The 57,671-nt window shown below is 32.8% G+C and carries 45 protein-coding genes and 1 pseudogene (2 of these 46 running past the window's edge); 23 read left to right on the plus strand and 23 right to left on the minus strand.

Translation table 11 applies throughout. The features are described 5' to 3' along the window. Nucleotides 1–1,328, plus strand: the 3' portion of a protein-coding gene (locus ACN0WY_RS05660; RefSeq protein WP_417799779.1) for a helix-turn-helix domain-containing protein. 376 nt of this gene lie to the left of the window's left edge; only the last 1,328 of its 1,704 coding nucleotides appear in the window; the start codon falls outside the window, past its left edge; the stop codon is at nt 1,326–1,328. A gap of 17 nt (nt 1,329–1,345) precedes the next feature. On the opposite strand, the gene ACN0WY_RS05665 is transcribed toward ACN0WY_RS05660, so the two are convergent. Next, complete coding sequence (locus ACN0WY_RS05665) at nt 1,346–1,555, minus strand: hypothetical protein (protein ID WP_330486885.1); 210 nt, start codon at nt 1,553–1,555, stop codon at nt 1,346–1,348. Between the two features lie 284 nt (nt 1,556–1,839). On the opposite strand from ACN0WY_RS05665, the gene ACN0WY_RS05670 reads away from it, so the two are divergent. Then, complete coding sequence (locus tag ACN0WY_RS05670; RefSeq protein WP_417799780.1) at nt 1,840–2,010, plus strand: hypothetical protein; 171 nt, start codon at nt 1,840–1,842, stop codon at nt 2,008–2,010. Nucleotides 2,011–2,039: 29 nt separating this feature from the next. Then, on the plus strand, nt 2,040–2,207 hold the full coding sequence (locus ACN0WY_RS05675) for a hypothetical protein (protein ID WP_417799781.1): 168 nt from the start codon (nt 2,040–2,042) through the stop codon (nt 2,205–2,207). A gap of 90 nt (nt 2,208–2,297) precedes the next feature. Here ACN0WY_RS05675 and lon read toward each other — a convergent pair whose 3' ends face one another. Then, nucleotides 2,298–4,754 carry an endopeptidase La gene (lon, locus tag ACN0WY_RS05680; protein ID WP_330486887.1) on the minus strand — a complete coding sequence of 819 codons (2,457 nt, stop codon included), beginning with the start codon at nt 4,752–4,754 and terminating at the stop codon, nt 2,298–2,300. A 230-nt stretch (nt 4,755–4,984) separates the two neighbouring features. On the opposite strand from lon, the gene ACN0WY_RS05685 reads away from it, so the two are divergent. Further along, nucleotides 4,985–5,671, plus strand: a complete 687-nt coding sequence (locus tag ACN0WY_RS05685; RefSeq protein ID WP_417799782.1) for a tetratricopeptide repeat protein — start codon at nt 4,985–4,987, stop codon at nt 5,669–5,671. A 1-nt stretch (nt 5,672) separates the two neighbouring features. Further along, entirely contained in the window at nt 5,673–6,203 is a 531-nt protein-coding gene (locus ACN0WY_RS05690) for a YfiT family bacillithiol transferase (protein WP_417799783.1), read from the plus strand. Between the two features lie 12 nt (nt 6,204–6,215). Here the strand turns inward: ACN0WY_RS05690 and ACN0WY_RS05695 are convergent, their stop codons facing one another. From ACN0WY_RS05695 to pheT, 3 genes are all read right to left on the minus strand, one after another. Then, a complete protein-coding gene (locus tag ACN0WY_RS05695) occupies nt 6,216–6,830 on the minus strand; it encodes a LysE family translocator (RefSeq protein ID WP_417799784.1) in 615 nt (204 codons plus the stop codon). 3 nt (nt 6,831–6,833) lie between these two features. Continuing rightward, nucleotides 6,834–7,868, minus strand: a complete 1,035-nt coding sequence (locus tag ACN0WY_RS05700; RefSeq protein ID WP_417799785.1) for a quinone-dependent dihydroorotate dehydrogenase — start codon at nt 7,866–7,868, stop codon at nt 6,834–6,836. A gap of 64 nt (nt 7,869–7,932) precedes the next feature. After that, nucleotides 7,933–10,359: a phenylalanine--tRNA ligase subunit beta gene (pheT, locus tag ACN0WY_RS05705; RefSeq protein WP_417799786.1), complete on the minus strand. Its 2,427-nt coding sequence runs from the start codon at nt 10,357–10,359 to the stop codon at nt 7,933–7,935. Between the two features lie 172 nt (nt 10,360–10,531). On the opposite strand from pheT, the gene ACN0WY_RS05710 reads away from it, so the two are divergent. Then, the gene (locus ACN0WY_RS05710) at nt 10,532–13,102 is read left to right on the plus strand and encodes an endonuclease (protein WP_417799787.1); all 2,571 of its coding nucleotides are present in this window, start codon (nt 10,532–10,534) and stop codon (nt 13,100–13,102) included. Between the two features lie 68 nt (nt 13,103–13,170). On the opposite strand, the gene ACN0WY_RS05715 is transcribed toward ACN0WY_RS05710, so the two are convergent. Continuing rightward, complete coding sequence (locus ACN0WY_RS05715; RefSeq protein ID WP_330486894.1) at nt 13,171–13,464, minus strand: hypothetical protein; 294 nt, start codon at nt 13,462–13,464, stop codon at nt 13,171–13,173. A 103-nt stretch (nt 13,465–13,567) separates the two neighbouring features. Here ACN0WY_RS05715 and ACN0WY_RS05720 point away from each other — a divergent pair, with 103 nt between their 5' ends. The 6 genes from ACN0WY_RS05720 (at nt 13,568) to ACN0WY_RS05745 (ending at nt 19,201) form a co-directional block, all read left to right on the plus strand. Next, nucleotides 13,568–14,194 (plus strand): CoA pyrophosphatase, encoded by a 627-nt coding sequence (locus tag ACN0WY_RS05720; RefSeq protein WP_330486895.1) that lies wholly within the window; start codon nt 13,568–13,570, stop codon nt 14,192–14,194. 59 nt (nt 14,195–14,253) lie between these two features. Continuing rightward, nucleotides 14,254–15,090, plus strand: a complete 837-nt coding sequence (locus tag ACN0WY_RS05725; protein WP_330486896.1) for a lysophospholipid acyltransferase family protein — start codon at nt 14,254–14,256, stop codon at nt 15,088–15,090. A gap of 25 nt (nt 15,091–15,115) precedes the next feature. Beyond that, the gene (locus ACN0WY_RS05730; protein ID WP_417799788.1) at nt 15,116–16,204 is read left to right on the plus strand and encodes a M42 family metallopeptidase; all 1,089 of its coding nucleotides are present in this window, start codon (nt 15,116–15,118) and stop codon (nt 16,202–16,204) included. A 124-nt stretch (nt 16,205–16,328) separates the two neighbouring features. Beyond that, the gene (locus ACN0WY_RS05735; RefSeq protein WP_417799789.1) at nt 16,329–16,877 is read left to right on the plus strand and encodes an NUDIX hydrolase; all 549 of its coding nucleotides are present in this window, start codon (nt 16,329–16,331) and stop codon (nt 16,875–16,877) included. 18 nt (nt 16,878–16,895) lie between these two features. After that, nucleotides 16,896–17,516: a hypothetical protein gene (locus ACN0WY_RS05740; protein ID WP_417799790.1), complete on the plus strand. Its 621-nt coding sequence runs from the start codon at nt 16,896–16,898 to the stop codon at nt 17,514–17,516. A gap of 74 nt (nt 17,517–17,590) precedes the next feature. Further along, the gene (locus ACN0WY_RS05745; RefSeq protein ID WP_417799791.1) at nt 17,591–19,201 is read left to right on the plus strand and encodes a class I SAM-dependent methyltransferase; all 1,611 of its coding nucleotides are present in this window, start codon (nt 17,591–17,593) and stop codon (nt 19,199–19,201) included. Between the two features lie 53 nt (nt 19,202–19,254). Here ACN0WY_RS05745 and ACN0WY_RS05750 read toward each other — a convergent pair whose 3' ends face one another. Further along, nucleotides 19,255–21,756, minus strand: a complete 2,502-nt coding sequence (locus ACN0WY_RS05750) for a PIG-L family deacetylase (protein WP_330486901.1) — start codon at nt 21,754–21,756, stop codon at nt 19,255–19,257. 121 nt (nt 21,757–21,877) lie between these two features. Continuing rightward, nucleotides 21,878–23,305 carry an ATP-dependent DNA helicase gene (locus tag ACN0WY_RS05755; RefSeq protein ID WP_330486902.1) on the minus strand — a complete coding sequence of 476 codons (1,428 nt, stop codon included), beginning with the start codon at nt 23,303–23,305 and terminating at the stop codon, nt 21,878–21,880. Nucleotides 23,306–23,407: 102 nt separating this feature from the next. Between ACN0WY_RS05755 and ACN0WY_RS05760 the strand changes: the two genes are divergently transcribed. From ACN0WY_RS05760 to ACN0WY_RS05775, 4 genes are all read left to right on the plus strand, one after another. Further along, the gene (locus ACN0WY_RS05760) at nt 23,408–24,142 is read left to right on the plus strand and encodes a hypothetical protein (RefSeq protein ID WP_330486903.1); all 735 of its coding nucleotides are present in this window, start codon (nt 23,408–23,410) and stop codon (nt 24,140–24,142) included. Then, nucleotides 24,117–24,947, plus strand: coding sequence for a DUF3822 family protein (locus ACN0WY_RS05765; protein ID WP_330486904.1), 831 nt, complete (start codon nt 24,117–24,119; stop codon nt 24,945–24,947). Before ACN0WY_RS05760 ends, ACN0WY_RS05765 begins: the two co-directional genes overlap by 26 nt. Further along, nucleotides 24,947–25,501 (plus strand): RsmD family RNA methyltransferase, encoded by a 555-nt coding sequence (locus ACN0WY_RS05770; RefSeq protein ID WP_417799792.1) that lies wholly within the window; start codon nt 24,947–24,949, stop codon nt 25,499–25,501. Before ACN0WY_RS05765 ends, ACN0WY_RS05770 begins: the two co-directional genes overlap by 1 nt. 138 nt (nt 25,502–25,639) lie before the next feature. Beyond that, complete coding sequence (locus tag ACN0WY_RS05775; RefSeq protein ID WP_330486906.1) at nt 25,640–25,918, plus strand: STAS domain-containing protein; 279 nt, start codon at nt 25,640–25,642, stop codon at nt 25,916–25,918. A gap of 61 nt (nt 25,919–25,979) precedes the next feature. Here the strand turns inward: ACN0WY_RS05775 and ACN0WY_RS05780 are convergent. The 4 genes and pseudogenes from ACN0WY_RS05780 to ACN0WY_RS05795 form a co-directional block, all read right to left on the minus strand. After that, nucleotides 25,980–26,365: pseudogene (locus ACN0WY_RS05780) on the minus strand (ATP-binding cassette domain-containing protein); the annotation flags it as partial. A 42-nt stretch (nt 26,366–26,407) separates the two neighbouring features. Then, a complete protein-coding gene (locus ACN0WY_RS05785) occupies nt 26,408–27,343 on the minus strand; it encodes a type IX secretion system membrane protein PorP/SprF (RefSeq protein ID WP_417799793.1) in 936 nt (311 codons plus the stop codon). A 10-nt stretch (nt 27,344–27,353) separates the two neighbouring features. Beyond that, a complete protein-coding gene (locus ACN0WY_RS05790; protein WP_417799794.1) occupies nt 27,354–33,596 on the minus strand; it encodes a PKD domain-containing protein in 6,243 nt (2,080 codons plus the stop codon). Nucleotides 33,597–33,847: 251 nt separating this feature from the next. After that, nucleotides 33,848–34,216, minus strand: coding sequence for a hypothetical protein (locus ACN0WY_RS05795; protein ID WP_330486908.1), 369 nt, complete (start codon nt 34,214–34,216; stop codon nt 33,848–33,850). Between the two features lie 200 nt (nt 34,217–34,416). On the opposite strand from ACN0WY_RS05795, the gene ACN0WY_RS05800 reads away from it, so the two are divergent. After that, the gene (locus ACN0WY_RS05800; protein ID WP_417799795.1) at nt 34,417–36,534 is read left to right on the plus strand and encodes a response regulator; all 2,118 of its coding nucleotides are present in this window, start codon (nt 34,417–34,419) and stop codon (nt 36,532–36,534) included. Nucleotides 36,535–36,580: 46 nt separating this feature from the next. Here the strand turns inward: ACN0WY_RS05800 and ACN0WY_RS05805 are convergent, their stop codons facing one another. After that, nucleotides 36,581–38,203 (minus strand): ABC-F family ATP-binding cassette domain-containing protein, encoded by a 1,623-nt coding sequence (locus ACN0WY_RS05805; RefSeq protein WP_330486910.1) that lies wholly within the window; start codon nt 38,201–38,203, stop codon nt 36,581–36,583. A 178-nt stretch (nt 38,204–38,381) separates the two neighbouring features. Here ACN0WY_RS05805 and ACN0WY_RS05810 point away from each other — a divergent pair, with 178 nt between their 5' ends. Then, a complete protein-coding gene (locus tag ACN0WY_RS05810; protein WP_417799796.1) occupies nt 38,382–39,740 on the plus strand; it encodes a hypothetical protein in 1,359 nt (452 codons plus the stop codon). Nucleotides 39,741–39,866: 126 nt separating this feature from the next. Next, nucleotides 39,867–41,666, plus strand: coding sequence for a DEAD/DEAH box helicase (locus ACN0WY_RS05815; protein ID WP_417799797.1), 1,800 nt, complete (start codon nt 39,867–39,869; stop codon nt 41,664–41,666). Nucleotides 41,667–41,740: 74 nt separating this feature from the next. On the opposite strand, the gene ACN0WY_RS05820 is transcribed toward ACN0WY_RS05815, so the two are convergent. The 9 genes from ACN0WY_RS05820 to ACN0WY_RS05860 form a co-directional block, all read right to left on the minus strand. Continuing rightward, nucleotides 41,741–42,274, minus strand: coding sequence for a GNAT family N-acetyltransferase (locus ACN0WY_RS05820; protein WP_417799798.1), 534 nt, complete (start codon nt 42,272–42,274; stop codon nt 41,741–41,743). Nucleotides 42,275–42,301: 27 nt separating this feature from the next. Further along, entirely contained in the window at nt 42,302–43,132 is an 831-nt protein-coding gene (locus ACN0WY_RS05825) for a prohibitin family protein (protein WP_330486914.1), read from the minus strand. A 36-nt stretch (nt 43,133–43,168) separates the two neighbouring features. Beyond that, complete coding sequence (locus ACN0WY_RS05830) at nt 43,169–44,068, minus strand: cation diffusion facilitator family transporter (protein ID WP_330486915.1); 900 nt, start codon at nt 44,066–44,068, stop codon at nt 43,169–43,171. An 87-nt stretch (nt 44,069–44,155) separates the two neighbouring features. Continuing rightward, nucleotides 44,156–45,349: an efflux RND transporter periplasmic adaptor subunit gene (locus tag ACN0WY_RS05835; RefSeq protein WP_417799799.1), complete on the minus strand. Its 1,194-nt coding sequence runs from the start codon at nt 45,347–45,349 to the stop codon at nt 44,156–44,158. 10 nt (nt 45,350–45,359) lie between these two features. Next, nucleotides 45,360–49,670, minus strand: coding sequence for a CusA/CzcA family heavy metal efflux RND transporter (locus ACN0WY_RS05840; RefSeq protein WP_417799800.1), 4,311 nt, complete (start codon nt 49,668–49,670; stop codon nt 45,360–45,362). A 121-nt stretch (nt 49,671–49,791) separates the two neighbouring features. After that, entirely contained in the window at nt 49,792–50,130 is a 339-nt protein-coding gene (locus ACN0WY_RS05845; RefSeq protein WP_417799801.1) for a hypothetical protein, read from the minus strand. 33 nt (nt 50,131–50,163) lie between these two features. Then, complete coding sequence (locus tag ACN0WY_RS05850; RefSeq protein ID WP_099214563.1) at nt 50,164–50,562, minus strand: acyl-CoA thioesterase; 399 nt, start codon at nt 50,560–50,562, stop codon at nt 50,164–50,166. A 5-nt stretch (nt 50,563–50,567) separates the two neighbouring features. Then, nucleotides 50,568–50,747 (minus strand): CPXCG motif-containing cysteine-rich protein, encoded by a 180-nt coding sequence (locus tag ACN0WY_RS05855; RefSeq protein WP_167714310.1) that lies wholly within the window; start codon nt 50,745–50,747, stop codon nt 50,568–50,570. Further along, nucleotides 50,747–52,765, minus strand: coding sequence for a VWA domain-containing protein (locus tag ACN0WY_RS05860; RefSeq protein WP_417799802.1), 2,019 nt, complete (start codon nt 52,763–52,765; stop codon nt 50,747–50,749). The genes ACN0WY_RS05855 and ACN0WY_RS05860 overlap by 1 nt, the downstream gene beginning before the upstream one ends. 129 nt (nt 52,766–52,894) lie before the next feature. Here ACN0WY_RS05860 and ACN0WY_RS05865 point away from each other — a divergent pair, with 129 nt between their 5' ends. Further along, nucleotides 52,895–53,233 (plus strand): hypothetical protein, encoded by a 339-nt coding sequence (locus tag ACN0WY_RS05865; protein ID WP_417799803.1) that lies wholly within the window; start codon nt 52,895–52,897, stop codon nt 53,231–53,233. Here ACN0WY_RS05865 and ACN0WY_RS05870 read toward each other — a convergent pair. Beyond that, nucleotides 53,223–53,636, minus strand: coding sequence for a group III truncated hemoglobin (locus ACN0WY_RS05870; protein WP_417799804.1), 414 nt, complete (start codon nt 53,634–53,636; stop codon nt 53,223–53,225). The two genes, ACN0WY_RS05865 and ACN0WY_RS05870, sit on opposite strands and share 11 nt — an antisense overlap. A gap of 71 nt (nt 53,637–53,707) precedes the next feature. On the opposite strand from ACN0WY_RS05870, the gene ACN0WY_RS05875 reads away from it, so the two are divergent. The 3 genes from ACN0WY_RS05875 to purB all read left to right on the plus strand — a co-directional run. Next, nucleotides 53,708–54,304: a Crp/Fnr family transcriptional regulator gene (locus ACN0WY_RS05875; RefSeq protein WP_417799805.1), complete on the plus strand. Its 597-nt coding sequence runs from the start codon at nt 53,708–53,710 to the stop codon at nt 54,302–54,304. A gap of 282 nt (nt 54,305–54,586) precedes the next feature. Beyond that, on the plus strand, nt 54,587–56,035 hold the full coding sequence (locus tag ACN0WY_RS05880; RefSeq protein ID WP_417799806.1) for a caspase family protein: 1,449 nt from the start codon (nt 54,587–54,589) through the stop codon (nt 56,033–56,035). Between the two features lie 736 nt (nt 56,036–56,771). After that, a protein-coding gene (purB, locus tag ACN0WY_RS05885; protein WP_417799807.1) for an adenylosuccinate lyase crosses the window boundary here: on the plus strand, nt 56,772–57,671 show its 5' portion. Its footprint extends 444 nt past the window's final position; only the first 900 of its 1,344 coding nucleotides appear in the window; its start codon is at nt 56,772–56,774; the stop codon falls past the right edge of the window.

The raw sequence follows: 57,671 nt of genomic DNA on the forward strand, positions 1-57,671 counted from the left end.
AACCAGCTTTACAAAATTATATCACCGCAGAAAATTATGCTTTATTAGCTAAAGATATTAATCGAACCATTAAAATAAAAGGAAATATAGCACTTATTTATCAAGATATGGAAGAGCTTGACAAAGCGCTAAATAAAGCTAAAGAAACCCTTGAGCTTATAGAAACGAATAAAGAAATTCTTTCAAACAAATACTACAGTAGTAAGTATAAAAGAATGTTTAATGTTGCTGCTATTTATGCCTCCTTATATAAAAATGATAAGGATAAACATCAATACGCAGACTCTTCATTACATTACTATAATTCCCTATTAGAAACAAAAGAGTTCAATCTTAACAGCTATTATACAGGTAAGGTTTATTACGGTATGGGTACTGTTTATACCTTAAAAGAAGCATACTCTAAAGCCAGTTCTTACCTTGAAAAAAGCTTAGTGTTATTTACAAAAAGTAAATCACAATCTTATTTATATAAAAGTTATTACAATAACGGTTTAAATTATTATAATTTAAATAAATTAGAAAAGGCTAAACAAAACTTTTTAGCTGCTCTCAGTATAAAAAAAGATACCATTTTAGATGATAATTACATTAAAATGCATGGATATCTTTCGCAAATTTACACTTATCAAAATAAAGTAGATTCTGCCAATTATTACTTAAACACCTACATACGAAACCATTCTAAAGTTTCATCGAGAGATAGAGAGCAATTTAAAGAAGCAATTAAAATTGATTTTGATCAAAAAATAAAAGATTTAAAAGAAGATAGTACTAAAAAGAGTTTTTACTACGAAATTATAGTTATTAGTTTGATAACTATAGTATTGTTTATTTCTTTTTTAGTGTTTAAAAACGCTAAAGAAAAAAAGAGAACAAAGAAAAAATTAAATGATCTGTTAGAAAAAATTTCAAAAAAAGAAGACCTAACTGAAAAATCTTTTTCGCTATCGAATCCATTAAAAATAAAAGACGAACAACACCAACAAATTATAAATGGCTTATTAAAAATAGAAGAAAAAAAGTACTTTTTAAAAGAAGAATTTAATTTATATAATGCGGCAAAAAAAATAGGAACTAATACTACCTACTTATCAAAAATCATTAAAGATTATAAAAAAATGAGTTTTAATGATTATACAAATGAGTTGCGAATTAATTATATTATTGGTGTATTAAGCAATGACAAAAAAGTGAGGTCTTATACAACACAAGCTATTGGAGAAATAGCTGGCTATAAAAATGCTAAATCTTTTACTCGAATATTTAAAAAGCATATAGGAATAACTCCTTATCAATTTATAGAAAAAATCAATAAAGAGTTATAGTGTTTCTTGCAAGTATCTTAAACTCTTAATTTGTTTTTACCATCGTAGCATTTATCTTTTGTACTACCTGAAGGTAACGTAAAACAGTCTTCTTCTCCATCTGTATCGGGGCCTCCAAAATCTACTTTATTGGCAGGTATCTCAACTGGATCTCCTGCAAATATTTTAATCTTTTCTTCTGTTGTTAATTCGTACTTTGTTAATAACTCAATAGATAAACGTTTCATAAGTTTTAATTTTTCTGTTTAGGTAAAGTTAATTTTTTTTATCTATTCTTTTTCCTTTACCAACCTTTACACACACACAAACAATCCAACACGCTAAAAAACAAATACTTAACCACTAATCAATAGTGCTATTTTTTTTAAATAGTACCTGCTTTTTTCTTAAATAGTCACTTAGTACTTTTCTTTTGTTCTATCTATTTTTTAATATTTGGGATACATAATTCTTAAATGCGGCTCCTGAAAAGCATATAATATAGAGTAAGGAAAACTAAAATTAATTAACCATGTTAAAATCAATTTCAAATTTTGGAAACGTTTTGAATAAATCGGAACAAAGAGAAATTAATGGGGGACAAATTGTTTGCCCTAGAGGAACTTATTTAAAATGTAATTGGATAAGATGTTGGTGTGAACCAGAATATGTTGAAGAATTACCTGTAGACTTTGACCACTAAAAATTATCAATAACTAAAACTAAATAATCATGTTAAAATCAATTGTAAACTTAGGAAGCGTTTTGAATAAATCGGAACAAAGAAAAGTTAATGGGGGACAAATATCTTGCCCTAGAGGGCAAGTACTAAGATGTAACTGGTTAGGCTGCTGGTGTGAAGCTGAAATAGTTGATACACCTGAAGAATTTAAAAAATAAAAGCCTCTTATCAAAACCTCTTACATAGTACAACCAGTACCTTCAAAGGTACTGGTTGTTTTTTATAAAAGTTCTCATCAACAAAAATTGCTAGGCTAACTTTTTTGCTTTTTTAACTTTTTGCTTGGTAAGCGCTATATCAATTACCTCACTCATATCAGTTACATAATGGAATGTTAATCCTTTTAAGTAGCTTTCTTTTATTTCTTCTATATCTTTTTTATTATCAGCACACAAAATAATTTCTTTAATATTTGCTCGTTTTGCTGCTAATATTTTTTCTTTAATTCCTCCTACTGGAAGTACCTTTCCGCGTAGCGTAATCTCTCCAGTCATGGCCAATTTATTTTTCACTTTACGCTGTGTAAATACAGAGACTAAAGAAGTTAACATAGTAATACCTGCACTTGGTCCATCTTTAGGTGTAGCTCCTTCTGGCACATGAATGTGTACATCATACTTATCTAATACTTCAGGATTAATTCCAAATTCTTCAGCATTAGATTTTATATATTTCATTGCAATTGTTGAAGACTCTTTCATTACGGTTCCTAAATTACCGGTAATTGAAAGATTCCCTTTTCCTTTAGATATAATAGATTCTATAAATAGTATATCTCCTCCAACGCTTGTCCAAGCTAATCCTGTAACAACCCCTGCTACATCGTTATTTTCATACTTATCACGTTCTAAACGAGCAGGTCCTAAAATAGTTTCTATATCTTCATTTGTCAAAACAACATTGTACTCCTCTTCCATCGCAATAGATTTTGCGGCAAAACGAACTACTTTTGCTACTTGTTTTTCTAAACCACGAACTCCAGACTCTCTGGTATATCCTTCAACTATTTTTTCTATTTGTTTTTTACCTACCGTTAAATGCTCTTTTGATAATCCGTGCTCTTTTAACTGCTTTGGGAACAAGTATTTTTTTGCTATTTCTACCTTCTCTTCAATAGTATACCCCGTTACGTTTATAATTTCCATACGATCACGTAAGGCCCATGGAATTTGATTAATATTATTAGCAGTGGCTATGAATAATACTTTAGAAAGATCGTAGCCAACTTCTAAATAATTATCGTAAAAGGCAGTGTTTTGTTCAGGGTCTAATACTTCTAACATTGCTGAAGAAGGATCTCCTTGATGGCTTTGACTTAACTTGTCTATTTCGTCTAACACAAATACAGGATTTGAAGTTCCTGCTTTTTTAATATTTTGAATCAAACGCCCTGGCATCGCCCCAATATAAGTTTTACGATGCCCTCTAATTTCAGCTTCATCACGTAAACCACCTAAAGACATGCGTACGTACTTACGCCCTAATGCTTCAGCTACCGATTTACCTAATGATGTTTTACCTACTCCTGGAGGCCCATACAAACAAATAATTGGCGATTTCATATCTCCACGTAATTTTAAAACAGCCAAATGCTCTATAATACGTTCTTTTACTTTTTCTAAGCCAAAGTGATCTCTATCTAATATTTTTTGAGCTCTTTTTAAGTCAAACTTATCTTTAGAGTATTCACTCCAAGGTAACTCTAACATTAACTCTAAATAGTTACGTTGTACGCCATATTCCGCCATTTGTGGGTTCATACGTCTTAAACGACTCAACTCTTTCTCAAAAGTTTCTCCAACTTCTTTATTCCATTTCTTAGCCTTAGCCTTAGTACGCATTTCATCTAGCTCTTGCTCATGAGAAACACCACCTAATTCATCTTGAATGGTTTTTAACTGTTGGTTTAAGTAATATTCACGTTGTTGCTTGTCTAAATCGGAACGTGTTTTAGATTGAATATCGTTACGTAATTGTAACTTTTGAAGCTCTTTATCTAAATTCTTTAACGTTAATAACGCACGTTCTTTTAAATTGTCTTTCTCAAGTAACACCTGCTTTTGCGATACACTTAATTCCATGTTTGATGAAATAAAATTCACCAAAAATGAGCTAGATTGAATGTTTTTAATCGCAAAAGATGCTTCCGAAGGTAGCATAGGATTTTCTTTAATTACCTCTAACGCTAAGTCTTTAATCGACTCGATAATTGCATCAAACTCTTTTTGATCGTCAATTTCTCGCTCATCAACTGCTTCTTTTACTTTAGCCTTTAAGTAAGGTTCTTCTTGAATAACTTCTTCAATCTCGAAACGCTTTTTACCTTGAATGATTACAGTTGTATTACCATCGGGCATTTTTAATACACGCAATATTTGTGCAACAACACCTGTTTGATAAATATCATCTATTCCTGGGTCTTCTACTTCACTATCTTTTTGGGCAACTACCCCTACAACTTTATCTCCTTTATTAGCATCTTTAATCAACTGAATAGATTTATCTCTACCCGCTGTAATTGGAATTACAACTCCAGGAAATAAAACAGTGTTACGCAACGGAAGAATTGGTAACTCTTCAGGAATACTTTCTTGATTTATTAATTCTTCGTCCTCTGGTGTTAGTAATGGGATTAATTCAGAATCTTCATTAAAAACATCTTGAAGCGACAAATTGTCTAAGTGTAATATTTTTGATTTGCTCATATCTTATTTATGTCTGTCATAGTGGCACTTTCGTTTTTTCTCCTGAAATAAAACCACTTTTTTAATATCGTAATTCATTGATAAACAAAAGAATACACAACCCTTCCTATCTATCGTGTTATCTATATTTCAATTCTTATGCCAACAAAAGTCATAAATAACTTAATTTGTAACTTATTTTATTTTCAATCGTCTTATTAATATTATATTTCAACAAAAACTAACCCAAAATGAAATTTAAATTTTTAATCCTTTCACTTATCTTATTGCTTGCTAATTGTACTTCTAAAACAAATACTCCTGAGTTTATAGAAAAAGCTGCTGGACGCTATTACTTTAATGCTGATGAAATTATAGAAGTTACGTTTAATGAAGACAACAAATTACTTGTAAAGTGGCGTAAGCAAAATTTGGAACCTTTAAAGGTAAACGACTCTTCTTTTTACGTTAGAGAATTGAATGAAAAACTAATTTTTAACACTACTGAAAACAAGATAGAATTAGCTGAAAAGCGCGAGCATGAAGGTGAAAAATTTGTCTTTAAAAAATTAAAAAAAGGAGAAAAAACTCCTAGTGAACATTTAGCAGAAGGTAATTTTGAAGCTGCTTTAAAAGGTTACAAGTCTATAAAAGAAAAAGACAGCTTAAGCCCTGTTATTAAAGAACGAAATTTGAACAAGTTAGGGTACCAGTATCTTAGAAAAGATGAGTTTGAAAATGCTATAAATGTCTTTAAAATTAATATCGAATTATACCCTAATAGCTCTAACACCTATGATAGTACTGGAGATGCTTATGCCAAAATGAAAGATACTGTTAAAGCTATTGAGTACTATAAAAAGGCCCTTGCCATCAATCCTGAAAATAGTAGTTCTAAACGAAGTTTAGCAAAGTTAACTTCAGAAAGTGAAGAGTAATATGGAAAAGTTAAAATACCCAATTGGTAAACCTGAGATTCCAAATAATATTTCTTCTGAAGACCTTGCTACATGGATTGAAACTCTAGAATTTTTCCCAGAAAAACTGAATAAATTGGTTTCTAATTTATCTGAAAAACAATTAGATACAACCTATAGAGAGGAGGGTTGGACAATCAGACAAGTGATTCATCATTGTGCAGACAGTCATCATAACTCCTACACACGTTTTAAATGGGCTCTTACGGAAGATAAACCAGTTATAAAGGCTTATTTTGAAGACCGTTGGGCAGAACTATTCGACTCTAAAAAAGCTCCTATACAACTTTCTTTAGATACACTAAAGGCATTACATACTAAATGGGTTTACTTCTTAAAAGGTTTAACTGAAGAAGACTTAAACAAATCGTTTATCCATCCTGATGGAAATGAAGAAGTGAGTTTAAAAGAAAATATTGGAATTTATGCATGGCATTGCAACCACCATTATGCCCATATTGAACAATTATTAATCAGGAAAAATTGGAATTAAAGATTCATTCTTTTAAAGTAAAATTAGCATAGCTATACCTATAAAAACCACTATTTGTGCCCATTTTAGGTATGTTCCTACCTTTTTGTGTTGCTTTAAATACTCTGATATCTTTCCTGCCAATATAGCAATGGAAGAAAATATTAAGAAAGATGTTACAATAAACAAACCTCCTAATACATAAAATTGGAGTACGTTTGACAAGCTGTCAGAAAACAAAAACTGTGGAAAAAAAGCCAAAAAGAAAATGGTTACTTTCGGATTTAATACATTCATCCAAAAACCTGTTTTGAATAATTGTAAGGTTGATTTTTTCTGTACATGCTCTGTTGAAAAGGCAATTTTAGCATCACTTTTATACACCTGATAGGCTAAATACAGTAAATATCCTGCTCCAAATAGCTTGATGATAAAAAATAAATTCGGGTTTTGTTTGATGATTTCCGATACGCCAAAAGCCACCAAAGTTGTATGAATGATACATCCTGTCATTAAACCAGCAACCGTAGCTAATCCATATTTTTTACCATTGACAATACTTTGTGTTAAGACAAAAATATTATCAGGACCTGGCGAAAATGCTAAGGTAGCCGTAGCTAATACAAAAGATATAAGGGTTTCTAGCATAAGTTAACTTTCAGCTAAAATAGCCTTATTGATTCTTTTTACCAAGCTTGGTCCTTCGTAAATGAATCCTGTATAAATTTGTACCAAATCTGCACCTGCTTTTAGCTTTTCTAAAGCATCATTTTCAGAATGGATACCTCCTACTCCAATAATAGGAAATGCTTTGTTAGAATTATCCGTTAAGTATTGAATTACTTTGGTACTTCTATCTTTAACTGGTTGTCCGCTTACTCCTCCATTACCTATTTCTTGCAAACGCTCTTTAGAAGCCTTTAAATTATCTCTATTTACTGAGGTATTCGATGCTATCACACCATCAATTTTAGTTTCAGCAACCAATTCAATAATTTCATCTAATTGTTGGTTGTTCAAGTCTGGAGCTATTTTTAATAAGATTGGTTTTTGTTGTGCTTCTGCATTATTTAATTTCTGAACTTCTGTAATTAATTCCTTTAAATAATCAGCATCTTCAAGTTTAGCATGACTCGATACGTTTGGACAACTTACATTCAGCACAAAATAATCTACATACGGATGCAATCCTTTAAAACACGCTACATAGTCTTCAGTATAATTTTCAGGAGCTGTATTGGTATTTTTCCCAATGTTTCCCCCTATAATGATTTTTCCTTTGTTCTTTTTTAATTGTTCAATCGCTGCTTCTAATCCTTCGTTATTAAATCCCATTCGGTTAATGATTCCTTTATCATCTTTTAGACGGAATAAACGTTTTTTAGGATTACCTACTTGCCCCTTTGGTGTAACCGTACCAATTTCCACAAAACCAAAACCAAAATCTGCCAATTCATTATACAAAACTGCATTTTTATCAAATCCTGCTGCTAATCCTACTGGATTTTTAAAGGTTAACCCGAACAAGTTACGCTCTAACTTTTTATCATTTACTTGATACATTCCTCTAAAAATAGATGGAACACCTGGTATTTTTGATAAAAATTTAACTAGCGAAAAAGTAAAATGGTGAATCTTTTCTGGATCAAAAAGGAAGAATATTGGGCGAATCAGTAATTTGTACATCGGTTTTAATTATAATCTTTCGTTTATTAAATATAAAAAAAGCTCCAAAAATGGAGCTTTTGAATTATCGTAATACAGCATCTAAATTCTTTTCGAATGTTTGCTGTAGTTTCTGCATTATTTTGTCTATTTGCTTGTCTGCTAATGTTTTGTTTTCATCTTGTAACACAAAGCTTACTGCATACGACTTTTTACCTTCTGGTAATTTGTCTCCTTCATACACATCAAACAAATCTACTTCTTTTAAAAGCTTTCTTTCTGATTGGAATGCTAAGTTATAAATCTCTTTGAATTCAACTTTATTATCCAATAACAATGCTAAATCACGTTTTACAGCTGGAAACTTAGGTAAATCGGCTACTTTTATGTTTTTCTTACCTACTAAATCTAAAATATTCTGCCAGTTAAAGTCTGCAAACAATACCTCTTGTTTTATTGAAAACTCTTTTAAAATCGCTCTTTTAACAACTCCTAACTCTACTAGCTTCGTTTTTCCTAAACTTAACGTAATTCCTTCAGAAAATACATCTGATTTTGTTGGTGTAGTTTTTAATTTATCAATTCCTAAACGACTTAGCAATGCTGTTACAATCCCTTTAACATAAAAGAAATCTGATGTCTGTGTAGCTACCTTCCAGCTATCTTGTGTTTTATTACCTGTAACAAATAACGTTAAATGCTTGTCTTCTTGGTATCCGCTTTCATACTTATGATACGTCTTACCAAACTCGTAAAATTTTAATGAATTGTTCTTTCTATTAATATTGTATGCAACCGACTCTAAACCACTAAATAGTAACGATTGACGCATTACTTTTAAGTCGTTACTTAACGGATTGAGCATTTCTACGTTAAAATCAGCATTTAAGTTATCAGATAGCTCAATATAGTCTGCCTTTGTTAACGAGTTAGCCATGGTTTCGTTAAACCCTAACGATGTTAACTGGTCTGCTACAATGTTTTCAATTTTTACGTTTTTATCACTATCAAAAGAAATAGACGTGTTTAATTTATGAGAAAACTCTACATTATTATATCCGTAAACACGCAAGATCTCTTCTATAATATCTGCCTCACGTTGTACATCTACTCTATAAGAAGGTACTACTAAACCTAAACCTGCTTCTGTAACACTATTAATTTTAATGTCTAATGACGCTAAAATCTTTTTAATCGTTTCTTTAGGTATTTCCTGCCCTATTAATTTATACGCATTTTCAAAGGATAAAAACACTTCAAAATCTTCAAGCTTTACAGGATAAAAATCTAAAATATCCGAAGACATTTTTCCTCCTGCATACTCTTCTATCAATAAAGCAGCACGTTTTAAGGCATATTTTGTAGTATTGATGTCAATACCTCTCTCAAAACGGAAAGAAGCATCTGTATTTAACCCGTGACGTTTTGCCGTTTTTCGAACCGAAACCGGATTAAAATAAGCGCTTTCTAAGAAAATTGATGTTGTATGTTCTGTTACTCCTGATTTTGCTCCACCAAACACACCTCCGATACATAACGGATTTTCATCTGCATCACAAATCATAATATCTTCAGAAGACAACTCTCTTTCTACATCATCTAACGTAGTAAACTTAGTACCTTCTTCTAAAGTTTTTACGACTACTTTACCACCTCTAATTTTAGAAGCATCAAAAGCGTGTAAGGGTTGTCCTAATTCATGTAGCACATAGTTTGTAATGTCTACAATATTATTTTTTGGAGTCAATCCAATTGCTTTTAATCTATTTTGAATCCATTCTGGTGATTCTTTTACCTCTACATCGGTGATAGTAATACCACAATAACGAGGCGCTAAATCTTTATCTTCTACTTCGATATCAATTTTGTGAGTACGCTCATCAACATGAAAATCTGAAACAGATGGAGAAATCAACTCTATACTAGTTCCTTGCTGAATTAATCCAGCTCTTAAATCGCGAGCAACACCATAATGACTCATAGCATCTGCACGGTTTGGTGTTAAACCAATTTCAAAAACATGATCTGTTTCAATGTTAAAAACTTCCGAACAAGGAGTACCAGGAACCAAACTTTCATCTAAAATCATAATACCGTCATGACTTTGCCCTAAGCCTAATTCGTCTTCGGCACAAATCATTCCATGACTTTCTTCTCCTCTTATCTTTCCTTTTTTAATTTTAAAGCCTTCTCCTTTTTCATCATACAAGATAGTACCAACAGTAGCTACAGGAACTTTTTGTCCTGCCGCAACATTTGGTGCTCCACATACAATTTGCACAGGAGAACCATTTCCTAAATCAACAGTAGTAACCTTTAACTTGTCTGCATTTGCATGCTTTTCACAAGTTAAAACTTCACCTACAACTACCCCTTTTAGGCTTCCTTTAATACTCTCTACAGTTTCTATTCCTTCAACTTCAAGACCTAAATCAGTTAATAACTCACCTGTTTTCTCTGCCTCCCAGTCTGTCTGTAAAAATTGTTGTAACCAATTGTATGATATCTTCATAATCAATCTCTAATTTTAGCGTGCAAATTTACGTAAAATAAAGGAAAAACTATAAACTAGTTCTCTACAAAAGATATACAATTGATTATTAACCTTTTGGTAACATTGGAAAATTATATTTTTTATTGATTTGTAGCGAGTTAACAAAATTTTAACATTTTAAACACAAATTATGAAACATAAACTACTCTTCTTTTTTTTGATAGCTTCGCTAGCTGTTTTTTCACAAGTCCCTTCCTATTATAACGATGTAAACTTAAACTTGTCTGGGACTGCATTAAAAAATGAACTGGCTACTAAAATTATCAATACACACACTACGAACTTATCGTATACTCCTGGGGTATGGAATGCTCTAAAACAAACTGATTTAGATCCTAACAATCCTACGAAAGTTCTATTAATATATGGTTATAGTGATACTGATGGCAATTATGTTACTGACAGAACTAGAGATAAGGATGCTAACGGTGGTACAGCGGGTACACAATGGAACAGAGAGCATGTATATGCTAAGTCGTTAGGAAGTCCTAATTTAGGTACTTCTGGTCCTGGTGCAGATGCACACCATTTAAGAGCTGCTGATATTTCTTTCAACTCACAAAGGAGTAGTAAAAAATTTGCTGATGGTTCTGGTAATGCAGGTAGTGTTTCTGGTGGTTGGTATCCTGGAGATGAATGGAAAGGGGATGTTGCCCGTATGATGATGTATATGTATTTACGCTACGGAAACCAATGTTTACCTACTGGTGTCGGTACAGGAGCTACGATGGCTTCAGATGCTAACATGCTTGCTTTATTTATTCAATGGAATGTTGACGATCCAGTATCTGATTTTGAAAAACAACGCAATCCTATTTTAGAAGGAATTCAAGGGAACCGCAATCCTTTTATCGACAACCCTGCATTTGCTACTGAAATTTGGGGAGGTCCTCAAGCTGAAGATTTATTTGGAGGCGGTAGCGGATCGGATACTCAAGCTCCTACTGCACCATCTAACTTAGCAGCTTCAAACATTACAGAAACCACAGTTGACTTAACTTGGTCTGCATCTACTGACAATGTTGGTGTAACTGGATATGATGTATACAATGCTGCTACAAAAATTGCTACTGTAACAACAACTTCATACAACGTTACTGGCTTAACAGCAGCTACTAATTATACTTTTTCTGTAAAAGCTAAAGATGCTGCTGGAAATGAATCTTCTATTAGTAACTCAGTTACAATAACAACGAATACTAGTTCAGGAGGAGGAAACGGAACAGCAACAGATTTATTTATTTCTGAATATGTAGAAGGTTCTTCAAATAACAAAGCTATTGAAATTGCTAATTTCACTGGATCCAGTGTAAACTTATCAGGGTATTCATTAAAGAAAGCTGCCAATGGTGGTGGATGGACCAATACACTAACTTTAAGTGGTCAACTAACAAATGGTGAGGTATATGTCATAGCTAATAGCAGTGCTTCTAGCACAATACTAAATAAAGCTGACAGAACAGATACTGCTGTTATTTCTTTTAACGGAAACGATGCTGTTGGTTTATTCAAAGGAAGTACTCTTATCGATTTGATTGGAGACCCTAATAGCTCTTCAACTTTTGCACAAGACAAAACAATGCAAAGAAAATCTTCTGTTACCTCTCCTAATAGTGCATATACTATTTCTGAATGGAATATCTTAGCAAAAGATACATTTAGCGGCTTGGGAAACCACAACATTAATGGAGGAGCTCCTGCTCCTGATACTACTGCTCCATCAACTCCTACTAACGTTGCTGCTTCTGGTATAACACAGACTTCTGTTAACTTAAGTTGGACAGCATCAACAGATGATACTGGTGTTACAGGATATGAAGTGTATCAGGGAAGCACAAAAATAGCAACTGTTACTACTACTAGTTATTCTGTAAGTGGATTAACAGCTTCTACAAACTATACTTTTTCAGTAAAAGCTAAAGATGCTGCCAATAATGTTTCTTCTTCAAGTAATACCGTAAATGTAACAACTTTAGCAAACACAATTTCTTACTGTAACTCTAAGGGAAATAATGCAAATTATGAATGGATAGATAATGTTGTTATAGGCGGAATTTCAAACGCTACTGGTGCTAACGGTGGATATGCAGACTTTACTTCTTTAACTAGAAACTTAGCTTTTGGAAGCAATACCATTGTTGTAAGCGCAGGGTTTTCTAGTTCATCATACACAGAATATTGGAAAGTTTGGATTGATTTCAACCAAAACGGAACTTTTGAATCTTCTGAAGAAGTTGTTAGTGGTTCTTCATCTAGCTCTGGTAATTTATCGTATAATTTTTCTGTACCTAACTCTGCTTTAACAGGTACAACAAGAATGCGTGTATCTATGAAATGGAATGCAGCTCCATCAGCTTGTGAAACATTCTCTTATGGTGAAGTTGAAGATTATACTGTTAACATAGGTAGTAGCTCTAAAGGTATAGAACGCAACAACATAGCAATTGATGGAAAATTAGGAAATGAAGCTTCTATTTTTGATGCTAGTATTTCTCCAAACCCTAGTGTTGATTTTATTAAAATTAAATTAGCAGACGACAGAAATGCTACTTTTACAATAACAAATTTAACTGGGCAACAAGTTTTAACAGGAAAAGTTACTCATAATAATCTTGATGTTTCAAACCTACATAACGGTATATATATTCTTCAAGTAAACGACGGTCAAAAATCATTTACTAAGAAGATTATCAAAAAATAGTTATAGTTATAGAATACAAAAAGAGCTTCCAAAATTGGAAGCTCTTTATTTTTTATACGATTTAAAAACTAAACTTCAATGGTAGTTTTTGTTTCTTTTGAAGAAAATACATGGGTATACAACCACATAAGAGTAAATGTTGGTACAACATCTAACCCAGGCATTGCTTCTTCAATAAAAGCAATAGCTCCTGCTACTTTTCCTTTGTTTCCTTTATACATTTTTGTCATGATGTACGCAGATGCTGGTGCCCAAACAATATCAGACAACTCTCCCAGCCCTGGTATTAAATAAGATACATACCCGATAGCGTCAAACAATAAACTTAATGCTAGTTTTTGGTACTTTTTTTCTTTAGTCATTTAGTATTAAATTAATTCTACACTCAACAAATCAAAATTCAAGCCAAAACTTATAACTTTTCTCTTGTAAATTGATAAGTTTGTTCTAAAATACTAAAAACGAATGACTTTTTCTGATTTTATCAATCAAATAGAAAGATTACAGCAAAAGCAACTAGGTGGCTTAACGTCTCAATTTAAGTTAGCTCCTAACTTAAGAACACGGTTTTCAGAAGAATTAATACTAAGCAAAAACCCAAGAAAAGCAGCTGTCTTAGCATTGTTTTACCCTGACAATAATAATCAAACTCGTTTTTTACTTACGGAAAGAGCGAGTTATAATGGAACACATTCGTCGCAGATTAGCTTTCCTGGTGGAAAGTTTGATAAAGATGACTACAACTTACAAGCAACTGCTTTACGGGAAACTTATGAGGAAGTGGGTATACCCCATGGAGCTATCGAAATAATACGACAAACGTCTAATGCCTATATTCCTCCTAGTAATTTTTTAGTAGCTCCATTTATAGGTGTTTCTGAAAAGACACCTCATTTTACTCCTAATGAAGAAGTGGCAGAAATTATTGAAGTTTTATTAGCTGATTTATTAGATGATTCCAACTTAACTTTAGTAGAAATGGAAACCTCATACATGAAAAATATCGAGGTACCTTGCTTTAAATTAAACAATTACATTGTGTGGGGGGCAACTGCCATGATGCTTTCAGAAATTAAAGATTTGTTTAAATAGTTTTTTTATGCTTTTCTTTTGTAATTTAGCATTTACACTAATAAAACCTGATTATAAAAATGCCTTTATTTAAAAGGAATCCTTTTGGACATATATTGTTCATTAAAAGATTTTTAATACAAGTTCTCGGAGTTATTTCTCACGGACGTTACCGTAAGTTTAATGACCTACAAATAGAGGGAATGGATGTTTTAAGAAATCTCCCCGACCAAAAAGTACTATTTATTTCCAATCACCAAACGTATTTTGCTGATGTAGCTGCTATGTTTCACGTATTTAACGCTGCTTTAAAAGGTAGAGATGACAATATTAGAAACGTGGGGTATTTATGGAAACCTAAATTGAATATTTATTATGTTGCAGCAGGTGAAACCATGCGTTCTGGATTACTTCCTAAAATCTTTGCTTATGTAGGTTCTGTTTCTGTTGAAAGAACTTGGAGAAGCGCTGGTAAAAATGTAAACAGACAAGTAAAAATGTCTGATATTTCTAACATAGGAAAAGCTTTAGATGATGGTTGGGTAATTACCTTCCCACAAGGTACAACTACCCCTTTTAAACCTATTCGTCGTGGTACCGCTCATATTATTAAAACCTATAAACCTATTGTAGTTCCTATAGTAATTGACGGATTTAGACGTTCTTTTGATAAAAAAGGATTGATGATAAAAAAACGTAACGTGCTACAATCTATGGTTATCAAAGAACCTTTAGAAATAGATTACGAAAATGAAGACGTAGCTAGTATTGTTGAAAAAATTGAGTATGCAATAGAGCAACACCCCTCTTTTTTAAAGGTGTTAACACCAAAACAACTTCAGGAACAAGAAGAGTTTATTGAAAAGAGACGTTTTTGGGGCGCTGATAAACCTAAAGAAAAAGAAAAGAAAGATTAATAACATTAAAATTAACGTTTAAGTTATGGCTGATAAATCTATTTTAAATAAAAAGTCTATCGACTTTTTAGAAAAATACTTGAATAATGCTGCTCCTACTGGATATGAATGGGAAGGGCAAAAAATATGGATGGACTATTTAACACCTTATGTTGATGAGTTCATTACCGATACTTATGGTTCTGCTGTAGGGGTTATAAACCCTGATGCTAAATACAAAGTAGTTATTGAAGGACATGCTGATGAGATTTCTTGGTATGTAAACTATATTTCTGACGATGGTTTAATTTATGTAATCCGTAACGGAGGAAGTGATCATCAAATTGCTCCTAGTAAAATTGTAAACATTCATACTAAAAATGGAATTGTAAAAGGTGTTTTTGGATGGCCCGCAATTCACACACGTAGTAAAGCCAAAGAAGAAGCTCCAAAACCAGATAATATTTTTATCGATTGTGGTTGCAGTACCAAAGAAGAAGTTGAAGGTCTGGGAGTTCATGTTGGTTGCGTTATTACCTATCCAGATGAGTTTCATATTTTGAATGGAAATAAATTTGTTTGTCGTGCATTAGACAACCGAATGGGAGGATTTATGATTGCTGAAGTAGCCCGTTTACTACACGAAAACAAGAAAAAATTACCCTTTGGATTGTACATTACCAATTCAGTCCAAGAAGAAATTGGTTTGCGTGGTGCAGAAATGATTACCCAAACCATTAAACCTAACGTGGCAATTGTTACCGATGTAACACATGACACTACCACACCTATGATTGATAAGAAAAAAGAAGGTCTTTTAGAATTAGGTAAAGGTCCTGTAGTAGCGTATGCTCCTGCGGTACAACAAAAATTACGAGATTTAATTATTGAAACTGCCGAAACCAACAAAATTCCTTTCCAACGCTCTGCCCTATCAAGAGCTACAGGAACCGATACCGATGCATTTGCATATAGCAATGGTGGTGTTGCTTCTGCCTTAATTTCATTGCCTTTACGTTATATGCACACTACGGTTGAAATGGTACACCGTGAAGATGTTGAAAACGTAATTAAAATGATTTACGAAAGTTTATTAAAAATTGAAAACGGAGAAGATTTCTCTTATTTTAAATAACAAACAGTCACATCGAGTGATTTTCTGAAAGAAAATGTATCGAGATGTCTTAACCATCAATTCTCGATACAGTTTTTCTTTGTAAATAAAAGAAAAACTACTCGAACTGACACAAAAAACAAACATGGATGAACTGATAGACATTGTTGATGAAAACGGAAACTATACAGGAAAAACCTGTTTAAAATCTGTGGCTCACAAAAAAGGCTACTTCCATCCTACTATTCATGTTTGGCTATATACTACCAATCAACAAATACTACTTCAAAAAAGAGCACTTACCAAAAAGGTATTTCCCGGTTTATGGGATATTTCTGTAGCCGGTCATATAGCCGCTGGTGAAGACATTAAAATTGCTGCTATCAGAGAAATTAAAGAGGAAATAGGTTTTGATATTCTTCCTGAAAACTTGCATAAAATAGGCACTCGAAAGCACATGGTAACTCACCCGAATGGAATTATCGATAATGAATTTCATCATGTCTTTATTTCCGAATTAACAGTTCCTGTCCAAGAATTAAAACTTCAAGAAGAGGAAGTAGCAGACTTAAAGCTATTTAGCTTAGAAACAATACTGCATACCAAAAACTACGAAAACTTATTACTTCCTCAATATCAAGATTATTATTCGTTTGTACATAGCCAAATTCTAAAAAAACTTAGTATATTATAGTACCTAATTTCATTAAAAATGAAAAAGTTACTATTCTGTTTACTTATTGGTATACTTCAGTCTTGTGCTTCTAAACAATATTTAAAAAAGCATGGTTTCTCTGGTGAAATTAAGAAGATTATCGAACAAACATACGTAATCGAAAACAATCAAAAAAAACTACTTAACACTAAAACCTTAAACTTTACTAAAAACGGACGTGTAAAAACATCAAAAACCACTGATAACCTAGGCAATATTATTGAACAAACTGAAAAACGCCTTTGGTTTGAAAAACGCTCATATCCTAACAAACTTCCTTATTATTGTAAAACACGCTGGAAACCCAATCAACGAGAACGTATTAGTTGTTATACTCAAAAGCAGTACAAACAAAATGAAGTTATTGTGCATTACACCAAAAACGGATTGATTGATAAAATAGTAGATAATTTTTCAACGTTTTACACGCAACAATATCAATATGCTAACAGTAAACTTAACAAAATTTTGGTTACTGATAAAGACAACAATCTCGTAAATACAATCAAGTTTGAATGTCTCTCTAAAGACTACAAAGGAAATTGCCTTGAACAAAAAAAAGAGTCTGCTAACTCCAACTCTATTCAGGTTACTTCTTTCATGTTTACTTACCAATAACTCTCAAAAACTTAAAACGAAATAGACTTCTTATGAACTTAAATAACTATATTTAAGACAAATAATCTCCCTGTATGTTAACAAAACAAGAAAAATCTGCATTAAGAAGTAGGTTGTTTCGGCATTTAGATGGAATTGTAACTTGCCCCGCAGCCTATACCTTACACGAAAAAGGAATTACAAAATATTTGTTAGATCACAAGTCTGTCAGTTTATCTGAAATCACCAATCGTTTTAAAGTGAATGATGGATATTTAAACGTTGCTTTAAGAACACTCTGTTCTCAAGGTTGGCTGGTTCAAAATGTTAACAACACACAAAACACCGTACAATTTGAAACCAATAAAGCTTCAACAATTGCTTTTTCATATTTTCATCTCTATGAAGATGCTTATTCTTTATTGAAGTTCTCGGAGAACTACAGTGCTAGAAAGTTTGAAATTGAACCTTTTGAAAAGCTTGAAAAGCTCTATAAAAACTTTACAAATAACTTCGGAATTGAACTGCCTATAACCTCCGAAGAAAGAGAAATTCTAACACAAATTCTTACTCACATTGAAGGAATTATTGTAGGACCAACAACAGTATTGTTAGGAATGAGTGGTATGTTTCATAAGTACTTTATGCAAACAAAATTTAGCGCCGATGAATTTCATAAAGATGCTGATAATTTTAGTCGACTACTCAATCTATTAACTAGTTTAGGTTGGTTTTCCAAGACTAAAGACTCATATGAGTTTACCGATGAAGGCTTATTCTTTGCTCGAAGAGCAAGTGCTTATGGAGTCACTGTATCTTACATCCCTACGCTTAGAAAACTTGATAAACTTATTTTCGGAAATCCTGATATTTTTAGAACTTCCGAAATTGGAAATGACGAAATCCATGTAGATAGAGAGATGAATGTTTGGGGAAGTGGTGGTGCACACTCAACCTATTTTAAGGTTATTGATGAAATCATCATCAACTTATTTAACAAACCTATCAACGAGCAGCCCAAAGGCATTTTAGATGTTGGTTGTGGCAATGGTGCTTTTCTAAAACATTTATTTAATGTAATCGAAAATCAAACCAAAAGAGGCGCAATTTTGGAAGAGTATCCACTTTTACTAATTGGGGTTGATTATAACGAAGCAGCCTTAAAAATTACTCGTAAAAACTTAGTACAAGCAGATATCTGGGCGAAAGTAATTTGGGGAGATATTGGAAACCCTAAAGCATTATCAGAAGATTTACAAGATAAGTACGGAATCAATCTTTCTGACTTATTGAATGTTCGTACCTTTTTAGATCACAACAGAATTTGGCAAGAGCCTCTTCCTGTTAATAATTTGACCATTACAAGCTCAACAGGAGCTTATGCATATAGAGGAAAACGCTTAAACAATAACCTAGTAGTCGAGTCTTTAAAACAACATTTTACCAAGTGGAAACCGTATATCAGTAAGTTTGGTTTGTTACTTATTGAATTACATACCTCAAAACCAGAGTCGGTTGCTAAAAACTTAGGAAAAACAGCGGCTACCGCCTATGATGCTACGCATGGTTATTCTGATCAATACATTATTGAGCTGGATGAATACATGAATGCTATGGAAGCTATTGGGTTGACTTACGATAAAAATACGTTTAGAAAATTTCCAAACTCGGAATTGGCAACGGTTTCTATTAATCTTTTTAAATAAAATAAGCAAGGTTTAAAACCTTGCTTATTTTATTTTATGTATTTGATAAAACTTTAATTCTCATCTGTAGTGTTTTCTTTAACTGACAATAAATTAGCAAAAAGCTTATAAGCTCCAGAAACACCTGCAGGCAGCTCTCTAAAGAAACTTAACCCTGTATAAATGTAATTTCCTTTTCCGTATTTAGCCACTAACAAACTTCCTTTTTTAGCAGACTCTCCTTTGTCGTTCATTGATAAAATTGGGGTATATTCTGAACTCCACTCGTTAGGAAAATACAATCCGCGTTCTTGTACCCATCCTTTAAAATCAGCTTCTGTAATTTTGTTGGGGTAGTTCAAAACCGAATGTTCTTTAGCTAAGAATGTTACAGTTGCATTTTCATCGGTAACTCTATCACGAGATAACTGTAAATTGTATGGCGCTTGCACATTTACCCCTCTATTGGTATTGTATTGTACAATTACATTTCCTCCGTTTTTTACATAGTCTAACAAATACTTTTGTTTAAACTGCAACTCTTTTATTGTATTATAGGCTCTAATACCAACAACTACTGCATCAAACTGCTCTAAATTACCATTAATTTCGTTTACATTCAATTCTACTACCTCATAACCTATTTGCTGTAAACTTTCAGGAATTGCATCTCCAGAGCCTTGTATATATCCAATTTTAGTACCATTCTTTTGAATATCCATACGTACAACCTTTGCCTGTGATGGTAATAATACGGATTGCTTTGGAATGTGACTATAATTGATTTCTATCAATTCTTTATCATAATTTTTTCCTTTAACTGTTGCTATAGCCTTCAATACTCCTTCTACTTCTTTTTGTGTTGGAGTAACCATAAAATCAATCAATTGAATATCTCCTTTTTGAGCTATGGAGAATTTCGCTTCGTTTGGGGTAACAGTCCACCCTTTTGGCGCTTTTAAAGTAACTGTTCCATTTGTGTTTTTCATTCCTGAACGGACTTCAACAGTTACTTTTTGAGAGTTATTTGAAGAAAAAACTAGTACTTTGTTCAGTAGTTTGGTCGTTACTTTAGGCAACACCTCAAAAGGCTCATAAACCTCTCCTTTATCTCTTTTTGAATAACGATATACTACTGGTTTAACGAAAGAAATTAATTGATTTTCAATCATTATATCAAATTGTACTTGAACGGGTCTCGGAGTTTCTGGCTTCCCTATCAATAGCTGGTTTTCTACGGTATACATTCCTAAACTCCAAGGTTTTTGCAACCAATACGGTGATGAATAAGAAATTTGAGGCACAGAAATAGTTTCTGTAAATGTTTTTTTCTCATTGTTCGCTAGGTCTAAATTTTTAACTATTTTTTTACTTTCTGGAAGTATTTTTAAAGAAGATAACTCGATCGAAATTCCACTTCTGTTCAACACTTCAAAATCTACCTCTACCGTACTGTTGGGTGTTGTACTAGAACTTTTTGCAGAAGCTTCTAAATACAAACCTGCACAGGCTTCAATAATATCTTTTAACTCTTTGGTTTTTATCTTTTTCCAATGTTTGTCTTTTAATTTTTCAAGCTTTTGATAAGCCTCTACTAATGCTGGAAGATGTTTTGACGGATTTAGAAAATCGAAATTTTGTTCAACATCGTATAAAATATCTCCTATTTCTCCTCCACCTTCTACTCTATTCCAAGTAGTGTTGATTCCTGAAAAAATATCTTTTTTATCTTTAGGAAAATCTCCTTTTAAAAACTCTACATATTCTGTTTGTGTTCCTCTAGTAGTTAATCGACCAAAACCTTGGCATAAGTGCTGACTGCTTGCAATTGCCGCCAATTCATTATTAGACAATCCTTTTAAAGGATAGTACGTTCCTATATCAAAGCTTAGCATTTTACTTTTATCAGCTTTGGCAAATTTTTCTTCACTTCCATAAAACCACCAAGAAGTATTAAAAAACAACCTATTTGGCTTCCAAGTATCGGTGTATTGTAATTGTTCTGGATATTTCGTTTTATCATTAACCAAATCAAAGGCCTCAACACTTAGCATGGCTGATGAAGTATGATGCCCATGCGTAGTTCCTGGAGTTCTGTGATTAAATCGATTAATGATTACATCGGGTTTGAAAGTACGAATTGCCCAAACTACATCGGCAAGTACTTTATCCTTATCCCAAATTTTCAACGTTTCATCAGGGTGCTTTGAGTAACCAAAATCATTTGCTCTAGAAAAGCGTTGTTCTCCTCCATCTACTCCTCTTGCTGCTAATAATTCTTGCGTACGAATAACTCCTAATAGTTCTCGCATTTCAGGACCTATTAAATTTTGCCCTCCATCTCCACGTGTTAATGACAAATATCCTGTCCTTGCCTTTTCATGATTAGATAAATAAGCAATCAAACGAGTATTTTCATCATCTGGATGTGCTGCAATGTATAGTGCAGAACCCAGAAAGTTTAGTTTTTGAACTTTCTCGTAAATCTGGTTTGAAGTAAGTTTTTGTGGTTTTTGTGCATTTATTGTTAGTGAAATCAATAAAAAAGACAGTAATAAAAGTACTTTTTTGTGCATTTTTAATAGTTTGAATACTACACAAATGTAACTTTTTTAACTAAAGTATGAAGTACATTAACAAAATGCTAACATATTCATTGGTAAAGTCTATTTAACTAAAAAGAAAATGGATACTTCCTTAATCTAAAAAATACTCGTCTTTAAAACCTATCAAATACAATTTTTCTTGTGCACGCGTAACAGCCGTATACAACCAACGTAAATATTCAACCGAAGCTCCATCTGGTAAGTATGGTTGCTCTATAAACACTGTTTTCCATTGCCCCCCTTGTGACTTATGACAAGTCATAGCATATGAAAACTTTACCTGAAGTGCGTTGAAATACTTATTTTTCTTCACTCCCATAAATTGCTTATACTTTGATTTTTCATGGGCAAAATCCTCCTTTACAGCTTCATACAAACGGTTTGATTCTTCGTATGTTAATGACGGGCTTTCACTACTAAGAGTATCTAGGAGTAAAACGGTTTCAAAAGGTTTCATATCAGGATAATCAATCATACGAACTTCTACTTCGGCAAACTTAAATCCGTATAATTCTTTAATTGAATTGATACGCATTACTTCACAAATATCACCATTAGCAATAAAACCAGCAGACGAAGAATCTTTTAACCAATAGTAGTTATTTTTCACCACCATCACGTAATCTCCTGTAGAAATCTCGTTTTCTTGTCCGCGAATTTTAGTTCTTATCTGTTGGTTGTACTGATTAGCTCTCTTATTTGAACGTACAATAATAGCAGTATCTTCCACGCCTATATCTCCATCATAAGCCATTGTTATAGCATCTTGTATATCATATCCGTCCTGTAATCTAATAATATCAGGATAATTTACATCAAACTGAAAATGTGTTGAATCGTTCTGAATTAATAAGCGTAAATCGGTTGCATTCGCCAAAATACCTGAGCCTTCTTCTTGTCGAACCACTTCGTCTAACTCAATTTCGGTAACTTCTTTATTAAATTCAAACGAAAGTTTGTCAGCTTCTAAAGCTGGACTCATAGTTAATTTTACGGGTGGTAACTGTGCAGTATCCCCTATAAAAATAATTTTACAATTTTTTCCTGAGTATACATACGAGATTAAATCATCCAATAAAGAACCATTTTCAAATAGTTTAGCGTTCTGCTTTTCATCAGAAATCATAGAAGCTTCATCTACTATAAAAAGTGTATCGGTGTGCTTATTCGGTTGCATTACAAAGTTTACAGCACCACTACTTTGTTTTTTTGGAAAGTATATTTTTTTATGAATTGTAAATGCCTGTCGGTTAGAATATCCTGAAATTACCTTAGCTGCACGCCCTGTAGGTGCTAATAAAACTGCTTTTTGACCTATCTTCCATAAATTATGTACAACAGTACTTATTATAGTTGTTTTTCCTGTTCCTGCATATCCTTTTAATAAAAATAAAGCACGATTGTCATCTGAAAAAATGAAGTCTGTTAAGACATCTAATAACTCATTTTGTTTTTCTGTAGGAGTATATGGGAACTTTTGTAGTATTTCTTTATAAAATTTCGAAGCAGTTTGTATCATATTTCAAATAATATTCAAAGATAAGTCTATTTATAAATAATTATTTTCATCATTGAAAAAAAATTGTAGATTTGCGAATATCATACATTAAAAATTAAAAAAATGAGTTTATTATTAATGATTTTAGCAGCTGTTGTAGTTGCAGTTCTTTTAGCATTACTTGTTGTTAAGTTTGTTCCTCTAAAAATGAGATGGTTAGTCTCTATTTTACTATTAGGAGCAACTGTCTTTTTAGTATATAAAATTTATAATGGTGTTATGGAGCCTATCAATTTTAACAAAGACAAGAGAGTACGTTATGCTAAAGTTATTAAGAATTTAAAGTTGATTCGAGACGCTGAAGTAAAATATAAAGAAGTTTACGGAACATATACCAACAATAAAGATACGTTACTTACCTTTATTAAAAATGGTCAATTAGCTATTACTGAAACTAAAAACGTTGAAAAAACGGTTGAATTAGGTGGTGGTATTACTAAAGACATCTCTGTTAAAGTTGTTGATACTGTAGGATATGAGCCTGTATCAAAATATTTTGAAGGTAAAGAGTATGCTACTATGTTTGCTGTACCGGGTACAGAAGAGCAATTTGAATTAGCTACAGGTAGAGTTGAAAAAGTTGCTGGTTTAGAAGTTCCTGTTTTTGAAGCTAAAGTTTCTAAGAAACCTATCTTAAAAGGAATGAACCCATCTTTAATAAAACAAGAATTAGAAGCTATTGAAACAGATCAAATTAAAGGTGAATTTGTTTCTGTTGGGTCTTTAACTGAAGTAACTGTAGGTGGTAACTGGCCTCCTTATTACGATAAAGGTGAAGCAATTGCAAAAAAAGAGTAAAAAAAATAGCGCTTTTGCGCAGCATAAAAGTCTATCCATCCAATTTAGTTTGGATGGATTTTCTTTTTGTATCTCTAACTCAGATACAAAAGAAACTCTTCTTTTTACTGAATATACCTTTACTAGTTCTATCGCTTCCCCAGAACTGTTACTAGATAAAATCATGTATATTTTTGATACTGACAAAGACTTACAACAAGACTTTACAGCTGTTTTTGCCATTCACCAAAACAATTTAGCTACATTAGTTCCTAACAAACTTTTTGATAGAAACAATCTAGTTCCTTATTTAAAATACGATGTAAAAACACTAAAAACAGATTTTATTACTTACGATTTACATACTATAATAGCTGCTAATACAGTTTACATACCTTATGTAAACATTAACAACTATCTTTTTCAAAATTTTGGGGAATTTGAATACAAACATCATTCAACAGTTTTAATTGATAAGCTACTTACTTATTCTGAAAACGATTCTGAAGAACAATTTTTTGTGCATGTTTCTTCTTCTCATTTAGATATTGTCGTTTGCAAAGAAGGTAAATTATTGTTTTACAACTCATTTTCTTACAATACAAAAGAAGATTTTATCTATTATATTCTTTTCACCGCTGAACAGCTACAAATGGATCCAAACTCTTTCCAATTGACTTTTATCGGTGATATTGAAAAAGAGTCAGATATATACTCTATTACTTACACCTACATTCGAAATATTCACTTTATGAACCCTGTAAATAGTTTTTTTGCAGGCAGTGAAGATTTTTCGAATCATTCTAATTTTATACTTATAGCCTAATGCGAATTATTTCTGGAACATATAAAAGTAAAAGAATTACAGCTCCTAAAAACCTGCCTGTACGACCAACAACCGATATGGCAAAAGAGTCTTTATTTAATATTTTAAATAACTTCTATTACTTTGAAAATATTTCGGTATTGGATTTATTTGCTGGAACAGGAAATATAAGCTATGAATTTGCCTCTCGAGGTACTGAAGCTATTTATGCGGTTGATGCTCATTATGCGTGTATAAAATTCATTAATCAAACAGCAAAAGATTTAGGCATGCCTATTAATAGTTACAAGAGTGATGTATATAAGTTTTTAGAAAAAACACCTCTTAAAACGGATGTTATTTTTGCTGATCCTCCTTATGACTTTGAGGAAAGTCAGTTTTTAAAAATAGCCGATATAATTTTTAATCGTAATTTATTAAATGAAGACGGTCTTTTAATAATTGAGCATTCTAAACACACAGATTTATCTCAGCACCCTTTTTATAGCTACGAAAAACGCTATGGAGGTAATGTTTTTAGCTTTTTTGAAATTATTGAAAGTAATAAAGAATAATTCAACCTATTCACTCAGCTATTTATTCATCCATCTACATTAACCATCCAACGATAGAAACCTGAATGCTAACGAAATAGCCTTGTTTTTCTTCAAAATACCTCATAATTTTAGTGTATAAATTTAAAACGATGTATTATGGAGTTCAAAATTAAAAGTTCTGATAACTATTTAAAAATATCAGGTGATTTAACCGTAGCTAATGTGAAGCTTTTTGAAATAATGATTTATTCTTTTATCAAGAAATATAAAAACATTGTTGTTGACATAGGTAACATTACCAATATTGATACTCTTGGGGTTAACTCAATAGTCGAGGCGTATCAGTTTTCTTTAAAAAAAGAAAAGAATTTACTTTTTTGTGGCAAGGGATCAAAAGATATTATGGATGAATTATATTATAGAAATGTGGCCTAATAAAACAGCCGCAATTAATATTGCGGCTGTTTTTATTTTTTAAGTAATTATAAAATATAGCTTAAGAGTACATTTTTTCTCTTAATTCTTTTACTTTAGGGTCTTCTAAATACTCATCAAAAGTAGCATATTTATCAATAATACCTTTAGGTGTTATTTCTATCACTCTATTCGCTACTGTTTGTGCAAACTCGTGGTCATGCGGAGTAAATAACACAGTTCCTTTAAAATTAATTAAAGAATTGTTCAGAGCTTGAATAGATGCTAAGTCTAAGTGGTTAGTTGGCTCATCTAACATTAAAATGTTAGTCCTAGTCATCATCATACAAGATAACATACAACGTACTTTCTCTCCTCCAGATAATACATTGCTTTTCTTTATAGCTTCTTCTCCAGAAAAATCATTTTCCCTAAGAAACCTCTTAAAAACACTTCCTCTCTCTCCTTTCATCCCCTAGATAGAGCTGCTCCCCAATTCAGTTCTATTTCTTACTTTCCATCCCAATAAAAAGGAGGCTTTCTTTTGTTTCTTTTTATTTCTGTTTTTCCTAAATCAAATGCTATACTAATTTCATGTGAACCACTATTATATGGGCTCACATTTGATAAATAACTTTCATAACTATATCCTAGTCGAATGTTATCTTTTACTCGTATTTGAAATAATCCTGCTACAGCGTCATTCAAACGATGAGAGAACCCAAATTCAATTTGCTTATTTAACAATACTCCTAATGATATATCAGTTGACCACGGAGCTCCCTTAGTATATCTCGTTAAAAAAAATGGTTTTAAACTTACGTTATCATTTATCACAAAATTATACCCTGATGAAAGATAAAAAATCATGCTATCTGTTGCCGAAGTTACCATACCATTTCCTCTGTCATAATACTCGTTTCCTAATAAATTCAATGCTGATAAGCTTATGTATAACGCATCTGTATAGAAAAAAACTCCAGTACCTATGTTTGACATAAACTTATTAATGTTCTGACTAAAAAGAGGATCATTTGTTATTCCTAAACTTTGTAAATCTACATTTACAAAGCTTCCTCCTCCCTTTAATCCAAAAGATAAAGTTGTTTTATCTGAAAGCTGAATAGCATACGAAACATCGGCATACAAATGGGTTTCATTCAACACATGCACCTTATCAAAGACTGCTGAAAACCCTATTCCTAAATTATTTCCAATACCTCCATGTAATGCTAATGAACCAGTTCTTGGGCTTCCCGGCTCATTAACCCATTGACTACGTACACTCGTGGTTACTGTAAAAAAATCATGGGTACCTACATAAGCTGGATTTAGCAGACTAAAATTGTTATAATATTGAGAATATAAAGGCTCTTGCTGACTATATACGGCAGATACACTCAATATAATAATTACTACTATATTTATTCTTTTTATAAAATTCATTTTGATTTTTTTAGTAATTAATATAAACCCACCCCTTTAGTACTCGTTTATCTCCATCAATACTTAGTACATAAAAATAGCTACCTGCCGGGAGTTTTTTATCTTGATTGTCACCTTCACCATTCCAATTATTTTGATAGTTTGTAGAATGGTATACTCTATTTCCCCATCGGTTATACACTTCTATCTTATTACTTGCGTATTTATGCAATCCTTTTATGATAAATTCATCATTTATACCATCACTGTTAGGTGAAAAACCTTTGGGTATGGTTAATCCTCCTGAATCACAAATATCTCCTATTCCATTAGCGTCTAAATCTTTTTGATCAGCATTAGCGGTGGTTGGACAGTTGTCATTTTCATTCAACACTCCATCTCCGTCTATATCGTTATCACAGATGTCAGCTATTAAATCGTTGTCTAAATCAGTAGCAGTAAATGTAACAATAGCCTCTTCTGAACTTGATAAGCCGTTAGCATCTATTACAGTTAAAACTACCGTATGCTCAGTTAACGTAGGACAAGTAAAGTTTGTGTTACTTAAACTCATACTAACAATACCCGAAGCATCATACGAACCATCATTTATATCTTCTGAAGCAATTATTGCGTTTCCATGAGCATCTAATTCTACTTCTATATCTTTTGTTATTGCAATAGGAGGTGTTACATCTTCTACTCTTACAATAGCGGTACAAGTATTTGTATTTCCGCTAACATCTGTCACTGTTAAGTTAACCATATTATCCCCTACATTTGAAGTATCAAAATTGGTAATATCTAAACTCATAGATGCTATTCCACAAACATCTGTACTCCCTTTATCTATATTATCTGCAGTAATAGTTATCATTCCTGAATCATCTAACTGGACTGTAATATCTTGACAGATTACTGTAGGGACAGTGGTATCTTCCACTGTTACGGTTGCTATACACGTATCACTATTCCCATTTACATCAGTAACAGTTAAGGTTATCGTATTCACTCCTATATCAGTACAATCAAATGTGGTTTTATCTAAACTCATTGAAGAAATTCCACAAGCATCCATACTTCCATTATCAATATCAGCAGTGCTAATCGTTGCAATTCCTGTGTCATCTAATGAAACTGTAATATCTCGACAAACTACTGTAGGGACAGTGGTATCTTCCACTGTTATGGTTGCTATACACGTATTACTATTCCCATTTACATCAGTAACAGTTAAGGTTACTGTATTTACTCCTATATCAGTACAATCAAATGTAGTGTTATCTAAACTCATTGAAGAAATTCCACAAGCGTCTATACTTCCATTATCAATATCAGCAGTGCTAATCGTTGCAATTCCTGTGTCATCTAATGAAACTGTAATATCTCGACAAACTACTGTAGGGACAGTGGTATCTTCCACTGTTATGGTTGCTATACACGTATTACTATTCCCATTTACATCAGTAACAGTTAAGGTTACTGTATTTACTCCTATATCAGTACAATCAAATGTGGTTTTATCTAAACTCATTGAAGAAATTCCACAAGCGTCCATACTTCCATTATCAATATCAGCAGCGGTTATTGCTGCATTTCCTGAAGCATCTAACGGTACTGTAATATCTCGACAAACTACTGTAGGGACAGTGGTATCTTCCACTGTTACGGTAGCAGTACACATATCACTATTCCCATTTACATCAGTAACAGTTAAGGTTACTGTATTGACTCCTATATCAGTACAATCAAATGTAGTATTATCTAAACTCATTGAAGAAATTCCACAAGCGTCCATACTTCCATTATCAATATCAGCAGCGGTTATTGTTGCAATTCCTGTGTCATCTAATGAAACTGTAATATCTTGACAGATTACTGTAGGCTGCGTATTGTCTTCTACAGTTACGGTTGCCGTGGCGGTATTACTATTTCCACTGGTATCTGTTACGTTTAATGTTACCGTATTAATTCCAACATCCGAACAATTAAAAGTAGTTTTATCAAGACTTATTGAACCTATTCCACAATTATCATAAGAGCCATTATCTATATCAGCAGCAGTTATCGTTACAACCCCTGAAGCATCTAACGGTACTGTTATATTCTGGATTAAGACCGTAGGTGCTGTAGTTTCTGTAGTGTTTATATATGCTTTTTTAATAATTGTTTTACTACATCCGTCAATATCAGTAACTGTTAAGCTTACATCAAACTCTCCATTTTCCGTATAGGTATGCGTAGGGTTTGATAAATTGCTCGTAGTTCCATCACCAAAATCCCATAACCAATCTGATGGAGGTCCATAGAAAACAGTAGCATCAGAAAACCTAACTGTTAAAGGGTCACAACCTGTGGTTACATCAGCAGAGAAATCTGGGTTGGCCCCTATAACTTGTATAAATTTTGATTTCGTATTGGTATTTGTAAACCCTGTTATAGCCGTTTTTATAGTTAAACTTACATTATAAATCCCCACAGATTCGTAGGTATGGCTAGGATTTTGTTCGGTAGATGTATTGCCATCACCAAAATCCCATAACCATTCTTCTATGGTATCATTTCCTTCTATGGTAGATTCATCTGTAAAGTTTACCGTAAAAGGTCCACAACCCAAAGTATCATCTACACTAAATTGCGCTTTTGGGATTACTATTTTTATTAAATCTGTCACTTTACTAGTACATCCATTCATAGTATCTCTTACCATAAGGTTTACTGTATAATCTCCTGCTGCTATATATGTATGTATTGGGTTTTGTGCTGTTGAAGTACCTCCATCTCCAAAATCCCAATTCCATATATCTGGTAAGGTAGATTGATCTGTAAAAAACACAGTATGCGGAAATGCTTGTCCTACTCTAGGGTTTGCATTAAACTTTGCTTTTGGTGATTGTACACTAAACGTTTTGGTTATAGTACTTTCCTTTCCTGTAATATCAATAACTTTTAGTTTTATTTCAGCATTAATTGTATCAGTATATATATGTGTAGGATTTTGTTCTGTTGAAGTATTGCCATCTCCAAAATCCCACTCCCAATTTACAATGGCTCCGTTAGGTGAAGATGAATTATCAGTAAAGATTACCTCATTTCCTACACAATACCCCCCTGATATTGTAAAATCTACCAATATCTCATCAGACTCGTAAGCACCTATATCTATTGTTGTGCCTAAAATACGAGCCTTATTTCCTAAATCTTTCGCTTCACTATTGGCTGCGTTATTTCCTTCGTTTAAAAGTGATGAGGTGTTTTGCAAGCCATAATCATTATTCGCGGCATCGGTAAAAAGCGGGACAGTTCCTACATCGCCACTACCTGCTGTGGCAGCAATATTATTACTGCCATCGGTAATATTCGGTGGTATTTCGCCATTGTTACCTGTGGTACTGTTGTAAAAAGCACAGTAAGCTACCGTTCCTATTCCTCCACCACTAGGATTATCATCGTTGATATTACCATTAGTTCCTGTATTATCAAAAAATATGGTATTAATCGCTTCTAAATTCCCTCCATGAAAGTGGACACCTCCTCCTTTGTTTGCTATATTGTTAGCTACCGTACAGTTGATAAGTTTGGTTATTCCATTTTCTACAGAAAATGCACCACCGTTTGCAGATGCTTCATTATTATAAAAAGCACTATTATAAAGGGTTAATGTGCCCGTACTAAAACTTACAATAGCTCCTCCAATACCATTCGTCCCATCACCTTGAGTTATATTGTTTTTAAAAATACAGTGATTAATGGTATTGTCGTTTCCATTGTTATAAACACCTCCTCCCGAACGTCCTATAGCTATCGGGTTATTTTCTGTTCCATCGGCATAGCTATAAGCTATAATAAAGCCATCTAAAGTACTGTTGCTGTTGGTCATCCTAATTATGGTATGGCTATCACCAGCATCAGGGGTCTTATTGTCATTAAAATCTCCACTTAAAACGGTTGGGTTGACTGTCCAATCTCTATCATTTAGAGCAGTTTCTGTACCTGCAAAACCGCCGTATAGGCTAACGCCTTCAGGAATTTCAATAGCTGTAGTTTCATTTAAGGGTTTATAGGTCCCTTTAGCCACCCATATTTCGGTGATATTAGAACATATATATGTTTGCCAAATAGCATCTTGCAAATTATTATAAGCATTGGTCCACGAGCTACCGTCATTTGTACCACCACTTATCGAAGCATTGACATAAAGTGTGGTAGCTGTTGGGTATGAACAGCTGGCTACGCCTTCATAAGCACCGATGTTTACTGTTGTGTTTTGCACACGATCTTCTCCTGCAACATCATAGGGGGTTCTTTCGGTAGTGTTGCCATCGCCATCTAAATCAAAACTGTCTGTGGGGAGGTTGGCGTTATTTCCTGTATCTACAGCAGGACTTGTGGCTATCAAACGTAAACCATCATCTGAGGTAGCCCATATACCATCTTTTCCTTTAGGCAAAGTAGGAACTATAAAAGGATTAGCTGTAAGTTGAGTAAAGCCAGTACCAGTATAATTTTCAGAAAAATTATCAGCTCCCATAAATGTACTCCCTCCTAAAGAGGATATATCGGCGCCATTTCCGTAAAAAATAGTATTATATAGCGATGTATTAGAGGCATAACTATGCATTCCGCCACCGTTAGTTGTAGCCGAGTTATTAAAAAAAGTAACATTAACTAAGCTTGCAGGAGAACTTTCATTGAATATCCCAGCTCCATAGCCAGCTCCGTCTAAAGACCAGGTAGAAACACCACCAGCAGCACTATTATATATAAACACTGTATTGGTGATAGTTATCGAAGAACTAGCTTCGTTATATATACCACCACCATGACCATGACCACTGGGTTCGGTTCCACCATAACCTCCTACAACTTTATTATAAGCAAAAATAGTATTTGTGATAGTTGGTGAAGAAGCTGAATTAAACATACCTCCTCCGTAGCCATTGTCACTAGGTTTAAATCTATAGGTTTTTCCTTGTACTGTATTGTTAGTACATAACAAATTTAAAATAACTGGTGAAGAGGAAACATTATACATTCCACCGCCACCATATTGAGCTTTGTTTTCACTAATAGTAATATTCTTAAAAATTGGAGATGAAGAAGCATTGTATATTCCTCCTCCTCGATTATTATGTATTACTTGCCCTCCAATAGTTACACTTCCTATATCATGTATTGCAGCCCCTTTTGTCATAGTAAAACCTTCAATAAGAGCTGTATTGTTAAGGTTCGTGGTAACTAATACATGTACCGTATTTGTAGTACCTAAGTCGCCTGATAGTATGGATGGATTTGTAAAATCCTGGGTATTAGTAGCTGGGTTATAACTCCCTTTGAGTTTGATATTTTTATTCATCCAGAAATAAAACTCTGTAGGGTTAGTAAGTGTTGTCCCGGGTGCTGAGTTAGGATGATACGTGCCCGAGGCAACCCAAATTTCTTCACCGTCATCGATACAGTTTAGCGCATCTTGCAAATTGGTAAAGGCATTTACCCAAGAGGTACCGTTGTTGCTACCTTTAGCATTGCTATCTACATATAAGCGCGTGGCCACTGAACAAGGCGGTGGTGCAATGGTAAAAGTTGTTGGGTCATTTTCTCCAGCCTCATTAGAAACGCTATTTCCATTAGGATCTGGGTCAGTACCGTTATCAGACAAATCATCCACAGTAATTATAGTATCAGAAGCTGAAATGATACTTTGACTGCTGTAATTACCTATTCCAAGACCCTGATCTGTTACATTTGTTACTTGGATAACTAGTCGTATTTGGGCTCTTCGGCCAATTGCTAAAGTGCTTCCGCCTGTAATTATTTGCGTGTTTATATTTCCGTTAAAATCTGTATTTAAATTAATTGTTCCTGGGTTATCAATAAAACTAGGTTGGCTAATTACTGTATAATTTCCAGTACCAAAAACGGCATCTAAATCATCACTTAAACTTAATGATGATAGGTCAACATCACCTAAGTTTTCAATATAATAGTCAAAAGTTACTTGCTGTGCAGATACAGTAGCATCTTTTGCCACACCAATAATTGGGTCAGCTACCAATAGGCTTAAGTTAGTAAATACTTTAGTTGACATGGCTTGGTGTGCTTCACCATACAGATAATTACTTTTATCTTCTAAGTCGGCTTTACTTACATTATTTCTATCGGTAACCGAAGTTTTATACTCTACTCTGCCAAATGCTGTTGTTAGAGCAGCAACCTTTTGAGTTATTATTGAAGCTATTATTAACACTAAAAAATAGAGTAGTCTTTTTTTCATAATTATATTTATAAATATTAAAGGCGCCAATAATTAAATTATTAACAACTGATACTAGTTTATAATCTTGATGGGTAAATTTTCGCCAGAGCCATACAATACTTTAAACCTAAATAAGAGGTTCTTAATAAATTAAAAAGCACTTAATTTCCTGAAACGGATAATAATTACCTGTTGCATTGTACCCATACTCTTGAGCCAAAGTTTCCTGTAAATATTTCTAGTAAAATAGAATTTGTAGTTTTTAAATCTTAGTTTATGGTCAACTCAGGTAGACTTATCATAATCATTGTTCCATTTGAAGTTGAAAGTGTATACCCACCGAACTCATCTATTTCTAGAGTCAATTCTCCACCTCCTTCATAACGATAATACCCTTCTACACTGTGAGTTCTTATTAAAACTCCCCAATGTTCTTCAGGGTAATTATATCCAGCTATTTTTGTAGCTGCCAAATCAATAAAATTAACAACTCCCATTCCAGGAACTTCTAAATAACCGTTCCCTAAGTTGCCTATTTTTGATTTATTATGATGGTTTACTATATAATCTTTTCCTGTTTCTCGATTTTGAAAGAAACAATCATACATATAATTGTTTACAATGTTTAATGTATACATATTATTAATTTTTATATGTTGCAAATATGATTTATATCAACATCAATATTGTTTCAATCATACTCATTATCGTTTCAAAAACATAAAAAACTAATAATAAACTACTTAAATCCTAGTAAAAACTGGTTTAGGAAGTAAAATTGACTTTTTATTGCATAAAATAGGACTGTATACATAATAGATTAATATATTTGACAGGGATGTTTTATAAGAAAATAGCTAAACTATATAATAATTTAACTAATATTGGAGTTACTGATAAGCTCTCAAAGCTTGAACGCAAAAGGGTTCGATTACTCAATATTTTTATTTCCAACTGGTTTTTAATTGAACTCGTTTTAATCTCCGAAGATATTTTTAACAAAGGAACTTCTTCTTTACCTGTTTTTATACATAGTGGTAGTATTATTGGATTAGTAGTTACATTATTTTTACAATTTAAACATAAATTTCAAGCTGCACGAATACTATTTTTCTCTCTAATTTTATACAGTAATTTTATGTTTTGTAATTTTGCTGAAAGAGGTGGTTATATTGAGTACTTTTATATAGTCGTTCCTGTTTTTTTATTATTATTCACAAACAATAAGTACTTACTTTACAGTGTTTTTATAATATCTTATTTACTATTTGTTATTCCTATTCATATTTTCCCTATTTACCCCAAAGGTACTTTTGGCTCACCAATACTTATTTTAGTTCAGTTTATCATTTTCTTTTTCCTAGTACAATATTTCAAAAATGTGAACACTAAAAGTGAAGAAATCCTCGAAAACCAACGAAAACAGCTGGAAGAACTTAACGAATTTCAATCTCAGTTTTTCATCAATGTTTCTCATGAAATCAGAACTCCTCTTACCTTAATTAAAGGTGAAATAGACCAATTAGAACTTTTAAAGGGATCTGCATACGAAAAAGAAGGTTTTGATATTAAAAACCGCCTAAACAAACAAGTCAATAAAATTAAAAACATAGTTGACGATGTGCTTGATTTAGCTAAAATGAAGGAAGCTAATTTTAAAATATCACCTACTCCCTACTTAATAAATAAGTTAATTGATAAACTCTATACCTCTTTTGAACCTTTATGCAACCAAAAAGAAATTGTTTTCACTGTTAAAAAAGAAAAAAATGAGTGCTGGGTATCATCTGACATTATTTTTTTAGAAAGAGCGTTAAATAACATTATTCTTAATGCTATTAAATACACTCCTAAAAAAGGAAACATTACAGTTTCTTTAAACAAGCTAAACGAACAAATTATCATCTCTATCAAAGACTCTGGTATTGGAATTGCTAAGGAAGATATTAATTTAATATACAACCGTTTTTATCAAGTTAAAAATGATATTAATAAAGCTGGTGGTAGCGGTGTAGGATTGGCTTTTAGTAAAGAAATCATTGAATTACATCAAGGGAAGTTAATTGTAGAAAGTGAATTGAGAAAAGGAAGTACATTTACAATAATGTTACCTCAAACATCAAAAATTAACACAAAAGAAAATTTAGAAGAAATAACGGTACAACATACCTATGAAGAATCCTTTACTCATAAAAAAGTAACCAGCTCAGAGATAACAAAACCTTATGCTATTCTTATCGTTGACGACAATTTTGAGATGCGAGCTTACTTAAAAAAAATTTTAAATCAATATACTTGTTTTGAAGCAGAAAATGGAAAGGAAGCTTTAGATGTTCTATCTAATGAAAGAATTGACTTTATGGTAACAGATTATATGATGCCCGTAATGGATGGTTTAACTTTAATTGAAAAGATTAAAGAACAAGAAATCTATGTTCCTATTTTAATGCTAACTGCACGTACCGACTCTACAAGTAAGTTAAATGTGTTACGCTTAGGTATTGATGATTATGTTAATAAGCCTTTTGAAAAAGAAGAACTATTAATTCGAATACAAAATGCACTACACAATAATGCAAATAGAGCACAATTTATTGAAAGAAATAATATATCTAAAAAAGAATTAGATCAGAATAACCATTGGATTATTGATATACAAAAATTCGTTTATAAACAATGTTCAAACCCAAAAATGACTCAAGACGATATTGTAGCGTATTTTAGTACTTCAAGAAGTTCTTTAAATCGAAAAATAAAAGCAAAAACAGGCCTAACTCCAAATCAGTTTATTACCGAAATTAAATTGCAAAAGGCACGTGACTTACTTGAGCAAAATCCAACTATTTTATTAAAGACATTGGCTTTAGAAGTTGGGTATTTACATACCACCCATTTTTCTAAAATATACAAACAACGTTTTGGAGTTCTACCTATGGCAAAAAACAATCAAGTATAAACAAAAAGAGAACCTAATTAGGTTCTCTTTTTAATCTTTAAACTTCTTAAGAGTACATTTTTTCTCTTAATTCTTTTACTTTAGGGTCTTCTAAATACTCATCAAAAGTAGCATATTTATCAATAATACCTTTAGGTGTTATTTCTATCACTCTATTCGCTACTGTTTGTGCAAACTCGTGGTCATGCGTAGTAAATAACACAGTTCCTTTAAAATTAATTAAAGAATTGTTCAGAGCTTGAATAGATTCTAAGTCTAAGTGGTTAGTTGGCTCATCTAACATTAAAATGTTAGCCCTAGTCATCATCATACGAGATAACATACAACGTACTTTCTCTCCTCCTGATAATACATTGCTTTTCTTTAGAGCTTCTTCTCCAGAAAAAATCATTTTCCCTAAGAAACCTCTTAAAAACACTTCCTCTCTCTCCTCTTCAGTTTGTGCATATTGACGTAACCAATCTACTAAATTCAATTCTCCATTTTGAAAGTAAGCAGAGTTATCTGCTGGCAAGTATGACTGTGTAGTAGTTACCCCCCAGCTGTATTTACCTGAATCAGGTTCATCATTACCTGAAATTACTTGATAAAAGGCAGTGGTTGCTTTAGAGTTTTTAGAAATAACAGCTACTTTATCTCCTCTATTCAAGTTGATATCGACATTAGAAAACAGTAAATCTCCTTCTGCATCCTTTTTTAATAACCCTTCAATGTTTAAAATTTGATCTCCTGCTTCTCTATCTCTCTCAAAAATAATAGCTGGATAACGACGTGAAGAAGGCTTAATTTCATCAACATTTAATTTCTCTATCATTTTTTTACGAGAAGTTGCTTGCTTCGATTTTGCAACGTTTGCAGAGAAACGACGAATAAACTCTTCCAATTCTTTCTTCTTATCTTCTGCCTTTTTATTTTGTTGCGCTCTTTGTTTCGCTGCTAATTGAGAAGATTCATACCAGAAAGTATAGTTTCCTGAGTAGTGATTAATTTTTCCAAAATCAATATCAGAAATATGAGTACACACAGCATCTAAAAAGTGACGGTCGTGAGATACTACTATTACAGTATTATCATAATTAGCTAAGAAGTTTTCTAACCAAGCAATCGTTTCAAAATCCAAGTCGTTCGTTGGCTCATCCATAATTAACACATCTGGATTACCAAATAACGCTTGTGCCAATAATACACGTACTTTTTTCTTAGAATCTAATTCCGATAATAGGGTATAATGATCTTCTTCTTTAATCCCTAAGTTAGACAATAAACTTGCAGCAGCAGCATCAGCATTCCACCCATCCATTTCTTCAAAACGAACTTGCAACTCTCCTATTTTTTCTGCATTTTCATCAGAATAATCAGCATACAAAGCATCTATTTCCGATTTTATTTTATGCAGTTCTTTGTTTCCCATTAACACAGCTTCTAAGGCAGTATACTCGTCAAAAGCATAATGATCTTGTGTTAATACAGACATTCTTTTTCCTGGTTCTAAATGAACTTGACCGGAAGTAGGTTCTTGTTTTCCTGATAAAATTTTTAAAAATGTAGACTTTCCAGCTCCATTTGCTCCGATAATTCCGTAGCAATTTCCTTGTGTAAACTTAGTATTTACTTCATCAAACAAAACACGTTTTCCAAACTGAACTGATAAATTAGAAACTGATAACATGTATATTTTTTTTAATTCCGTGCAAAAGTATGAAAACTAAAGACTATAAAAGAATTTGCATGGAAGTTTTTAACATCTTACTTTTGGCTCGTTTTTAATTCTTTTTAACAACGAATTAACAGCCTAATATTAAAGAGTTATCTATTTTTGGACTCTGATATTTAGGGTAATTTAAATCATGATTAAGTATTTTATACCTCTCATATTAATTGTATTTGTTGGATGCAACCAATCTGACAACAATAAACCTACCTATTTTGGGGGTAAAATCATCAACCCTAAATCTGACTTCGTTGTACTAACTGATAATTACGATTTTAACGATACTATTCCTCTTGGTAAGAACAATACATTTTTAGGTAGCTATCATAACTTTAAAGAAGGATTGTACATTTTTCACCACGGTAATGAACTTCAGTATGTGTACATGCAACCTTCTGATAGTTTGTTAATTAGGTTAAACACTTGGGATTTTGACGAATCGCTGGTTTTTAGTGGGATGAATGCTGAACGAAATAACCTATTAATTGAGTCTTTTTTACAATACGAACAAGATTATAAAAACACTTCTAAATACCTCTCTTTACCCCAAAAAGAGTTTATTGCTAAAATTGATTCAATGAGGGCGATGAAAAGAGAGATTCTTGAAAACTATACAACCCGTAGTAATGATGCTTCTGGTTTTGTAGATATTTTTGATATTTCTTTAAACTTTCCTTTGTATGCTAAACTAGAAGAGTACGCGCTTCAAAGTTTCAACAAAGAAACACCCGAAAAGATTGATAACTCGTACTTTAAGTACCGTAAAAATGCTCCGATTAACAAAGATTCGTTGATGTTTTATGGTCCTTATTATAGATTTATTATTGAAAAAATAAAGAATGATGCTTATCAAAAAAGTGGTGGCGTAAAATCAGACACCTATACACAAGACTTATTGTATGCGATTGATGAAAATGTAGCTCTTGAAACGGTAAAAAACAAAATGCTGTACAACGCTGTTATTCGTAATTTTTATGAAGAACCAAGCAGCGAAATGAAAAGCGAAGCTTTTTTCACTTTTTTTAAATTAAACACCGATAACGAGCATAAAAAAAATGTGCAACGTTTAATTAATGATTTAAAAATATTAAACAAGGGAGAAAAATTACCTTCTTTTAAATTAATTGCTGCAGATGGTGAACTAAAAGATTTTTCAAGCATTTCTAAAAACAAAAACACCGTTGTTTTATTAAAAAACTACGAATACGCCTCAGACGATTGGGTTTCTTCTCGCTTTAATTATTTAGTTAAGAAAAATCCCAATATTAACTTTGTCCTTGTTAATTTATGTGACTCTTCTAAAAGGTTTACAAAAAATGTAGATGTAAAATACCAATACACCATCCCTAGCGAGAGTGCTGTATGCGATTTTACTACTAGTAAATTTCCACGTATGATTTTGGTTGATAAAAACGGAGTTATTCAAAATGGTTATACTAGTTTATCTGCAAAAGATATCAATCTTGAAATCAGTAATTTACAAAAAACAAAATAGTTAACCTCTATTCATTTTATTTAGTGTACTTTTGCACCGTCCAAAAAAAATCGTACTAAACGATTTAATTAATAATTAATTATAGAATTCGCGGAGGGGCATCTGTGGGTTCTCTAAAAACACAGTATGTCAACATTTTTAGATTTAGGTTTGCAAGAACCTATCAATAAGGCATTAACCGATTTAGGTTATGAAAAGCCAACAGTAATTCAAGAAAAAGCAATTCCTCAAATAATTTCTTCTACAGAAGATTTAAAAGCATTTGCACAAACAGGTACAGGTAAAACTGCTGCCTTTAGTTTGCCTATTATTGAACTTGCTGATCAAACAAGCACACACACACAAGCAATCATTTTATCTCCTACTCGTGAACTAGCAGTACAAATAGGAAAAAATATTGAAGATTTTTCAAAGTACTTACCCAATTTAAAAGTCGCTACTGTTTATGGTGGGGCTAATATTGAAGAGCAAATAAAAAAACTTAAAAAAGGGGTTCAAATAGTTGTAGGTACTCCTGGTAGAACTGTAGACTTAATTAAAAGGAGAGCCTTAAAGCTTGGTAATGTACAATGGCTTGTACTTGATGAAGCTGATGAGATGCTTAATATGGGGTTTAAAGATGAATTAGACCAAGTTTTAGAAGCAACCCCAAAAACAAAACAAACATTATTGTTTTCTGCTACTTTTCCTAGAGAAGTAGAAGATATCGCAAAAAATTACATGACTAATCCTGTTGAAGTTACTTCAGGACAAAAGAATCAAGGTTCAGATAATGTAAGTCATGAGTATTATTTAGTAAATGAAAAAACTCGCTATCCTGCTTTAAAGAGAGTTGCTGATTTAAATCCTGATATTTACGGAATTGTTTTCTGTAGAACACGTAGAGAAACACAAGAAGTGGCTAACAATCTTATTAGAGATGGCTATAATGCCGATTCTTTACATGGTGATTTATCACAAGCTCAACGTGACTCTGTAATGGAAAAGTTTCGTAAAAAGAACATTCAAATATTAGTCGCTACTGATGTTGCTGCTCGTGGATTGGATGTTAACAACCTAACACACGTTATCAACCATAAATTACCCGATCAAATTGAAAACTACAACCACCGTAGTGGTAGAACTGGTAGGGCTGGTAACAAAGGGATTTCTATTGCCTTAGTAAGCAAGAAAGAGCAAGGTAGGTTACGTCCGATTGAACGTATTATAAAAAAACAGTTTGTTCACACGCCTATTCCTTCTGGTAAGGAAATATGTCAAAATCAATTATTCCATTTAATTGATAAAGTGCATCATGCAGAAGTAAACACCGAACAAATTGAAGGGTTTTTACCAAGTATTTACGAAAAATTAGAAGAGTTAAGTCGTGAAGAGTTGATTCAAAAATTTGTTTCTTTAGAGTTTAACACCTTCTTATCTTACTACGAAAATGCTCCTGATTTAAACAACCTATCTTCAAGAGAAAATTCTAGAGGACGTTCTTCTAGTGAAAATATGACTCGTTTCTTTATCAATTTAGGAAGAAAAGATCGTTTAAATCCAGCCAAGTTAATTGGTTTAATCAACGATCAGAACATCGGTGATAAAATTGAAATTGGTGCTATAGACATTTTAGATACTTTTTCTTTCTTTGAAATTGATAAAAACTTCGAAAAAGAGACCTTAGATGCTTTTGCGGCTAATGATCCTGACTTTAATGGAAGATCTGTAAATATTGAGGTTACTAAAAACGACCGTAGTAATGGTGGTGGAAGAAAACCGCGCAGAAGTGGTGGTAGTGGTTTCAACGGAAAAAAACGTAGAAGTGATAAACCTACTGATAACAAAAAAGGGGTTGGAAGAAGACGTAGTGAAAACAGCGCCTCTAGAAGAGGAGATAACAAAACTGCTGCTGCGGGATTTGGAAGAAAACGCAGAAGAGACTAACTAAAAAAGTGTTACAAATAAAAAAACAGCTCGTTTGAGCTGTTTTTTTTTTTTCTTATATGATGCAAATTAATTTAGTCATTCTTTAATTTACTGTATATTTCTAAATCTGTAAAAGTATTTCCTGTTAGTAATTCTCCTTCTCTTTCAACTCCCTCTAACTTAAAACCTAATCTTTTAGGAATATTTTTACTTGGCGTATTTCCTACAGCACATTTTATTTGAATTCTATTCATTTGTAATTTCGTAAAGGCAAAATTGCATAATTCTTTTACTGATTTTGTCATAATACCTTTACCCTGCTCCTTTTCAGAAAGCCAATACCCTATTTCTGTTTTCTTATTTAAAACATTGGTATCTTTTAAACCAATTAACCCTATAAATTCGTTCTGTTTTCTGATTGTAAAAGTATGTTCTAGTTTTTCTACAGGAACATTAACAACCGAACTTACAAAGCATTCAGTATCTTTTAATTCTTTAGTATATGCCACAAATGGTAACCATGTACCTAAATATTCTCTTTCTTTATTAATTGTTTTGAAAATATCAACTGCATCATTTAACTCAAGTTCTCTCAATGCTATATCAGAGTCTACTTTTAAAATCACTTTTTCTTTTTTAATAAAACACAAAAACTACTGATTCCCTAAAATAATAGGCATTCCACTTTTCCCAGAACCAATAATAACGACTTTACTATTGTTAGAGTTTGCTAACCTATTGGTAGCTTCTATCCCTTTGTCTTGTAAGATTTTATCGGTTAATGATGCACTTAAAATTCTATTGGCATCAGCTTTACCTTTTGCTTCAATAATTTGCTTTTCTGCTTCTTTTTGAGCGGTTACTAACCTAAATTCGTATTCTAACGATTCTTGTTCTTGTTTTAATTTTCGTTCAATTGCTTCTTTAATAGTTGATGGTAACGTTACATCTCTTACAAGAATTTCGTTTAATTGAACATATTGTTTTTCTAATATTTTCTTTGTCTCTATAAATATTTCATCTTGAATCGCATCTCGTTTACTAGAATACAACTGCTCTGGTGTATAACGACCTACAACGCTACGTGCTGCTGAACGGATTGCTGGCTGAATTACACGTTGTAAATAATTTTCACCTAGTGTTTGATGTAAGTTTCCTAAATCTTTATAAACTGGTTGGTACCAAGCCGAGGCATCTATTTGAATTTCTAATCCGTTAGACGATAATACTTTCATTTTTTCGAAAAGTTCTTGTTGTCTTACTTCATATACATGCACTTTATTCCAAGGAGCAACTACATGAAACCCTTCTCCTAATGGTGGTTCATCTGTTACGACTCCTCCTCCAAACGTTTTATACAATACTCCCGCTTCTCCTGAATTGATTGTTACCGTAGATTTTGCTATAAAAATTATCAAAACGATGGCTACTGGAATTAACAATCCGAATTTTGGAAACTTTAACTCTACTTGATTTCTTGTCATTTTTTTTATGTTTTGTACTCAAATGTACAATTAAATTTATGAACCACAGTTTTCATAACCGCATTCTTGTGATGTAAACTCAAGCTCAAGAGTAATATGTTCTAAATGAAAATCATCGTGTAATACCTGTTTAATTTCTTGCTTTATTTCATGGCTTTTTTCCCAAGACATTTCTTTTTCTTCTAGTACTAAATGGGCTGTAAACACGTTGTATTCTCCATCCATAGTCCATAAATGACAATCATGAATACTCTCTACCCCCTCCATCGCAACTATTCTTTGTTGAATTTCTTCTACAGAAACATTTTCTGGAGTTCCTTGTAATATAACTCTAAGACTCTCTTTTATGTTTTTATACACATTATACAGTACAAATCCTGCAATAGCAATAGATAAAACAGGGTCTAATACTGGTACCTCCCAAAATTGCATTACTATACTTGCAATCAACACTACTCCCCAACCTAACACGTCTTCTAATAAATGCAATGAAACTACTCGTTCGTTAATTGAAGTTCCTTTTTTTAACTTCAATACAGCAGCACCATTTACTATAATTCCTAAAACAGCCAACCACATCATTCCTTTGGCATCTGCGTTTTCTGGATTGATAATTCTAGGAATTGCTTCTTTAATAATAAATACTGAACCTATCACTAATACTATCGAATTGATAATAGCACCTAAAAGAGAAAATCGTTTATATCCATAAGAATACTTCTTTGTTGCCTTTTTTGTCGATTTTTTTTGAAAATACCAAGACAGTCCTAAACTTAAGCTATCGCCTAAATCATGCAAGGCATCAGACATAATGGCCAAACTATTCGTGTAAAAGCCTCCAATAAATTCGATAATTGTAAATGCGAGATTAAGAAAAAATGCTACAGCTATATTTCCTGTAGAGTTTCCATGTGAATGATTATGGTTGTGTCCCATGTTTTTATTAATTGACTTTAAATGTATGAAAAAGATGCATTACAACTAAACAAGCGATTATAGATTAAATAATCGCTTGTTGTTTTGTTAATGAGCATGGCCTTCCATTCCGCCTGCCATTTGTAATAACTTTCCTTTTAAAAAGTGTGCTCCTTTAGTTACAATAGTTACGTTATAATTTTCTTCTTGAATTGTTTTTATTGCGACAAATCCATTATCAGAACCTCCAACAGTCACCTCAACAGGTACGAATTCATCTGTTGACTTTTTAACAAAAACAAAATGCTCTCCTTCATTTTCTATAACTGCTTCTTCAGGAACAGCGTATACTTCCTCTCCTCCCAACAAAATTTGAGCATTGATAAACATTCCTGCTTTTAATCGGTTGTGTTCATCCTCAAAATGCCCATGCACATTTACCGTTTTCGTTTGGTCATCTACTTTCTGACTAATTAATTTAATATATCCTCTATAAGCTACATCAATTCCGGACGGTTGAAATTCAAACTCATCCCCCTTTTTTATTTTTGTTATATCCGTTCCAAAAACATTTAACTCCGCATGCATATGATCATTATCTATTATTTCCATCATCTCCGAGTTCGCTGCTAAAAACATTCCTTTGTTCAAATTGTTCTCTACAACATAACCAGAAATCGGAGCCTTTACATACACATATTGCTGAATTCCATTGGCTGCCACTATAGTAGGCGATAATCCTGCCATTTTTAACTGTGCTGCATAGCTATTCGCTAAACTTTTTGCCGATTGATAACTTCCTTCTGCTATTTGAAATGATTTTTTGGAGGTAATATCGTTTTCTAACAACATTTTCTTTCTTTCATAATCTGCCTTAGTTACTTTTAATTTATTCACTGCTTCAAGGTAAGCATATTGTAACTCTATAAAGTTAGGGTGCTGTAATACCGCTACTGTTTGTCCTTTTTTCACCTTATCACCAGGCAACAAATCTGTTTTATAAACAAACGCTTCCAAAGGGGCATATATAGTGGCTTTGCTTTGTGGTGGCACCTCTATTGTTCCGGTTACTGCTACTTTTTCTCTAATCTTTCTCTTTTCGATTGCAGCTGTCTCTATTTTAGCTGTTACAATTTGCTGTTGAGTTAAATGAATTCCATTTTCATTATGCTCTTCATCATTTGTTACATTTTGTGTTGTTTTTTTTACTGTTGCATGGTCGTGATCTGAATGATCTTCTTCCTTTTGTTTGCAACTAACAACGATAATGATAGTTACTACTAATATTACTAATTTTTTCATGTGTATATTTTTATTCTTTTATATAAAACTCGTAGGCAATTACAGTTTGATTAAAATTATGAACCAGTGATAAATAGTTTTGCATTACCTGAAAATAAGCGGTAAAACTCTGATTATACTGATACGCATCAATCTCTCCTACTTTATAAGCTAGTGCTAGCTTTTTTATAAACTTTTGCGCTTGTGTTACTGTTGAATGAATACTTACTAACTCTTCATTTAAATACGTAAGTTGCTCTTGCAAACTTTTATAATCATTTTGAATTACCATAGCTTTGTTTTTATTTTCATAAGCTATTTCTTCTTGTATAATTTTTTGCTCTTTTATTTTTGCATTATTAGACCAGAAAGAAAGCGGAATATTTACCCCTACATTAAAACCTGTATAGCTGTTCTCTTTTCCTGTTGTTCTATTAATTATACCAGCTGTTAATGCAGGAAAATAAGTTGATTTTGCTACAGACACACCTTTAGCAGCTACCTTATTTTGTTGCTCTAAACTTTTGATAAAGTCTTTTGACAACGAGTCTTTTTGAATTAAAAAGTCCTTTTTTTGAGGTAGTTTTTCAAACGGTTGTATCAAATAATCAATTTGTAATAACTGCTTTAGTTCATTCTCTATTTGAATAAAGTTCTTATATGTTTTGTTTTTTTGTGACTGTACTCCTAACGATTGTAAAGAGGTTAAATCGTTTTCTAACCCTCCTATTTCTCCAGAGGCATGCAACTTACTCGCTATTTCTTTTATTTGATTGCTGCTAAGCTGTTGCTCTTCCATTAGCGATAACAATCCATATAAGTAATTCCATTGCTGATATAACCTTCTAGCCTTTCTTACTGTTTCTTTCTTTGCTATGTTATTATTAATCGTTGCTAAATTATTTTTCTCTTTAGCCAACTTCTTTTTTTGAATATGCGTTAAAATAGAACCGAAATTCTGATTCACAGACCATTCTTTTTCCGCTATGCCATTAGCTACACCAACATCTTGATATTGAACAGTTGTTGGGTTCAATTCAATCGCTTTACTTATACCTGCTTTCGATTTTTCAATCGCTAAGGTTGACTTTTTCATCAACACCGATTTTTGCAACGCCAAATCAATAACTTGTTGTTCTGTTAACTTTTGAGGCACTTCTTGTGCTTGAACTCCAAAAACTCCAATTGCAAATACTACTACAGTTACTATACTCTTTTTCGCTTTTAAGTTGACTTTCTTTTCAAAAAGCATATACAACACAGGTAAAATAAGTAAGGTTAGCAAAGTTGCAGACACCAATCCTCCTATTACCACAGTAGCCAAAGGCTTTTGTACCTCTGCTCCCGCTGAGGAGGATAATGCCATAGGTAAAAACCCTAACGAAGCCACAGCTGCGGTCATAATTACAGGACGTAAACGCACTGACGTTCCTTTTTTTACAATCTCTGTAAGGTCTGATATTCCAATGGTTTTTAAACGATTAAACTCAGCAATTAAAACGATTCCGTTTAACACCGCTACACCAAATAAGGCTATAAAACCTACTCCTGCTGAAATTGAAAAAGGCATTCCACGTAACCACAACGCAAAAATTCCTCCAATAGCAGACATAGGTATGGCAGTAAATATCAATACACTTTGTTTAATTGATTTAAACGTAAAATACAGTAACAAAAAGATGAGTAATAGCGCTACTGGTACTGCAACGCCTAATCTGGCACGAGCTTCTTCTAAATTTTTAAACGTTCCGCCATAGGTAATATAGTATCCTGGATCGAATGTTATTTCATCTGAGACCTTACCTTTTAGTTCTTTAACTATACTCGCTACATCGCGTTCTCTTACATTAAAACCAACCGTTATTCTACGTTTGGCATCATCTCTTTGAATTTGATTTGGACCCGTTTTAAAATCTACAGACGCTACTGCTGTTAACGGAATTTGTGCCCCGGTTGCAGTTGTAATGTATAGTTTACGAATATCTTCAATACTAGCTCTTCTATTTTTTGCTAAACGCACTACCAAATCGTAACGTTTTTCACCTTCATATACTGATCCTGCACTCTGACCTGCAAAAGCTGCATTAACAGTAGTGTTTACGTCTTCAATATTGAGTCCGTAATAGGCTAACTGACTTCTGTTATACTCAATTACAATTTGCTGTAATCCCGTCATCTTTTCAACATACACATCTTCGGCTCCTGCTACATCTGGAATAATTCTACTTAATTGATTGGCATATTTTACCAATTTGTCTAAATCTTCTCCATAAATCTTAAGTACAACATCTTGCCTAGCACCTGTCATCAACTCATTAAATCGCATTTGAATAGGCTGTTGAAATCCGAAAGAAACACCTAGCATGTTTTCATCTAACAATTGTTGCATTTTTTCTGTCAGTTCATTCTTGGTGCTAGCTTTTGTCCATTCCTCTTTTTCTTTTAAAATAATGATGATGTCTGAAGCCTCTATGGGCATTGGGTCTGTAGGAATTTCTGAAGAACCTATTCTACTTACAATTTGCTCTATTTCGTCTGGAAACTCTTTCATTAATAATGCTGATGCTTGGTTGGAAACATCGATGGTATATGAAAGTGAACTTCCTGTTGATACAATAGCTTGCACAGCCAAATCTCCTTCATCTAAGGAAGGTATAAACTCTGATCCCATTTTAGAAAAAGTGACTAAACTGAGTATAAAAATGGCGACTGAACCTATGACTACTTTTATTTTATGAGTTAGCACAAAGTTGAGTATTGGAGTATATACATTTTGTAATGCTGTGATGATTTTATCTGAAATATTCTTCTTGTTGTTGATTGTTTTCTTTAAAAACAACGAACTCATCATAGGTACATAGGTAAGTGATAATAAGAAAGCTCCTAAAATTGCAAAACTTACAGTTAAGGCCATAGGCTTAAACATTTTTCCTTCAATACCTACTAAGGCAAGAATTGGTAAGTACACTATAAGAATGATAATTTCTCCAAATGCTGCACTTGTTCTTATTTTTGAAGCCGACTCATACACTTCATCATCCATTTGATCTTGAGTTAATTGGGTTCCTGATTTTTTTAACCCTAAATGATGTAGTGTTGCTTCTACTATAATTACCGAACCATCTACGATAATACCAAAATCGATAGCTCCTAAACTCATTAAGTTTCCAGAAACGCCAAACACGTTCATTAAACTAATAGCAAACAACATTGCTAACGGGATAACCGACGCTACGATTAACCCCGCTCGTAAGTTTCCTAGCAACAACACCAAAATAAAAATGACAATTAAAGCCCCTTCAACAAGGTTGGTTGATACCGTTTTTATGGCTTTGTCTACTAATTTAGTTCTATCTAAAAAGGGTTTTATGGCAACTCCTTCTGGCAAACTTTTTTCTATTTGTGCTATTCTTTCTTTTACATTCTCTATCACTTTTGAAGAATTGGCTCCTTTTAACATCATAACAATCGCACCTACCACTTCTCCGTCGGTATTTCTTGTCATTGCGCCATATCGTACTGCATGCCCTAGTTGAACTTTCCCTATATCTTTCATCAAGATAGGGGTTCCATTCACATTGTTTTTTATGACAATATTCTGGATGTCTTCTGGAGTTTTTATCAACCCTTCACTTCGAATAAAATACGCTTTCGGGTTTTTATCTATATACGCTCCTCCTGTATTTTGATTGTTTTTAGAGAGTGCCTCAAAAACCTCATTTATACTAACATTTAACGATTGCAAGCGTTCTGGTTCAATAGCTACTTCATATTGCTTTAAAAAGCCTCCAAAACTACTTACATCAGCTACTCCTTCAATTCCTAAAAGCTGACGACGAACGATCCAGTCTTGAATAGAGCGTAACTCCATTGCATCATATTGCTTTTCATAGCCTTTTTTAGCATACAGTGTATATTGATAAATCTCCCCCAATCCTGTAGTTACAGGTGCCATTTCTGGTGTTCCTACTCCCTCAGGAATTTGGTTCTTGGCCTCTATCAATCGTTCACTAATTTGCTGACGTGCCCAATAAATATCGGTACTCTCTTTAAAAACAATTGTAACGACACTCAATCCAAATCGAGAGAAAGAACGAATTTCTTCGATATCTGGAATGTTTGACATGGTAATTTCTATAGGAAACGTCACTAAACGTTCTATATCTTGGGCTGATTGTGAGGGTGCAGAGGTTATTATTTGCACCTGATTATTGGTAATATCTGGTACTGCATCAATAGGTAACTGTTTTAGAGAATAGATTCCCCAGCCTATTAATGCGACAACCAATGCTCCAATAATCAATTTATTTTTAATTGAAAATTTGATAATGTTATCTAACATTTTGTATTGATTTAATTCTATTGTAACATAATTTTTACCGGTTATTATTAAATAATCGGTACAACAGTTTGTAGTTCTTGCTTACACAAGAGCTACTGCTGTTTTTAATAATAAAATAGAATTAAGACCTGGGTGGCTGGAAAATAGCCGACAAGTATGAGTTGTAGTATGTGTTTTGATAGAAGTTAATCCTGTTTCTTATTTCAAAAAAAGGAATAATATCAAAACTATAATCAATCGGAATAAAATCTGCTGTAACAGTAATTACGTTACAATGATGGTGATGTTCTTTGTTTTTTTCTTCTTCAGTATCGTTTTCATGATGCTCATCTTGATGTTCTTCATTTAACTCATCGTGATGCACCTCTGATTCAGCTACAAAAACCACAGCATCCGTATGTGCCTGTAAAGGAGGCACTATTAACAGTAAGGTTAATAATATGATGATGCTTTTTTTCACTAATCTAATTTAGAGTTACAAAATTATAAAATTTTATGAATCTTCGTTATCCAATCTATCTTTAACGTATTCAATTTTTGTTTTACCATGCGCAAAAGGCTTTCCTTCTTCATCTAAACTCACCATGATAATTTTATCAATTGCAATAATTGTTTTTCGGGTTATTTTGTTACGAACTTCACAGCTTAAGGTAATAGACGTTGTTCCGAACTTTACGACATCGATTCCTATTTCAACAATGTCTCCTTGCTTTGCTGAACTAACAAAATTTATTTCAGACATAAACTTGGTTACTGTTTTAGGAATTTCTAACTGAATAATAGCATATAACGCTACCTCCTCATCAATCCATTGTAATAATCGTCCTCCGAAAAGTGTTCCGTTAGGATTTAAGTCTTCTGGTTTTACCCATTTACGTGTGTGAAATCTCATCGTATTTATTGTTCTATATTTTTAGCTTCAAAAGCTATTAAATCGTTATTTACAAAGGTAAACGTTATTTGTATAGGATTGCAACATACCTCACAATCTTCTACATAGGTTTCTGACGTACTGGCATCCAGCAACATGGAAATTTCTTCCCAACAATGCGGACATTGAAAAAAATGCTCATACATCATATTTTACCATAATATTTTCTAACAAACCATTCTATTGACAATAAAACTATAATCAATAATAACAACCATTTCCAATCAACTAAACTTTGTTTTTTGGTAATAGACTTTTGAGTGGTATAAAAAGATGCATCTTCTTGTATCTTTTTTAATAAATCGTCAACTTTATCTGCATAAGCAATTGCTCCGTTTGTTTTTAACGCTAGCTGTTCTAATTTTTTAAAATTGGCATTGGTAAACTGCTCTTCTATCTGATAATCTTCAATTTTAAACCTACCTGAGCTATTTATATTTTGATTCTTTACAGTTACGGTATATGAATATTCTCCTGAGGCTAATCCTTCAACAGCAACTTGATATGAGTTATTAAATAAAGAAAACGGAATACTTTTTTTAGCCTTTGTTTCTAAATTAGTTACTGTTAACTCTAAAGATGCTCTGCTATCAAACTGGTAGTTTTTATCAACGTAAAATGCACTTATGGTTATCGGTTCATTGGCTGCATACAAACGTTGCGCTTTTACCTCTAAACGCTTCCTCTTTTTAGTGGATGCTAAATACTGAACCAAATTTCCCACAAACGTATCAAAACTTTCAAAGTTTTTCTCTTTTAAATAACTGCCAGCTCTCCATTTCCAAATACCTTCACCAAATAGCACTGCATACTTTTTATCATTCTCTTCAAAGGTTGATAATAATGGTTGCGTGGTTTCTACGCCTGCATACTTCTGATACAACAAGCTTTGAGATTCTTTTTTAAGTTGTACTTCTCCAAACTTGTCTTTTAGTGGTGGAAATTGATCAAAACCGATATCTTCTTGACAAAAAGTTAGAAAATCTGGATTGTAAATAGCGGTATATTCTTCTTTTTGATTGATAACTCTTTTTTGAACTCCTAAACCTTGACTGTTCAAAAAGTTCCAATCTGTTTTAGTTCCTGAAACCAGTAAAAAGTTAGAGGGTATTTTTTCTAAAGTGGTTTTAAAATAACTGTTAGGCTGATACAAAACAAAAAACTGATACGCATCTAAATCTATGTTTCTATCTTGTATCAAAGCAATATCCACTTTTCGTTGTTTATTGCTCTCAATCGCTTTTTTAAGTGCTCCTAAATCTGGGTGCAAAAAAGAACTTAATAGTAAAACCTTGGTTTGCTCATCTAAAACTTCAACTGAAAAGCTTTTATAATTGTTCTTTGTGTTTTTTTCATTCGCTATACTACTTATCGACGCTGTGTAATAGTGTATTCCTTTGGTAGCGGACACTAAGTTGGCTGTAACAGTTTGCACAGGATTTTCTGGTGAGAAACGTACTCTTTTTGAAAAAACTCTGCTCCCGTTTTTTACAATTGAAAAAGTAGTATTCACCGTTTCTTTTCCTTCATAATACAACAATGCTTCAACTGGAAACTTGTTCTTTACATAGCTGTACTTATTCACATTTAACTGCGAAATTTGAATGTCTTGATATTGAATAGTATCCCCAATAACTACAGAAAATACTTTATGCTTTGTTGATGAAAACTCGTAGTCATTTCCTTGGGTTTGATTTCCATCAGTTATTAAAATGGTAGCTGCATTTTTATCTTTATTCAACTCACTAACAGCATCAATTGCTTTTGAAATATTGGTTTGTGTTTCAGCAAACGATAAACTATCCAACACCTTAATATCGTTCCCAAACGAAAAGTACTGTACGTCAAATTTATCTTGAAGTTCTTCGTTACTTTCTACTTTTGATATTACTTCTTGAACCTTTTTTTCTTCTTTAAAAAACTGAGTAGATAGTGAATTATCCACCAATACAGATAACACCGGTTGTATGTTTTCTGTTTCAAGAGTTGTTATCTTCGGATTAATGAGTAGTAACCCTATTAAAAAAAGACTTAGTGCCTTTAAGCTAAAAAGTAAGATATGTACTTTCGGGGTGCTATTTACCTTATAGAAATATTGAAAAAAAGCAATGGCTACGCTTATGAATACGGCTAATACAATGTAAATTACAGTTATTGACTCCACTCAGCTTATTTTAGTATGTGAAGATAAAAATATCTAACAAATAAAAACACCTTTTCTTCTTTTTCATTTATGACTTGAATCATAAAAAACTAATTATCAGTTACATAATTTTATCAAAAACTAGTATGTATGGTAACTACTGAAAACGTAACCACTGAAAAAACACTTCAAAAAACAAATAGTATGGGAATTACGGCTTACATCAATAAAAAAATTGCTGAAGGAGAACGAAATAGCATTGGTGTATCTATTATATTAATTACTGTAGGCTCTATGATTGCCTCCATTACAGCTGCTTTAGCCGTAAATGGTGAGGTTAATTTATTTGCGCTAATTTTTGCTTGTGTAACCGCTATGGGGGCTAATGCTGCTGCCATAAGTCAACGTCCTTTTAAGATAATTGCTTGGGCATTTATTATTAATATACTCGGTAATATTTCGTTGATTTTTTATCTACTTATGTCGTAGTTGTAGGCTTCGGCTTAGCTTCAAACATTCTAAAAAAGAGCATAGAAGCTATGTTTCGTGCTCTTTCTTTAGCTTCATGTGCTTTTGTTCCGTCAAAAAGTTCATCAACCGTTTCAAACCACAATTGCAACCAGCGTCCAAAGTGTTCTTGGTAAATAGCATACTCAAAATCTCTATCTACATCTTTGTGTGCTTTCATCGGATTTCCTTTAAACTTTCTAACAAAAAACAAATTCGTTTCCCAAAAATCAGTGAGTTTTTGTAAATGAGGTTCCCAGGTTTCTTCTGGTATTGTTTTCAAAAATATAGGGCCTATAAAATCATCCTTTCTAATTTTATCGTTATAAAAAGTTGCTACTAACTTATACACATCTTCCCTATTTTCTATGTCTCTTTTATCCATTTACAAATTGTTCTTGAAATACGCTACAAAAGTATATCTTTATGCTATTGCAATTTATGACTTAAATCATAATGATTCCAGAAGAACTCTTATTAAAATACCACGCTGAAACCAAAAGTTTTCAAAAAGACGAAATCATTTTCTCTGAAAAACAAACCGCACACTACTACTACCAAATAGTAAGCGGAGTAGTTAAAATGAATAATTTTAATGATGATGGTAAAGAGTTTATTCAAGGGGTGTTTTATAAAAACCAAAGTTTTGGGGAACCACCTTTGTTTATTGATGTAAAATATCCTGCCAATGCGGTGGCTATTTCTGATAGTACGATTTTAGCTTTATCTAAAAGCAACCTGTTTAAATTACTGCAAGACAATCCTGAAATTCACTTAAAAATCACCCAAAGTTTAGCCAAACGTTTGTACTACAAAGCTATTATTGCTTCCGAAATATCGAGTCAAGAACCTGCCCATAGAGTGCTCCGATTTATAGATTATTTAAAAAACGATGTATACAAAGTTGAAGGAAAGTACTCGTTTAAAGTAGCCTATACGCGTCAGCAAATAGCCGATATTTTAGGTTTACGCGTAGAAACGGTTATTCGGGTCATAAAATCTTTAGAAAAAAAGGGAGACGTAAAAATTAGCAAACGAAAGGTATATCGTTAAAACTTTCTTTAAAGTGACCTTTTAATAAAGTGTCTTACAAATCATATAAATTAATTGATTTATGGAATTCCGTAAGATTTTGTACATCCCTTGTAGTAAGTTTGTTGGAATTGTATAATTAGTTAATAAATAACAGCAACTCGTTCATAACTTTATTTTAGGTAACCTATTGGTTATACTATATTTGATAGCGTATAAAATTGCTAAACTTTATGATACTCCATGCTTTTGCCGGGATAAAACAACTAAAGTTTGACATATAACGAGTTAGACACAACTAAAATGAAAACATTAGCATTAATAATAGGTAATAATGAATACCATGATTCTGCAAAATTAGACAATGCAGTAAACGATGCAACTTCAATAAATAGAGAATTCGAAAGGCTTGGATTTACTACAATTTTTAAATGTGATTGTAAATCGACTGATTATCCTTTGCTTCTTTCTGATTTTGAAGAAAAAATCCCTGAATTCGATGCTTCAATATTTTATTATGCTGGCCATGGTTTTGAACTTGATGGAATTAATTATCTTTCATCAATTGACTGCCAAATACCACCTTCCGATAAATACTCTGCTCGGATGAATAGTATCATGCTCAATGAAGTTTTAGAAATACATAAAAAAAATAATACGAAAATAAACATAGCTATAATTGATGCCTGTAGAAAATCTTTTAGTAGAAGTAACACATCTTCGTTATCTCCTTTAATAGCTCCAAAAGGTTCCTTTATAGCCTTCTCAACATCTCCAAATGAAGGAGCAAATGACAAAGGCTATAAAGGTAATAGTGTATATACAGGATCTTTATTAAATTATTTAGGTAGAGAAAGGCTATCTATTGAAGAATTGTTTAAAAAAGTTCGAAAAACTGTTCACTCATTAACTGAAGGCAAACAAACTACATGGGAGCATACATCTTTAGTTAGTGATTATTATTTTAATACAGGTCAAAGGGTTCATTCTATCACAATCCCCTATAATGAGAATGTTGTAAAAGATGTAAACTATGATACTGATAAAGATGAGTTTAGTCTTCTAATTAAAAATGTTAGAATTCTTAATTACTACAAGCAAAACCCTGCTATTGATGACTTATTAGATTATAACCCTAAAGATTTAGACAAAAATCAACAATTTATTTTAGGTAGAAATTTACTTCAATCAAGTCGATCTGCTTTTAGTTCTAGTGATTTTTTTGATTTATTAGAACAAAACATTTCGAAATATACAGAAAACAACGAAAATCATTTATTAAATGGGATTCTATATGAGATATATTTCAATTCATATGGGGAATATCGAGGAGATAACAGAAAAGATTTTTTCATTCAAGATATTCTTAAGTTGAGAAAAAAAAGCGCTTATATGAGTTCGTTCAAATTTATAAACGATTTATTAAAAGAAACAGGAGATAAACTTGTATACTTACCTCAAAAAGAAGATATTTCAATTGATATAGATGTCCTTGCTTCTGAAAAAAATGCCACGAATAGTTTTAATGAAACAATATCTTACCAAGTAATTAGTAGTATTATTTATAATGGAATTGATATAACTGAAAAAATATCCACTTATGATATAAATGGATTGAATGAATTAGGGCTAAAAAGTACGATAGCTAAATTTTTAACAGCACCCATTGATTTAATTCATGTAAATAGTAATTTGAAAATAGATAAAATGTTATTTGTAAACACAAATAATATTGATACCAGTAAATTGTAGTATATGCCTAACTTAAGTTGTATAAAAAAACATAGGGCGGTCTATGATTATTCGATCGGTTTAGGCTAATCTACTAAGTCGTCAAATATAAAGTTGGGTGTTTCAACATTGAAGACAAACAAAAAACATCATATTTGGCTTAGTTATAAACGTGGAGTTAGAGCTTACCCTCTACCCTACGTTTCTTATACTCGCTGTTAACTAAAATTCATTTATAAAGTTCTCTACACACTTTATTGAATACTCCCCGCTAATATTGCGGCATGGGTCGCTGATACTAAGGCATGCTCCGTTAACACCACGGCACGGGTCGCTGATATCACGGCATGCTCCGTTAACATCACGGCATGGGTCGCGGATATTACGGCATACTCCGTTAACACCACGGCATGGGTCGCTGATATCACGGCATGCTCCGTTAACACCACGGCATGGGTCGCTGATACTACGGCACGCTCCGTTAACACCACGGCACGGGTCGCTGATACTACGGCATGCTCCGTTAACACCATGGCACGGGTCGCTGATATTACGGCACGCTCCGTTGACACCACGGCATGGGTCGCTGATATCAAGGCATGCTCCGTTGACATCACCGCATGGGTCGCTGATATTACGGCATACTTCTTTGTCCCTAAATAAGATTGCTTTTTGTTAGTGCTAAAATTCCTGTAGTTTATCTCTAAAAAAAGGGAAGTATTTTCTATTTTTGTGCCTTTCAACACAACAACAAAACATGAACTTAACAGAATTAAACGCCATCTCTCCTATTGATGGTAGATACCGTAACAAAGTAGCAAGCTTAGCGAACTATTTTTCAGAAGAAGCTTTAATAAAATATCGTGTAAAGGTAGAAATTGAATATTTCATCGCTTTATGTGAAATTCCATTACCTCAGTTAGCCGATTTCAACAAAGAGTTATACGCTGATTTACGTAAGATCTATGAAGATTTTTCTGCTGAAGACGCACAAAAAATCAAAGAAATTGAAAGCGTTACCAATCACGATGTAAAAGCTGTTGAGTACTTTATTAAGGAAAAGTTTGACAAGCTAAGCTTGAATAAGTATAAGGAGTTTATCCACTTCGGGTTAACATCTCAAGATATTAACAACACTGCTATTCCATTATCTATTAAAGATGCGATGGATGAAGTATACTACCCAACTTTAGATACCCTAGTTTGCAAATTAGCTGATGTATCTGAAGAATGGGAAAACGTACCAATGTTAGCAAGAACTCACGGGCAGCCAGCCTCTCCTACTCGTTTAGGAAAAGAGTTTTTTGTATTTGTAGAGCGTATTAACAATCAAGTTATTCATATACAACATACACCACACGCTGCTAAATTTGGTGGAGCTACAGGTAATTACAATGCACACAAAGTAGCGTATCCAGATATTGACTGGAAAAACTTCGGAACTCATTTCGTAGAAGAAGTATTAGGTTTACACCACTCCTTCCCTACTACGCAAATTGAGCACTACGATCACATGGCAGCTTTATACGACGGATTAAAGCGCGTAAATACGATTTTGATTGATTTAGATCGCGATGTTTGGACCTATGTTTCTAACGACTACTTCAAACAAAAAATTAAAAAAGGGGAAGTTGGTTCATCGGCAATGCCTCATAAA

It is taken from the genome of Tenacibaculum sp., assembly GCF_048269885.1.
In the GTDB taxonomy this organism is placed as follows: Bacteria; Bacteroidota; Bacteroidia; order Flavobacteriales; family Flavobacteriaceae; genus Polaribacter.

Coding starts and splice junctions, on each gene's coding strand:
- ACN0WY_RS05665 (WP_330486885.1), bottom strand. CDS start 1,555: ATGAAACGTTTATCTATTGAGTTATTAACAAAGTACGAATTAACAACA.
- ACN0WY_RS05670 (WP_417799780.1), top strand. CDS start 1,840: ATGTTAAAATCAATTTCAAATTTTGGAAACGTTTTGAATAAATCGGAA.
- ACN0WY_RS05675 (WP_417799781.1), top strand. CDS start 2,040: ATGTTAAAATCAATTGTAAACTTAGGAAGCGTTTTGAATAAATCGGAA.
- lon (WP_330486887.1), bottom strand. CDS start 4,754: ATGAGCAAATCAAAAATATTACACTTAGACAATTTGTCGCTTCAAGAT.
- ACN0WY_RS05685 (WP_417799782.1), top strand. CDS start 4,985: ATGAAATTTAAATTTTTAATCCTTTCACTTATCTTATTGCTTGCTAAT.
- ACN0WY_RS05690 (WP_417799783.1), top strand. CDS start 5,673: ATGGAAAAGTTAAAATACCCAATTGGTAAACCTGAGATTCCAAATAAT.
- ACN0WY_RS05695 (WP_417799784.1), bottom strand. CDS start 6,830: ATGCTAGAAACCCTTATATCTTTTGTATTAGCTACGGCTACCTTAGCA.
- ACN0WY_RS05700 (WP_417799785.1), bottom strand. CDS start 7,868: ATGTACAAATTACTGATTCGCCCAATATTCTTCCTTTTTGATCCAGAA.
- pheT (WP_417799786.1), bottom strand. CDS start 10,359: ATGAAGATATCATACAATTGGTTACAACAATTTTTACAGACAGACTGG.
- ACN0WY_RS05710 (WP_417799787.1), top strand. CDS start 10,532: ATGAAACATAAACTACTCTTCTTTTTTTTGATAGCTTCGCTAGCTGTT.
- ACN0WY_RS05715 (WP_330486894.1), bottom strand. CDS start 13,464: ATGACTAAAGAAAAAAAGTACCAAAAACTAGCATTAAGTTTATTGTTT.
- ACN0WY_RS05720 (WP_330486895.1), top strand. CDS start 13,568: ATGACTTTTTCTGATTTTATCAATCAAATAGAAAGATTACAGCAAAAG.
- ACN0WY_RS05725 (WP_330486896.1), top strand. CDS start 14,254: ATGCCTTTATTTAAAAGGAATCCTTTTGGACATATATTGTTCATTAAA.
- ACN0WY_RS05730 (WP_417799788.1), top strand. CDS start 15,116: ATGGCTGATAAATCTATTTTAAATAAAAAGTCTATCGACTTTTTAGAA.
- ACN0WY_RS05735 (WP_417799789.1), top strand. CDS start 16,329: ATGGATGAACTGATAGACATTGTTGATGAAAACGGAAACTATACAGGA.
- ACN0WY_RS05740 (WP_417799790.1), top strand. CDS start 16,896: ATGAAAAAGTTACTATTCTGTTTACTTATTGGTATACTTCAGTCTTGT.
- ACN0WY_RS05745 (WP_417799791.1), top strand. CDS start 17,591: ATGTTAACAAAACAAGAAAAATCTGCATTAAGAAGTAGGTTGTTTCGG.
- ACN0WY_RS05750 (WP_330486901.1), bottom strand. CDS start 21,756: ATGCACAAAAAAGTACTTTTATTACTGTCTTTTTTATTGATTTCACTA.
- ACN0WY_RS05755 (WP_330486902.1), bottom strand. CDS start 23,305: ATGATACAAACTGCTTCGAAATTTTATAAAGAAATACTACAAAAGTTC.
- ACN0WY_RS05760 (WP_330486903.1), top strand. CDS start 23,408: ATGAGTTTATTATTAATGATTTTAGCAGCTGTTGTAGTTGCAGTTCTT.
- ACN0WY_RS05770 (WP_417799792.1), top strand. CDS start 24,947: ATGCGAATTATTTCTGGAACATATAAAAGTAAAAGAATTACAGCTCCT.
- ACN0WY_RS05775 (WP_330486906.1), top strand. CDS start 25,640: ATGGAGTTCAAAATTAAAAGTTCTGATAACTATTTAAAAATATCAGGT.
- ACN0WY_RS05785 (WP_417799793.1), bottom strand. CDS start 27,343: ATGAATTTTATAAAAAGAATAAATATAGTAGTAATTATTATATTGAGT.
- ACN0WY_RS05790 (WP_417799794.1), bottom strand. CDS start 33,596: ATGAAAAAAAGACTACTCTATTTTTTAGTGTTAATAATAGCTTCAATA.
- ACN0WY_RS05795 (WP_330486908.1), bottom strand. CDS start 34,216: ATGTATACATTAAACATTGTAAACAATTATATGTATGATTGTTTCTTT.
- ACN0WY_RS05800 (WP_417799795.1), top strand. CDS start 34,417: ATGTTTTATAAGAAAATAGCTAAACTATATAATAATTTAACTAATATT.
- ACN0WY_RS05805 (WP_330486910.1), bottom strand. CDS start 38,203: ATGTTATCAGTTTCTAATTTATCAGTTCAGTTTGGAAAACGTGTTTTG.
- ACN0WY_RS05810 (WP_417799796.1), top strand. CDS start 38,382: ATGATTAAGTATTTTATACCTCTCATATTAATTGTATTTGTTGGATGC.
- ACN0WY_RS05815 (WP_417799797.1), top strand. CDS start 39,867: ATGTCAACATTTTTAGATTTAGGTTTGCAAGAACCTATCAATAAGGCA.
- ACN0WY_RS05825 (WP_330486914.1), bottom strand. CDS start 43,132: ATGACAAGAAATCAAGTAGAGTTAAAGTTTCCAAAATTCGGATTGTTA.
- ACN0WY_RS05830 (WP_330486915.1), bottom strand. CDS start 44,068: ATGGGACACAACCATAATCATTCACATGGAAACTCTACAGGAAATATA.
- ACN0WY_RS05835 (WP_417799799.1), bottom strand. CDS start 45,349: ATGAAAAAATTAGTAATATTAGTAGTAACTATCATTATCGTTGTTAGT.
- ACN0WY_RS05840 (WP_417799800.1), bottom strand. CDS start 49,670: ATGTTAGATAACATTATCAAATTTTCAATTAAAAATAAATTGATTATT.
- ACN0WY_RS05850 (WP_099214563.1), bottom strand. CDS start 50,562: ATGAGATTTCACACACGTAAATGGGTAAAACCAGAAGACTTAAATCCT.
- ACN0WY_RS05855 (WP_167714310.1), bottom strand. CDS start 50,747: ATGTATGAGCATTTTTTTCAATGTCCGCATTGTTGGGAAGAAATTTCC.
- ACN0WY_RS05865 (WP_417799803.1), top strand. CDS start 52,895: ATGGTAACTACTGAAAACGTAACCACTGAAAAAACACTTCAAAAAACA.
- ACN0WY_RS05870 (WP_417799804.1), bottom strand. CDS start 53,636: ATGGATAAAAGAGACATAGAAAATAGGGAAGATGTGTATAAGTTAGTA.
- ACN0WY_RS05875 (WP_417799805.1), top strand. CDS start 53,708: ATGATTCCAGAAGAACTCTTATTAAAATACCACGCTGAAACCAAAAGT.
- ACN0WY_RS05880 (WP_417799806.1), top strand. CDS start 54,587: ATGAAAACATTAGCATTAATAATAGGTAATAATGAATACCATGATTCT.